The 56,759-nt window shown below is 61.7% G+C and carries 51 protein-coding genes; 36 read left to right on the top strand and 15 right to left on the bottom strand.

What is annotated here, in order from left to right; genetic code table 11:
* Window positions 1–44 precede the first annotated feature (44 nt).
* The gene (locus AC1DCM_RS21935) at window positions 45–740 is read right to left on the bottom strand and encodes a GNAT family N-acetyltransferase (protein ID WP_442003443.1); all 696 of its coding nucleotides are present in this window, start codon (window positions 738–740) and stop codon (window positions 45–47) included.
* A gap of 171 nt (window positions 741–911) precedes the next feature.
* Here AC1DCM_RS21935 and trhO point away from each other — a divergent pair, with 171 nt between their 5' ends.
* The gene (gene trhO, locus AC1DCM_RS21930) at window positions 912–1,808 is read left to right on the top strand and encodes an oxygen-dependent tRNA uridine(34) hydroxylase TrhO (RefSeq protein WP_477519709.1); all 897 of its coding nucleotides are present in this window, start codon (window positions 912–914) and stop codon (window positions 1,806–1,808) included.
* Window positions 1,809–1,820: 12 nt separating this feature from the next.
* Here trhO and AC1DCM_RS21925 read toward each other — a convergent pair whose 3' ends face one another.
* Together AC1DCM_RS21925 and AC1DCM_RS21920 are read right to left on the bottom strand one after the other, a co-directional pair.
* Entirely contained in the window at window positions 1,821–2,327 is a 507-nt protein-coding gene (locus AC1DCM_RS21925) for a DUF6023 family protein (protein ID WP_477519708.1), read from the bottom strand.
* Window positions 2,328–2,405: 78 nt separating this feature from the next.
* Window positions 2,406–2,849 (bottom strand): hypothetical protein, encoded by a 444-nt coding sequence (locus tag AC1DCM_RS21920; protein WP_442003446.1) that lies wholly within the window; start codon window positions 2,847–2,849, stop codon window positions 2,406–2,408.
* A gap of 92 nt (window positions 2,850–2,941) precedes the next feature.
* On the opposite strand from AC1DCM_RS21920, the gene AC1DCM_RS21915 reads away from it, so the two are divergent.
* From AC1DCM_RS21915 to proC, 7 genes are all read left to right on the top strand, one after another.
* The gene (locus AC1DCM_RS21915; RefSeq protein ID WP_477519707.1) at window positions 2,942–4,591 is read left to right on the top strand and encodes a DUF7059 domain-containing protein; all 1,650 of its coding nucleotides are present in this window, start codon (window positions 2,942–2,944) and stop codon (window positions 4,589–4,591) included.
* The gene (locus AC1DCM_RS21910; RefSeq protein ID WP_442003448.1) at window positions 4,588–5,298 is read left to right on the top strand and encodes an ArsR/SmtB family transcription factor; all 711 of its coding nucleotides are present in this window, start codon (window positions 4,588–4,590) and stop codon (window positions 5,296–5,298) included. Before AC1DCM_RS21915 ends, AC1DCM_RS21910 begins: the two co-directional genes overlap by 4 nt.
* A gap of 112 nt (window positions 5,299–5,410) precedes the next feature.
* Complete coding sequence (gene topA / locus AC1DCM_RS21905; protein ID WP_442003449.1) at window positions 5,411–8,134, top strand: type I DNA topoisomerase; 2,724 nt, start codon at window positions 5,411–5,413, stop codon at window positions 8,132–8,134.
* Between the two features lie 75 nt (window positions 8,135–8,209).
* Window positions 8,210–8,644: an SseB family protein gene (locus tag AC1DCM_RS21900; protein WP_224165298.1), complete on the top strand. Its 435-nt coding sequence runs from the start codon at window positions 8,210–8,212 to the stop codon at window positions 8,642–8,644.
* An 89-nt stretch (window positions 8,645–8,733) separates the two neighbouring features.
* A complete protein-coding gene (locus tag AC1DCM_RS21895) occupies window positions 8,734–9,870 on the top strand; it encodes a Ppx/GppA phosphatase family protein (RefSeq protein ID WP_442003450.1) in 1,137 nt (378 codons plus the stop codon).
* A 1-nt stretch (window position 9,871) separates the two neighbouring features.
* The gene (locus tag AC1DCM_RS21890; RefSeq protein WP_477519706.1) at window positions 9,872–10,705 is read left to right on the top strand and encodes a sugar phosphate isomerase/epimerase family protein; all 834 of its coding nucleotides are present in this window, start codon (window positions 9,872–9,874) and stop codon (window positions 10,703–10,705) included.
* 238 nt (window positions 10,706–10,943) lie between these two features.
* Window positions 10,944–11,774, top strand: a complete 831-nt coding sequence (proC, locus tag AC1DCM_RS21885) for a pyrroline-5-carboxylate reductase (protein ID WP_477519705.1) — start codon at window positions 10,944–10,946, stop codon at window positions 11,772–11,774.
* A 71-nt stretch (window positions 11,775–11,845) separates the two neighbouring features.
* Here the strand turns inward: proC and AC1DCM_RS21880 are convergent, their stop codons facing one another.
* Genes AC1DCM_RS21880 through AC1DCM_RS21870 form a run of 3 tightly spaced genes read right to left on the bottom strand, consistent with a single transcriptional unit; the run spans window position 11,846 to window position 14,140 of the window.
* Complete coding sequence (locus AC1DCM_RS21880; RefSeq protein ID WP_377652913.1) at window positions 11,846–12,484, bottom strand: potassium channel family protein; 639 nt, start codon at window positions 12,482–12,484, stop codon at window positions 11,846–11,848.
* A 40-nt stretch (window positions 12,485–12,524) separates the two neighbouring features.
* Window positions 12,525–13,958: a TrkH family potassium uptake protein gene (locus AC1DCM_RS21875; protein ID WP_442003453.1), complete on the bottom strand. Its 1,434-nt coding sequence runs from the start codon at window positions 13,956–13,958 to the stop codon at window positions 12,525–12,527.
* Window positions 13,959–14,002: 44 nt separating this feature from the next.
* Complete coding sequence (locus tag AC1DCM_RS21870; protein WP_442003454.1) at window positions 14,003–14,140, bottom strand: hypothetical protein; 138 nt, start codon at window positions 14,138–14,140, stop codon at window positions 14,003–14,005.
* On the opposite strand from AC1DCM_RS21870, the gene AC1DCM_RS21865 reads away from it, so the two are divergent.
* Window positions 14,139–15,287, top strand: a complete 1,149-nt coding sequence (locus AC1DCM_RS21865) for an acetoin utilization protein AcuC (protein ID WP_477519704.1) — start codon at window positions 14,139–14,141, stop codon at window positions 15,285–15,287. The genes AC1DCM_RS21870 and AC1DCM_RS21865 overlap by 2 nt on opposite strands.
* An 18-nt stretch (window positions 15,288–15,305) precedes the next feature.
* On the opposite strand, the gene AC1DCM_RS21860 is transcribed toward AC1DCM_RS21865, so the two are convergent.
* Window positions 15,306–15,782, bottom strand: coding sequence for a hypothetical protein (locus tag AC1DCM_RS21860; RefSeq protein WP_477519703.1), 477 nt, complete (start codon window positions 15,780–15,782; stop codon window positions 15,306–15,308).
* Window positions 15,783–15,937: 155 nt separating this feature from the next.
* Between AC1DCM_RS21860 and AC1DCM_RS21855 the strand changes: the two genes are divergently transcribed.
* Complete coding sequence (locus tag AC1DCM_RS21855; protein WP_477519702.1) at window positions 15,938–16,492, top strand: ArsR/SmtB family transcription factor; 555 nt, start codon at window positions 15,938–15,940, stop codon at window positions 16,490–16,492.
* Window positions 16,493–16,710: 218 nt separating this feature from the next.
* Window positions 16,711–18,048 carry an NADP-specific glutamate dehydrogenase gene (gdhA, locus tag AC1DCM_RS21850; protein ID WP_477519701.1) on the top strand — a complete coding sequence of 446 codons (1,338 nt, stop codon included), beginning with the start codon at window positions 16,711–16,713 and terminating at the stop codon, window positions 18,046–18,048.
* An 81-nt stretch (window positions 18,049–18,129) separates the two neighbouring features.
* Here gdhA and AC1DCM_RS21845 read toward each other — a convergent pair whose 3' ends face one another.
* On the bottom strand, window positions 18,130–19,461 hold the full coding sequence (locus AC1DCM_RS21845; RefSeq protein WP_477519700.1) for an alpha-hydroxy acid oxidase: 1,332 nt from the start codon (window positions 19,459–19,461) through the stop codon (window positions 18,130–18,132).
* Window positions 19,462–19,552: 91 nt separating this feature from the next.
* Between AC1DCM_RS21845 and AC1DCM_RS21840 the strand changes: the two genes are divergently transcribed.
* Window positions 19,553–20,251, top strand: a complete 699-nt coding sequence (locus AC1DCM_RS21840) for a FadR/GntR family transcriptional regulator (protein WP_477519699.1) — start codon at window positions 19,553–19,555, stop codon at window positions 20,249–20,251.
* A gap of 70 nt (window positions 20,252–20,321) precedes the next feature.
* Here AC1DCM_RS21840 and AC1DCM_RS21835 read toward each other — a convergent pair whose 3' ends face one another.
* Window positions 20,322–21,350 carry a LacI family DNA-binding transcriptional regulator gene (locus AC1DCM_RS21835; protein ID WP_477519698.1) on the bottom strand — a complete coding sequence of 343 codons (1,029 nt, stop codon included), beginning with the start codon at window positions 21,348–21,350 and terminating at the stop codon, window positions 20,322–20,324.
* Window positions 21,351–21,528: 178 nt separating this feature from the next.
* Here AC1DCM_RS21835 and AC1DCM_RS21830 point away from each other — a divergent pair, with 178 nt between their 5' ends.
* From AC1DCM_RS21830 to AC1DCM_RS21810, 5 genes are read left to right on the top strand one after another with little or no spacing between them, the layout of a single operon-like run.
* Window positions 21,529–22,950, top strand: a complete 1,422-nt coding sequence (locus tag AC1DCM_RS21830) for a Gfo/Idh/MocA family protein (protein ID WP_477519697.1) — start codon at window positions 21,529–21,531, stop codon at window positions 22,948–22,950.
* Window positions 22,951–22,979: 29 nt separating this feature from the next.
* The gene (locus AC1DCM_RS21825) at window positions 22,980–23,978 is read left to right on the top strand and encodes an NAD-dependent epimerase/dehydratase family protein (protein ID WP_477519696.1); all 999 of its coding nucleotides are present in this window, start codon (window positions 22,980–22,982) and stop codon (window positions 23,976–23,978) included.
* Entirely contained in the window at window positions 23,975–24,880 is a 906-nt protein-coding gene (locus tag AC1DCM_RS21820) for a 5-dehydro-4-deoxyglucarate dehydratase (protein WP_442018906.1), read from the top strand. The genes AC1DCM_RS21825 and AC1DCM_RS21820 overlap by 4 nt, the downstream gene beginning before the upstream one ends.
* Window positions 24,880–26,031, top strand: coding sequence for a mandelate racemase/muconate lactonizing enzyme family protein (locus AC1DCM_RS21815; protein WP_477519695.1), 1,152 nt, complete (start codon window positions 24,880–24,882; stop codon window positions 26,029–26,031). Before AC1DCM_RS21820 ends, AC1DCM_RS21815 begins: the two co-directional genes overlap by 1 nt.
* A complete protein-coding gene (locus tag AC1DCM_RS21810) occupies window positions 26,012–27,463 on the top strand; it encodes an aldehyde dehydrogenase (NADP(+)) (RefSeq protein WP_477519694.1) in 1,452 nt (483 codons plus the stop codon). The genes AC1DCM_RS21815 and AC1DCM_RS21810 overlap by 20 nt, the downstream gene beginning before the upstream one ends.
* A 95-nt stretch (window positions 27,464–27,558) precedes the next feature.
* Here AC1DCM_RS21810 and AC1DCM_RS21805 read toward each other — a convergent pair whose 3' ends face one another.
* Genes AC1DCM_RS21805 through AC1DCM_RS21795 form a run of 3 tightly spaced genes read right to left on the bottom strand, consistent with a single transcriptional unit; the run spans window position 27,559 to window position 31,960 of the window.
* On the bottom strand, window positions 27,559–28,668 hold the full coding sequence (locus AC1DCM_RS21805) for a M24 family metallopeptidase (protein ID WP_477519693.1): 1,110 nt from the start codon (window positions 28,666–28,668) through the stop codon (window positions 27,559–27,561).
* The gene (locus tag AC1DCM_RS21800) at window positions 28,665–30,746 is read right to left on the bottom strand and encodes a DUF6807 family protein (protein WP_477519692.1); all 2,082 of its coding nucleotides are present in this window, start codon (window positions 30,744–30,746) and stop codon (window positions 28,665–28,667) included. The genes AC1DCM_RS21805 and AC1DCM_RS21800 overlap by 4 nt, the downstream gene beginning before the upstream one ends.
* Window positions 30,743–31,960, bottom strand: coding sequence for a dienelactone hydrolase family protein (locus tag AC1DCM_RS21795; RefSeq protein ID WP_477519691.1), 1,218 nt, complete (start codon window positions 31,958–31,960; stop codon window positions 30,743–30,745). Before AC1DCM_RS21795 ends, AC1DCM_RS21800 begins: the two co-directional genes overlap by 4 nt.
* Before the next feature lie 361 nt (window positions 31,961–32,321).
* Between AC1DCM_RS21795 and AC1DCM_RS21790 the strand changes: the two genes are divergently transcribed.
* The 3 genes from AC1DCM_RS21790 to AC1DCM_RS21780 all read left to right on the top strand — a co-directional run bounded on the left by AC1DCM_RS21790 (window position 32,322) and on the right by AC1DCM_RS21780 (window position 35,734).
* Window positions 32,322–33,266, top strand: coding sequence for a carbohydrate ABC transporter permease (locus AC1DCM_RS21790; protein WP_216926818.1), 945 nt, complete (start codon window positions 32,322–32,324; stop codon window positions 33,264–33,266).
* Entirely contained in the window at window positions 33,259–34,191 is a 933-nt protein-coding gene (locus AC1DCM_RS21785) for a carbohydrate ABC transporter permease (RefSeq protein ID WP_442018900.1), read from the top strand. Before AC1DCM_RS21790 ends, AC1DCM_RS21785 begins: the two co-directional genes overlap by 8 nt.
* A 154-nt stretch (window positions 34,192–34,345) precedes the next feature.
* Entirely contained in the window at window positions 34,346–35,734 is a 1,389-nt protein-coding gene (locus AC1DCM_RS21780; protein ID WP_477519690.1) for an ABC transporter substrate-binding protein, read from the top strand.
* Window positions 35,735–35,835: 101 nt separating this feature from the next.
* Here AC1DCM_RS21780 and AC1DCM_RS21775 read toward each other — a convergent pair whose 3' ends face one another.
* Window positions 35,836–37,884 carry a beta-galactosidase gene (locus AC1DCM_RS21775; RefSeq protein ID WP_477519689.1) on the bottom strand — a complete coding sequence of 683 codons (2,049 nt, stop codon included), beginning with the start codon at window positions 37,882–37,884 and terminating at the stop codon, window positions 35,836–35,838.
* 197 nt (window positions 37,885–38,081) lie between these two features.
* Between AC1DCM_RS21775 and AC1DCM_RS21770 the strand changes: the two genes are divergently transcribed.
* The 5 genes from AC1DCM_RS21770 (at window position 38,082) to AC1DCM_RS21750 (ending at window position 43,305) form a co-directional block, all read left to right on the top strand.
* A complete protein-coding gene (locus tag AC1DCM_RS21770; protein WP_477519688.1) occupies window positions 38,082–39,368 on the top strand; it encodes an ABC transporter substrate-binding protein in 1,287 nt (428 codons plus the stop codon).
* Window positions 39,369–39,416: 48 nt separating this feature from the next.
* On the top strand, window positions 39,417–40,370 hold the full coding sequence (locus AC1DCM_RS21765; RefSeq protein ID WP_477519687.1) for a carbohydrate ABC transporter permease: 954 nt from the start codon (window positions 39,417–39,419) through the stop codon (window positions 40,368–40,370).
* The gene (locus AC1DCM_RS21760; RefSeq protein WP_477519686.1) at window positions 40,367–41,284 is read left to right on the top strand and encodes a carbohydrate ABC transporter permease; all 918 of its coding nucleotides are present in this window, start codon (window positions 40,367–40,369) and stop codon (window positions 41,282–41,284) included. Before AC1DCM_RS21765 ends, AC1DCM_RS21760 begins: the two co-directional genes overlap by 4 nt.
* Before the next feature lie 25 nt (window positions 41,285–41,309).
* Window positions 41,310–41,978, top strand: coding sequence for a Poxvirus protein I5 (locus AC1DCM_RS21755; RefSeq protein WP_477519685.1), 669 nt, complete (start codon window positions 41,310–41,312; stop codon window positions 41,976–41,978).
* Between the two features lie 82 nt (window positions 41,979–42,060).
* Window positions 42,061–43,305, top strand: coding sequence for an MFS transporter (locus AC1DCM_RS21750; RefSeq protein ID WP_477519727.1), 1,245 nt, complete (start codon window positions 42,061–42,063; stop codon window positions 43,303–43,305).
* A gap of 13 nt (window positions 43,306–43,318) precedes the next feature.
* Here AC1DCM_RS21750 and AC1DCM_RS21745 read toward each other — a convergent pair whose 3' ends face one another.
* Entirely contained in the window at window positions 43,319–45,151 is a 1,833-nt protein-coding gene (locus tag AC1DCM_RS21745) for an HNH endonuclease (protein WP_477519684.1), read from the bottom strand.
* A gap of 100 nt (window positions 45,152–45,251) precedes the next feature.
* A complete protein-coding gene (locus AC1DCM_RS21740; protein WP_477519683.1) occupies window positions 45,252–47,282 on the bottom strand; it encodes a DUF6807 family protein in 2,031 nt (676 codons plus the stop codon).
* A 354-nt stretch (window positions 47,283–47,636) separates the two neighbouring features.
* On the opposite strand from AC1DCM_RS21740, the gene AC1DCM_RS21735 reads away from it, so the two are divergent.
* From AC1DCM_RS21735 to AC1DCM_RS21685, 11 genes are all read left to right on the top strand, one after another.
* A complete protein-coding gene (locus tag AC1DCM_RS21735; RefSeq protein ID WP_477519682.1) occupies window positions 47,637–48,350 on the top strand; it encodes a YesL family protein in 714 nt (237 codons plus the stop codon).
* Entirely contained in the window at window positions 48,343–48,585 is a 243-nt protein-coding gene (locus tag AC1DCM_RS21730; protein WP_477519681.1) for a hypothetical protein, read from the top strand. The genes AC1DCM_RS21735 and AC1DCM_RS21730 overlap by 8 nt, the downstream gene beginning before the upstream one ends.
* A gap of 4 nt (window positions 48,586–48,589) precedes the next feature.
* Window positions 48,590–50,119, top strand: coding sequence for an extracellular solute-binding protein (locus tag AC1DCM_RS21725; RefSeq protein WP_477519680.1), 1,530 nt, complete (start codon window positions 48,590–48,592; stop codon window positions 50,117–50,119).
* Entirely contained in the window at window positions 50,116–51,090 is a 975-nt protein-coding gene (locus tag AC1DCM_RS21720; RefSeq protein WP_477519726.1) for an ABC transporter permease, read from the top strand. Before AC1DCM_RS21725 ends, AC1DCM_RS21720 begins: the two co-directional genes overlap by 4 nt.
* Entirely contained in the window at window positions 51,090–51,962 is an 873-nt protein-coding gene (locus AC1DCM_RS21715; RefSeq protein WP_431116418.1) for a carbohydrate ABC transporter permease, read from the top strand. Before AC1DCM_RS21720 ends, AC1DCM_RS21715 begins: the two co-directional genes overlap by 1 nt.
* Window positions 51,963–51,988: 26 nt before the next feature.
* On the top strand, window positions 51,989–52,660 hold the full coding sequence (locus AC1DCM_RS21710; protein WP_477519679.1) for a rhamnogalacturonan acetylesterase: 672 nt from the start codon (window positions 51,989–51,991) through the stop codon (window positions 52,658–52,660).
* Window positions 52,660–53,364 (top strand): DUF1961 family protein, encoded by a 705-nt coding sequence (locus tag AC1DCM_RS21705; RefSeq protein ID WP_477519678.1) that lies wholly within the window; start codon window positions 52,660–52,662, stop codon window positions 53,362–53,364. Before AC1DCM_RS21710 ends, AC1DCM_RS21705 begins: the two co-directional genes overlap by 1 nt.
* 50 nt (window positions 53,365–53,414) lie before the next feature.
* The gene (locus tag AC1DCM_RS21700; protein WP_477519677.1) at window positions 53,415–54,422 is read left to right on the top strand and encodes an acetylxylan esterase; all 1,008 of its coding nucleotides are present in this window, start codon (window positions 53,415–53,417) and stop codon (window positions 54,420–54,422) included.
* Window positions 54,423–54,641: 219 nt separating this feature from the next.
* Window positions 54,642–55,799 (top strand): 3-deoxy-7-phosphoheptulonate synthase, encoded by a 1,158-nt coding sequence (locus tag AC1DCM_RS21695; protein WP_477519676.1) that lies wholly within the window; start codon window positions 54,642–54,644, stop codon window positions 55,797–55,799.
* A gap of 151 nt (window positions 55,800–55,950) precedes the next feature.
* Entirely contained in the window at window positions 55,951–56,163 is a 213-nt protein-coding gene (locus tag AC1DCM_RS21690; protein ID WP_167263970.1) for a helix-turn-helix domain-containing protein, read from the top strand.
* A 171-nt stretch (window positions 56,164–56,334) separates the two neighbouring features.
* Window positions 56,335–56,433, top strand: coding sequence for a 30S ribosomal protein bS22 (locus AC1DCM_RS21685; protein ID WP_003792170.1), 99 nt, complete (start codon window positions 56,335–56,337; stop codon window positions 56,431–56,433).
* The last annotated feature ends 326 nt before the right edge of the window (window positions 56,434–56,759 follow it).

Below are 56,759 nucleotides of genomic sequence, written 5' to 3'. Positions count from 1 at the left end.
GCACCCGATGAGGCCGCCGTCGAAGGTCCGCTAAACAAGCATCCTCACGCTACAGAGAGGTCCGAACCTTCACTGCTGCTGACGGACATCATCAGAACGTGGCACACCACATCCCACCCAAGGTGGGAGTAAAGCTTTTGGCCGTCCAAGGATGCCAGGAGAAGCCCGTTCTGGACGTCGTGCTCGAACGCTTGGGCGGCGAGGGCCTTCATGATGAAACTTCCAAGGCCGCGGCGCTGGAATTGAGGCTCAGTAACGATCTTGTCGAAAACCGCGGTGCCGTTGACCACGTATACCCGGCCGCTCGCGGCCACGTTCTCGCCCGAGTGGACCACCGCATGATGGACGCCGTTGGTTTCCGAGGTAGCGAGTTCGAGGTCATCGTCAGGCAGCCATGGGTCCTCGGAATCCTGCGTTTCCATGTCCACGATCATCATGGTCTGTGAGGCAGAAGTGACATTCAGCCCATGCTGCTCGGCCAAGTACTTATAACGTTGGACGTCGTTGGTCAGCACGGTCAGGATCCGTGTCTCGGCTTCGGCAGTCTTAGCCGCCAGCGCGGCGAACTCTTCATCGGAGGGATCGTGGGCGAAATACTCCCAGTCACCCGTCTTGTCGGCCCGCAGCGCGGCGGGGAAGCGTCCCTCTTGACGCGACTCATAGCCCCGGCAGCCGGACCAGCCGGCCACCCAGACTTCCAAAAGGTGCGCGATGTCTTCAACCAAGGCGTCTGGACTCATGTAGAGAGACTATGTCAGCGCCCGGGGAAGCAACAGGGTCCGGTCAGAGGAACAATCCGTGCTTATGAAATTGTGACTTCGACGCGTTGAACTGAACCCATGCTCTCTAGGTTTTCAGTGGGTCTGTCAGCGAGGCGCAGAGGATTTTAGTCCACCCAGTACCCTTTAATAGTGGCTTTAAACCGGATCGTACTTTTCTATGGCTTTACCCCGATCGCCGACCCCGACGCCGTGCGTCTGTGGCAGCGTGCCCTCTGCGAGAAATTGGGCCTCACCGGCCGGATCCTGATCTCCAAGGACGGTATTAACGCCACAGTTGGCGGCGAGCTCAATAACATGAAGCAATACGTGAAAACCACCCGCGAATACAAGGGCTTCCACGACATCGACTTCAAGTGGTCCGAGGGCGGGGCCGCCGATTTCCCCCGCCTCAGCGTTAAGGTCCGCGACGAGATAGTTTCCTTCGGGGCTCCCGGGGAACTGAAGGTCGACGAAAAGGGCGTGGTGGGCGGAGGCAAGCATCTCCAGCCTGAAGAACTTCATTCCCTGATGGACGCAAAGAAAGCGGACGGGGAAGAGGTGGTGTTCTTCGATGGCCGCAATGCCTTCGAGGCGCAGATCGGCAAGTTCAAGGACGCCATCGTTCCGGACGTCGCCACTACACATGACTTCATCACGGAACTGGAATCCGGCAAGTATGACGCCCTCAAGGACAAGCCCATTGTCACTTACTGCACGGGCGRCATCCGCTGCGAGGTGCTCTCCAGCCTGATGGTCAACCGTGGTTTCAAAGAGGTTTACCAGCTCGACGGCGGGATCGTTCGCTACGGCGAAACCTTCAAGGACAAGGGCCTCTGGGAGGGCTCGCTCTATGTTTTCGACAAACGCATGCACGTAGAGTTCAGCGACGAAGCAAAGACCATCGGAGAGTGCGTCCGCTGCGCCGCGCCCACCAACAAGTTCGAGAATTGTTCCAACCTGAGCTGCCGGACACTGACCCTTTACTGTGCAGAATGTGCCTCAAGTCCTGAAACCCTTCGCTGCCCCGGAGGCTGTGAAGTCGCCTGAGGCGCAACTCAATCAGAGCCTGCTGACCCGGTAAGCGAAATTCGCGTCGGATCTGGCACCCACAGTGATGGCCAGGATGGCGTCCTTTTCCAACTGCACCACGCTCACCCGGGCATTGGCGCATCCCAAGGTCAGGTCAACCAAGGCCGTCTCGCCCACGCTGACTGCGAATGAAACGCGTCGAGTGCCTCGGCATGCCAGTGTCACGGCATACGTTCCGCCGGGCAACTGCACGGTCTGTTCAGTTCTGGACTCGCCGGAGTTCAGGAATCCGCTGCTGGAATAGAACGATTGCCCCTGCGATTCCGGCAAGGCCGCTTTGGCCCACTCTTTCAGGGCCTCACCCGTAACGGTTTGCTCCAAGGCTGGGTCGGGAGGAAGCACGACATTGCTGCCGGTAGTGTCTGTGGGGCTGGAATCGGCACGCCCGCCGTCGTCATAGGTGTACTCGCACGCCGACAGCGCGCTACACAGCACGAGCAAGAGTCCGACGGCGGCACTTGCCAGCCGTCTGGACATAACCGAGCCAGCCACCTTGCTGCCCATATGGTGACTTTACGCTTGCCCGGAGGCCCGCCATAGGGCTGCGGAAGGGGTTTAATTAGCGCTGGGTACCAGCTGGTACGCAAAGATCAGCGGGGCATCCACACTGCTCGTGGAGATGCTAAGAGCGGCAGTGGCGGGGACTTTGATCTTCACCATTTCAAGGCTGCCGTTGCAGGCGGCTCCCGCATCGGCAATTTGCTTTCCACCGGATGAGACGGCGAAGAACACCTTCCCTCCTCCATCACAAGCCATCATGAGTGTGTAATTCCCCGCGGGAACGCTGGGTGAGTCCTTAACCAAGGGGTCCCGGTTCAGGATCTTGCCGGAATCCTCCAACGTCACGGTGCTGGCTGTGGGAAGAATCTTGTCTTTCCATGCCGGTACATCGGCATGTTCGACGCTGACCGGACCCTGGCAGGCTGTGGCCGCCAGTAGCGTCCCCGCAGCAATGACAACAAGGCCTGCGCGGCGCCTTGTGGAGGAGAGGTTGAGCATGCTTCCACGCTACCGGGTCCCACAGCAAGGTTTTGTCCACATAGCCCAAACCACGAACGCCTGCCATGAAGCAGCCCCCATAGACTTGCAATGTGACTCAAACCCCCGAAATATTTACCGTTGGCAATACTGACGACGCCCCACGCAGCGACCACCCGGAGCTCCTGGTGTCGCTCGCCTCTGACCTTCGCGCCATCTCATACACGGTCGACGGCGTGGCGGAGCTTCTGGGGGAATCCGCCTATGCCGCACTGAACAGGGACCAGGTCATTCCAGCGTTGTTGGTGAGCGAAGGCTTGTCCAAGAGCGGCGTGGAAACCACCCGTGCGCTGTCCGTCATAGTGCGGCTGTGGTTGCTTGCTGTCCCACAGCCCCAGTCCGATGTTGACTTTGCGCTCCCCACCATCGGTGCCCAAGGCCTCGCCCGGCTCGGACTTGTGACGCTGGAGGCCGGCGTTGCCACGGCCAAGGTGGATCTACGCCCCTACGGCTGGGAGGCCAATGCAGACGGCAGCGGGGGAGCGGAGCTTTGGGTGGCCAGCGATCTCGCTGCCCACCAACAAGCAGGGGTCCTGAGGCACGATCACGTGCTGGGGATAGGGCGGGCATCAACAACCCTTGTGCAAACAACCATCAGGCAGCACACGCATCGTGCGCTGGACCTCGGGACAGGCTGCGGCATCCAGACGTTCCACTTGTTGCATCACTGCGAACACGTCACGGCAACCGACATTTCCGAGAGGGCGCTCGCCTTCACCCGTTTCAATCTGCTCCTCAACGCTGCGGAACTGGACCTGGATCCGAACAACCTGGAAGCGCGCGTCAGCCTGCGCCTGGGCTCGCTCCTGGAACCCGTGGCAGGGGAGCGCTTCGGCCTCGTCGTCTCCAATCCGCCCTTTGTCATTACTCCGCGTAGCACAGGAGAGTCCTCGGCTGACCAATTTACGTACCGGGACGGTGGCCTACCAGGTGACGAGATCGTCGCATCGTTGGTGCGAACGTTGGCCGATGTCCTTGAACCCGGCGGCACAGCCCAGATGCTTGGCAACTGGGAGATCCGCGAAGGGACCCAGTGGCATGACCGGCCTTCCGCATGGCTCCAAGATTCGGGTTTGGATGTTTGGTTCATTCAACGTGAGCAGTTGAACCCGGAGCAGTACGCTGAGACCTGGCTGCAGGACGCCTCGGAGAACCGGGACCGCAGCCACTACCAGGAGTCGTACGCCGCGTACCTCGAGGACTTCGGATCGAGGGATGTCGAAGGAATCGGCTTTGGCATGATTTGGCTACGCCGCCCACAAAGTTCAGACGAAGTACGCTTCAGCCGGTTTGAGGAAATTACCTACCCCATTGAGCAACCCATCGGACCCCACCTCGGCGCGGCCGTGGAGCGCGCCGACTGGCTTGCAGCCAGCAGTTTGCCGGAAGTACACCTTGTAGTGGCCGAGGACGTCACCGAAGAGCGCCATCAGCGTCCTGGGGCTGTGCATCCAGGCGTGATCCTCCTTCGGCAGGGGGCTGGCCTTCGTCGGACAAACCTGCTCAGCACTGAGCTGGCGGGCTTTGTTTCTGCTTGTGATGGCGAATTATCCGTACGGCAGATTGTCGGCGCCTTGGAAGCACTCCTGGGAGGCACAGACGACTTCGATTCAGGATCCTTTCGCGAAGGGCTTCTTGCCGAAGTGCGGAATCTCGTCCTGGATGGCTTCCTCCTTCCCGACGTGCCGGAGGCGTCCGCATGAACAGTGCACGGCCGCCGCGGCCACTCCGCACCAAGCCCGCGGCAAGTGACCGTGATTACACTGAGGAAGTGATTGCGAACAACGAGACATCCCAGGCGTCAGGCGATACCCCCCGGCGCAAGAGGGCCGAGAAAACGGTTGAGATAACCGATCCCAAGGCCATCCGCGCCTTGGCGCACGCTGCCCGTCTCGAAGTCATCTCCGAGCTCTACGCCACGCAGGTAAGCCACACGGCTACTGAGCTCGCGGCCCGTACCGGCCTGACCCCAAGTGCCATGAGCTACCACCTTCGCGCACTGCAAAAATGGGGGATCGTAGCCCCGGCCGAAAATGCCGGCGATGCAAGGGAACGCCGGTGGAAGGCTGCTGGAACTGATTTCCGGATTTCAGGTGGCAGCGCGGCCAGCCCGGAGATCGCAGTGGTCGATCTTGAGCTGGACGCCTTCCGACGCAGGGCATCAGCTTTTGCCAAGGCCCGTGGGGAGCGCCGGCAGCGTGGCGAAGCGGCGGAAGAACCGGCGTCGGTGGTGCTGGCGAGCAATTTGCTGTACTTAACCAACCAACAGCGCAAGGAGCTTTCTGAGCGGATCCGGGAGGTCCTGCGGGAGTACGAACTCGAAGACCCAACCCGGATTCCGCAAGGTGCCGAGCGTGTTGCTACTCTGTGGTCAATGATCCCGGATGACCGCATGGCACCTGGGCACTAGGGTCCGGCCAGCCCCCCGGATTTCCACGCCAGAACGCAGGATTCTGCAATCTATGGTGAACTAGGCCAATATGGGCACCAGCCCAATTACACATTTTTTCTGTAGGAGCACCGTGCCCAGCAAGGCAAAAACCGGCAAGAAACTCGTGATCGTGGAGTCTCCGGCCAAGAGCAAGACCATCGCCAAGTATCTTGGCGAGGGCTTCATCGTCGAGGCTTCCATCGGCCATATCCGTGATCTCCCGCAGCCATCGGACCTCCCTGCAGAACTGAAGAAGACCTCGCTGGGCAAGTTCGCCGTCGACATCGAAAACGACTTCAAGCCGTACTACGTCGTATCCCCGGATAAGAAGAAGAAGGTCGCCGAACTCAAGGCCCAGCTGAAAGACGCTGACGCGCTCTATCTCGCAACCGATGGGGACCGCGAGGGCGAAGCCATCGCATGGCACCTCCTTGAGGTCCTTAAACCCAAAGTTCCCGTGTATCGCATGACCTTTGGTGAAATCACCAAGGAAGCGATTCACCGTGCCATGGATAACCTGCGCGACGTCGACACCGCACTGGTTGATGCCCAGGAAACCCGGCGTATCCTTGACCGGCTCTACGGCTACGAAATCTCACCGGTTCTGTGGCGCAAGGTTGCCAGGGGACTCTCCGCGGGACGCGTGCAGTCCGTGGTTACCCGCATGGTGGTTGACCGTGAACGCGAACGTATGGCCTTCCGGGCCGCCTCCTACTGGGACCTGACGGGCCAGTTCGGAGCCGACTCGGGATCGTTCAAGGCAAAGCTTGCCGCAGTGGACGGTTCCAAGGTGGCCAGTGGTCGTGACTTTAACGACAACGGCCAGCTCACATCCTCCAACGTGGTTCACCTCAACGAGGAACTCGCAACGTCATTGGCCGCAGGTCTGCAGAACGCCGATTTCCGCGTTCGTTCGGTAGACACCAAGCCGTACACCCGGCGCCCTGCCGCACCGTTCACAACCTCCACGCTGCAGCAGGAAGCCGGCCGAAAGCTCCGCTTCTCCTCGAAGAGCACCATGCAGGTCGCCCAGCGCCTGTACGAAAACGGCTACATCACTTATATGCGTACGGACTCCTCTGCCTTGAGCGATGAAGCTGTCACAGCAGCCCGCCGTCAGGCTGCGGAGCTCTACGGCCCCGAGTACGTGCCCCAAAGCCCCCGCGTGTACGCCAACAAAGCTGCAAATGCGCAAGAGGCCCACGAGGCCATCCGCCCCGCAGGTGACTCGTTCCGCACGCCCGCCCAGGTGGCCAAGCAGCTCAGCGGCGACGAATTCCGGTTGTACGAGCTCATCTGGAAGCGCACGGTCGCATCCCAGATGGCCGACGCCAAGGGCTCCACAGCCACCATCCGCCTCGGTGCCGTAGCAGCCGACGGACGCGACGCTGAATTCTCGGCATCGGGTACCGTTATCACCTTCCCCGGATTCCTCGCCGCTTATGAGGAGGGCAAGGATGAGAGCCGCGGAGATGACGACTCCGATGAAGCGCGCCGCCTCCCGAACGTGGCCAAGGATGACTCCCTGACGGCCTCGGACATCGTGGCCGTGGGGCACGAGACTTCACCGCCTCCGCGGTACACGGAAGCGTCGCTGACTGCTGAGCTGGAAAAGAAGGGCATCGGCCGTCCATCGACCTATGCCTCCACGATTTCCACCATCCAGGATCGCGGTTATGTCCGCAAACAAGGTTCTGCCCTGGTTCCCAGCTGGATCGCTTTCTCGGTGATTCGTTTGCTTGAGCAGCACTTCACGGATTATGTCGACTACGAGTTCACCGCCGACATGGAAGGCGATCTGGACAAGATCGCCAACGGCCAAGCCGTGGGCGCAGCATGGCTGAAGCACTTCTACTATGGTGAAGACGCTGATCCCGGGCTGTTGAGCATCGTGAACAACCTCGGCGAAATTGACGCCCGGGAGATCAACTCCGTGCCCATTGCCGAAGGCATCACCCTGCGTGTGGGTAAGTTCGGCCCGTACCTGGAAAGCAGCATCCCCACCGTTGATGAGAAGACCGGTGAAGTGGTGGAGTCCGCGCGGGCCAACGTCCCGGAGGAACTCGCCCCGGATGAGCTGACGGCCGCCAAGGCAATCGAGCTCATGGAAACTGCTGCTCCCGAGGAACGTGTCCTGGGAACCGATCCACACACCGGCCATACCGTGGTTGCCAAGAACGGCCGTTACGGCGCCTACGTCACCGAGATCATCCCCGAGATGACCGAGGAACAGCTGGCAAACCAGCCTGTTGAGTACTACAAGAACGGCAAGCCCAAGCCTCCAAAGAAGCCTGTGAAAGCCAAGCCACGCACAGGTTCGCTGTTCAAGTCCATGACCGTGGACAGCGTCACCCTGGATGAGGCCCTGCAGCTCATGAGCCTGCCACGGGTGCTTGGCGAGGATGCTGAAGGAAATGTCATCACCGTCCAGAACGGCCGGTTCGGACCTTACCTGAAGAAGGGTACGGACTCCCGTTCCATCGGATCCGAAGAAGAAATCTTCACCATCACCCTGGAACAGGCCTTGGAGATCTACTCCCAACCCAAGCAGCGTGGTGCCCGGGCCGCAGTGCCCCCACTGGCCGAGTTTGGCCCGGACCCCGTGTCGGAGAAGAACATCGTCGTGAAGGAGGGCCGTTTCGGTCCCTACATCACTGATGGCGTCACGAACATCACGGTCCCGCGCTCAACCTCCCTTGAGGAACTGACCCGGGAACGCGCCGTCGAACTTCTTGCCGAGAAGCGGGCCAAGGGCCCCGTCAAGCGGACCACTACCCGCAAGGCGCCAGCCAAGAAGGCAACAGCCAAAAAGTAAAGCAGCAGCAAGACAGGATGCCGTCCGGGAAGCAAGCGAATTGCGTCCCGGACGGCATCGTGGTCGAGTAGAAGCATGACTGAACAGACGGCTTCACCGGACAACGGACCCTTGAACGACCTCGAAGCGAAGCTCGCCTTGGCTGAACAGCCGGACGCCAACCCGGTGGACGTCATCCTTGCTTTCCTGAACAACGAGGTCTATCTCATCAGTTCCGAAGCAGTGGACGGACCGGATTCTGCAGTAGAGCCATTGGTCCTTTCGAACGCCGACGGACAGCCCGTTCTGGCGGTGTTCAGCCACCCGAGCCGCGTGGACGAGCGTTTCCTGGAAGCCGCTCCGCACATTCTGGGGACCATGGGTTCAGCGATCCTTGGCAACATCGGCGACGAACTGGGCATGGTCATTAACCCCGGAAGCGAATATGGCTTCGAAATCGATCCTGAAGGGATCGCCAACATCCGCCGCGACTTCAAACGGGCAGACGAAGCAGGGGAGCCAACGGAATAGCTGGCATCCTGGGCACGGGACGTCCGCCTGCCAGCGAAACGTGGACGCCAAGTTGCTTCCCCGGCTTCGAATCGGTGAATAATGGCAGAATGCGTCTTGGCGTTCTCGATATCGGTTCAAACACCGTCCACCTGCTGCTCGTGGATGCCCATCCCGGCGCCCGCCCAGTGGCTTTTGCCTCCCACAAACGGCCACTTTCCCTGGTGCAATACCTCGACGGTGATGGCAACATCAACGATGCCGGACAGACTGAGCTGATTGAGTTCGTCCTGGAGGCGTGGGAATTCGCAGCCCGCCACAAGGCTGAGGATTTGCTCGCGTTTTGTACCTCGGCGATCCGTGAGGCAACCAACGGAGCCGAGGTCCTGGCCCGGGTCAAACACGAGACCACGGTGACGCTACAGGAGCTCACTGGCAGCGAAGAAGCTTCGATGACCTTCTTTGCCGTTCGTCGTTGGTACGGCTGGGGCGCCGGCCCGATTCTGGATCTGGACATTGGCGGTGGATCCTTCGAAATGGCGTATGGCACGGACGAACTCCCGGAATTCGCTACATCCGTTCCCTTGGGAGCCAGCAGGCTGACGCGGGATTGGCTCCACGAAGATCCACCCAGCGCGAAGAGCGTCAAGGAGTTGAGGCGGTACATCCGCTCTACGCTCAAACCTGTTGTCCGCAACTTTCACGAGCTCGGCCGCGCCAACCTGGTGGCAGGGACCTCCAAGACGTTCCGCTCCCTTGCCCGGATCGCCGGTGCTGCCCCCAGCGGAGCCGGTCCTTATGTAAAACGGGAACTCCACGCCGCCGATCTTGGCTTGTGGGCCCAGCGCATATCCGCCATGAAGGTCGAGGACCGGTTGTACCTCCCCGGCGTTTCAGATGCGCGCGCCCGCCAGTTGCTGGCCGGGGCTCTGGTTGCAGAAGCAGCGTTGGAACTCTTCGAATTCCCTAAAATGGAAATTTGTCCGTGGGCTCTGCGTGAAGGGCTGATCCTTCGCCGCCTGGACCAGTTGGTCTTCGAGGACGCAGTGGATCCCGCCCCACACGTCGGGAAGCGCAAGAAGGACAAGTCCAAGAAAAAAGCAGTCAAGGAAGGCGACAAGACGACGGACAACGACGAGCCCCAGCCCAGCTTTGAGGAGTTCCCGGTGCCGCTGAACACAGTGCCGGTGAACAACCCTGCCCCTGCACCAATCCCGGCACCTGCTGCAGGCGGGCTGGCTTCCTGAGATGAGTACCGACGTCGAGCCCTTTGCAAATAACCGCCACATCCCGGTGGCGCTGTCCAGTGCCTCCGTTTACCCGCTGAGCGTCCATGATGCTTTCGCGGTTGCCCAGGACCTTGGCTATGAAGGCGTTGAGGTCATGGTCACCAACAACGCCGTGAGCCAGAATCCTGACGCACTCATCCAGCTGAGCCATCGCTACCATCAAGAGATCGTCTCTATTCACGCGCCCACTTTGCTGCTCACCCAGCAAGTCTGGGGAGCTGCATGGAACAAGATCGAGAAGTCGTGCCAGATGGCCAGGGAAGTTGGCTGCGACACCGTGGTGGTCCATCCGCCATTCCGCTGGCAGTCGAACTATGCCGAGAACTTCGCCGCGGGTGTTCGGGAGATCGCGGCGATGTACCAAGTGCACATCGCGGTGGAGAACATGTACCCGTGGCGCGTCCGCGGACGGGAGGCTGTTGCCTACCTTCCGCACTGGGATCCGTTGGGACAGGACTACGACGACGTCACCTGGGACTTCTCGCACGCGGCAACTGCGGGGGCCAATAGTTTGGAAGCAATCCAAGCACTGGGCAGCAAGCTCCGCCACGTTCACCTCACGGACGGTTCGGGTTCGGGAAAAGACGAGCACTTGGTGCCGGGCACAGGGACACAGCAGTGTGCCGATGCCCTGCAACACCTTGCATCCAACGGCTTCAATGGTGTTGTGGTGGCGGAGATTTCAACCCGCAAGGCCAAGGTGGCGGGCGAGCGCGAAGAAATGTTGGCGGAGACGTTTCGTTTCGCGCGGCAGCACCTCAGCATCCCGCTGGTGCGCTCACACGATAATTAGTAGCCAACGCAATTAAAAGCAAAGCACCGGCGGCCGAATCGGGAAATGGGGGAAAACCCGCCCCGGCCACCGGTGCTGTTGGCGGACATCCCCATGCCCGCCTCATCACTCGCACCCTCAATGAGGTAACTACTAAGTTACGGACCAAGGTTGGGTGCTGCCTGCAATATTCTTGGGAACAAGCTGGGAATCCGGACAGCGTTCGACCCCTCCATGGGCAAACTGCCATGATGGTGCAATGAGCAACCGAATCGCATTCCTTGGCTGTGGATCCATGAACGAGGCAATTCTGGCCGGTCTCCTTGCCGCCGGAACTGACCCATCTGATGTCGTCGCCACTGTCCGACGTGCCGAGCGCGCAGAAGAGCTTGCGCAGCGGTACGGCGTTATGGCGATCGCCGGCGAGGAAGAGCCGGACAACAACAAGCTTGCAAGCAAAGGTTCCGGCATAGTCATCCTTGGCGTCAAACCAATTGGCATTACAGACCTTGCACGGGAAATCAGCCCGGCACTCGCGAAGGACACCGTTGTTGTGAGCGTGGCAGCTGCGGTCTCCATCGCACAGCTTGAGGCCGCCCTTCCGGAGGGGCAACCGGTGATCCGGACCATGCCGAACACACCCGCAAAGCTGGGGCGCGGCGTCGTATCTGTCTCGCCCGGAACGCACTGCACGCCCGAACAGCTGGAGAAGGTGAAGGCAGCGCTGGCAGGTGCCGGCAAAGTCGTGGACGTGCCCGAGGAACAAGTGGACGCTTTGTCCGCCATCAGTGGATCCGGCCCGGCCTACGCGTTCTATTTGGCTGAGGCCATGGCCGCTGCGGGTGTTGAGCTGGGGTTGGACGCCGAACTGTCGGTCATGCTGGCCCGCGAAACGGTGGCGGGCGCCGGTTTCATGCTGGCGGAACCGGGTGCGGACCCCACCGCACTTCGAGTTGCCGTAACCAGTCCCAACGGAACCACCGAGCGGGCTATCGCAGCATTCGACGACGGCGGGATCCCCAGGATCATTGCCGAAGGAGCCCGTGCAGCTGCTACGCGGGCGGCGGAGATCACCAAGCAGTTGGGCTAGTCCCCAACCGCACCCTAGCCTCGCAAGCTCGGCCAGGGAACCCTGCGGTCGTGGGCCCAACCAACCGCACCCTACGGTCGCGCTGCGAAGCGCTCCAGTAGGTCAACGTGTCCGGACACGATCAACATGTCGTGGCCGGACACCTTGGTTTCCGGCCGCGCATACGTGAAGTCCTCGCCGGGAGTCTTCACGCCGACGATCGTCACGCCGTATTTGGAGCGCACCTTGGATTCCTCCAGGGTGAAGCCCACAGTTTCCTTGGGCGGATACATCTTGACGATCGCGTAGTCGTCGTCGAACTCGATGAAGTCCAGCATGCGCCCTGAGACCAGGTGCGCGGCACGGACGCCGGCGTCGGCTTCCGGGTAGATCACGTGGTTTGCGCCGATCCGGCTGAGGATCTTGCCGTGGGATGGGGTGATCGCTTTAACCCAGAGGTGTTGGATGCCCAGGTCCACCAGGTTCACAGTGATGAGTACCGAGGACTCGATGGACGTGCCCACGCCTACCACGGCGGAGCTGAACTCTTGGGCCCCCAGCTGGCGCAGGGCATCGATGTTGGTGGCGTCGGCCTCCACCACGTGGGTGAGCACAGGCGCCCATTTCTGGACCAGGGTGCGGTCACGTTCAATCGCCAGGACTTCCCGGCCTTGCTTGACCAATTGCTCGGCTGTGGCCGACCCGAACCGGCCAAGGCCAATGACCAGCACTGGTGCATTGTGGGCGGGACGGTTGGGCGCCCCTGTGGTACTAGCCAATGATTGGCCTCTCTTCCGGGTAGTGGTACAGCTGGCTGCGCTGGCGCAGGGCCAGGCCGGCAGCGAGGGTTACGGTGCCCACACGGCCTGCGAACATGAGTACGGTCAGGACGTAAACGCCCGACGGCGGCAGCTCGGCGCTGAGGTTGGTGCTCAATCCCACGGTGGCAAAGGCGGAGATGGTTTCAAAGAGCACTCTGTCCAGTGTTGCGCCGCTGATGGAGAGCAGCAGGAATGCCGCGACCGAGACAAGGGTGGCACCGGCAACGATCACGGAAATCGCCACCCGCATGGTGCCTTGGGGAATCGTTCGGCCGTAGACCTTCACATCGGCATCGCCACGGGCCTCGGCGACGATGGCGAGGAACATGACGGCGATGGTGGTCACCTTGATGCCGCCGGCCGTGGACGCCGAGCCGCCGCCGGCAAACATGAGGGCATCCGTGAGGAGCATGGTGGTGGATTCCATGTGGTTTTGGTCCACCAGGTTGAATCCGCCTGAGCGCGTCATCACGGAAGCAAAGAGGGAATGGATGAGCTTGTCACCCAGGTCCATGTGCGCGATGGTCCGCACGTTGTCCCATTCCATGAGCGCCCACAGGACTGTGCCGGCGAGCAGCAGGATGAAGGACACCTGGATGGTGATCTTGGTGTGGAGGTTCCACTTCTTCCAGTTCAGGCCGTTCTGTTGGAGGACCATCACTACGGGGAAGCCGAGGCTGCCAAGGAACACGCCCAGCATGAGTGGAACGAGGATCCAGAGGTCGGTCTCGTAGGGGACGATGCCGTCCGAGTGCGGCGTAAATCCGGCATTGTTGAAGGACGAGATCGAGTAGAAGACTCCGTGCCAAACCGACTGCCAGAAGGGCTCTCCGAGGAGCATGAAGCGGGGGATCAGCGCAAGGGCAAGCGCGCCTTCGATCACCACGGAGGTCACGATGACGATGCGGAGCAGCGTACCCACTTCACCAAGCCTGCCGGCGTTGTTCATGGCTTCCTGGGCGATGAGCTTGCCGCGGACACCAAGCCGCTTGCTGACCATGAGCGCCAACAGTGAAGCCAGGGTCAGAGTGCCAAGGCCGCCCACAAAGATGCCCACCAAAATAATGAGCTGGCCGAGGAAGGACCAGTGCGTGGCGGTGGAAACCACGGTCAGGCCGGTAACACAGACACTGGAAACTGCCGTGAACATGGCCTGGTGGAGAGGCGTAGGTTCGCCCGACGCCGAGGAAAATGGCAAAGACAACAAGCCTGTGAAGAGCAGGATCACCGAGGCGAAAGCGACCAGTGCCAGACGGGCCGGGGACGTGTTGGCGATGTTGTCAATGAAGTCGCGCGCACGCGTGAAAATCCACAGACCTTCACGTTCCTGCTGGCCGGGTTGCCAGTTGGCCGGGCTCACGGAGCGCGACTGGCTTTGAGACATGGGGTTCTTCCTCGGTTGAACATGCTTTCCTGAGTAGTAAACCACTATTCCTGCGGCGTAACCGGGCGGTAGTGCAGCGCGGCCTCAGGTAGCCTGTTCTGGATGAACTCCAGGCTTGGAACAACCGCTTCCAGCATTACGCGATCCGCACTGCCAACGACGGTGGTGTGGGATCCAGCCATGACTGCTTACAACTTTGGACCCAGCCATCCTATGGCCCCGCAGCGGCTGGAGTTAACAGCGAGGCTCGCGGAATCCCTTGGTCTTTTCGACCACAAACATGTGGTGGTGGAGTCGCCGGAGTTGGCCACCGACGTCGAACTTTGCTCGGTGCACAGCGCCGACTATGTGGAAGCCGTCCGCCGGGTGAGCGAGAATCCTGGCATGCCGGAGGAGGGGCGGGGTCTTGGGACGGAGGATGATCCTGCGTTTGCCGGTATGCATGAGGCCAGCGCCCGGCTGGCCGGTGGCTCTTTGCTCGCTGCGGAATCCATTCTGTCGGGCAACGCCGTCCGTGCCGTGAATTTCAGTGGCGGAATGCACCATGCAGCACGTGACCGCGCCAGCGGTTTTTGCGTCTACAACGACGTCGCGATTGCCATCCAACGGCTGCTGGATGGCGGCGTGCAGCGCGTCGTCAGCATCGACGTCGACGCCCACCACGGCGACGGAACCCAAAGCATTTTTTGGAATGACCCCCGCGTCATGACGATTTCCCTGCATGAATCCGGTCTTACCCTCTTTCCGGGAACGGGTTTTGCCAATGAAACCGGTGGCCCTGATGCGCAGGGCACGGTTGTCAACGTCGCATTGCCGGCGTTCACCGGAGATGCCGCGTGGCTTCGCGCCTTCCATGCGGTGGTACCGCAGCTGGTTGCCGCCTTCAATCCCGAGGTGATTGTCAGCCAGCATGGCTGCGACTCGCACCGCCTGGATCCATTGACGCACCTCAACCTCAGCGTGGACGGGCAGCGTGAGGCGGCCAGCGCCGTGGCGAGCCTCGCCGCCAGGTACTGCGATAACCGCTGGATCGCCACAGGCGGGGGCGGCTACGACGTTACGGGTGTTGTGCCACGTGCCTGGAGCCATCTGATCGGGATGGTGACACAGCGGCCGGTGCCCTTGAGCACCCCCGTGCCAGAAGCATGGCGTAACTATGTCAGGGAAACTTACGGGGTGTGGGCTCCGGAGTCGATGGGCGACGACGTGGATGTTTGGTGGCGCTCTTGGGAAGTTGGATACGACCCAGCGGACGAGGTGGACCGCACGGTCATTGCCACACGCAAGGAGATCTTCCCTTTGTACGGGTTGGATCCCTGGTTCGATTAGCTGGTCTTGACTCGCCAGCTATGGCTCGGACTTCTCCGTCTGGAAGACCACGCCCGCAGCACCCACGAGCCAGCCCAGCAACGACAACGCAAAGGCTCCGATGAGGTCCGTGGACGCTTGGCCCTTGAACAGCCATAGCACCAGGACCAGCAAGCCCATGGTGATGTAAACCATGATCGCGAATATCACCCGTCCCGATAAACGCAGGGCAACCTCCGCCGGGCTGACGAGGGGACCGGATTCGCCAGCGTTCGTGTTGTCCCGCTTAACCTCCGAGATAGTGAACCCGAGTGCAGATGCCGTAAGCGAACTCAGGGACGTTGCGAGGACTCCCGCCGCGGTAACCAACGCTCCGTTCAGCTCAGGGGCGCTCAACCCACCGGTTGGAACCCAGGTGCCGACCCGGAGGAGCACCGTACTCCACACGAAGACGAATACGGCAAGGAACACCCCGGCGATGATGTTGAAGATTTGCCGCCGAAGGAAATCAGTCATTGCCCGCACCCCGTGCTTTTGGCGGCCGGGGCCTGGGAGCCCGGACGGACCGTGAGTCCGTTTTAGCATCGGCTCTTGATAGGGTCAACGATCCGGCGCCGTCGCGGCGCGAAACAGGGATGCCATTTGGCGTATATGTCGCTAGGGTGGGAGGCATGGTGACTGACGACGTATTTGCCGTCATAGCTGAGGCAACCAGGCGCGACATCCTGGTTTCACTCCGCTCTGGGGATAAAGCTGTAGGCGAATTGGTGGAAGAACTGGCTGCAAGCCAGCCCACTATCTCCAAGCATCTGAAGGTGCTCCGTGAGGCTGACCTCGTCAGCATGCGCGCCCAGGGGCAGAAGCGCTACTACGCGCTGAACCCGAAACCGCTGGCGGGCGTAGCCACGTGGCTGGAAACCTTCGACGTCGGACCCTCGGCTGCTGCCGCCGTCGAACAGTCCGTGGAAGCAGCCCCTCAAACGGTGGCTTCTGCTTCGCTTGTGGAACCCACTGTGCCGGACGTCATCGAAACCCGCGCAGACGCCGTTAGTAAGGCCGTGAAAGTCCACTCAGATGGGATGCCCGTCTCGCTGGAACTCGCATCGGACGATACCGTCCCGCAGCAGATCGGCCGGACTGTTGGCCGCGCTGCCACTAAAGCCGCGGACCTGCTGGCTAACCTCCCGAACCTTCCCAACCTCCCGAAGTTCGGTCGCAAGCGCTAGTGCGCTATGTCCAGAGCAATCTAACGTGATCTTGGACACCTTGTGAGGTTTCGTTAAGGTCAGGTTTCCTTGCGTTTGCGCGGATTTTCTACAGTTGTGTTAACTCCGGGCCGAAGGTCACAATCCCATCGGATGGAGATCCTATGTCCATTGGTGCAACCATGAGCGGGACTGAATCGTCTCGCCGCCGGCCGACGCACTGAGGGATAGGAAGACGCATGGATTCGAGGCTCGAAGCTGTCAGGGACACCGTGTTGGCGCGGAATCCAGGCGAGAAGGAGTTCCACCAGGCTGTCACCGAGGTCTTCGAAAGCCTGGGGCCGGTTCACGATCGGCACCCGGAATTCCTGGAAGGCGCCGTGCTGGAGCGTCTCTGTGAACCCGAACGGCAGATCATCTTCCGCGTACCGTGGACCGACGATTCTGGCCGAGTCCACGTAAACCGCGGTTTTCGGGTGGAGTTCAACTCGGCGCTCGGTCCCTACAAGGGCGGGCTGCGGTTCCATCCCTCCGTCTACCTGGGAATCGTCAAGTTTCTTGGCTTTGAGCAGATCTTCAAGAATGCCCTCACAGGCATGCCGATCGGCGGCGGCAAGGGCGGCTCCGACTTCGATCCGCGCGGACGCTCGGATGCCGAGATCATGCGGTTCTGCCAGTCATTTATGACTGAGCTCTACCGTCATATTGGTGAGTACACCGATGTCCCCGCTGGCGACATCGGCGTTGGCGGCCGCGAGATCGGCTACCTCTTCGGCCAGTACAAGCGCATCACCAACCGCTACGAATCCGGGGTCCTTACCGGCAAAGGGATTTCCTGGGGTGGCTCGTTGGTCCGGCCTGAAGCTACCGGGTACGGCACCGTGATCTTTGCCCAGGAGATGCTCAAGACCCGCGGCACTTCCTTCGACGGCCAACGTGTTGTGGTGTCCGGTTCCGGAAATGTAGCCATCAATGCGATTGCCAAAGCGCAGTCGCTCGGTGCAACTGTGGTGGCCTGTTCCGACTCGTCCGGTTACATCGTGGACGAGGCTGGGATCGACGTCGGGCTTTTGCGCCACATCAAGGAAGTGGAGCGCGCCCGGCTGACGGAATACGCGCTACGACGGCCCGGATCCAGCTACGTAGCGGGTGGCTCGGTGTGGGACGTGAACGGTACGGTCGCGCTGCCTTGCGCCACCCAGAACGAGCTCGACGGCGATGCTGCCGCCAAGTTGGTCAGCAACGGCCTGATCGCGGTGGCCGAGGGGGCCAACATGCCCTCCACACGGTCGGCCGTGTCAGTGTTTCAGGAAGCCGGCATTCTGTTCGGGCCGGGCAAAGCCGCCAACGCCGGGGGTGTTGCTACGTCCGCACTGGAAATGCAGCAGAACGCCAGCCGTGATTCGTGGTCGTTCGAGCACACTGAACAGCGGCTTACGGAGATCATGGTGGGCATCCACGACCGCTGCGCAGCAACCGCCGAAGAGTATGGTTCGCCTGGTAATTACGTGGTGGGCGCCAACATCGGCGGCTTCGTCAAGGTAGCCGACGCCATGCTGGCTCAAGGCCTGATCTAGCGCCGTCCTTGCCCAACTGGGGGACAGCACCTGTCGCTATGAACGCTCATAGCGACAGGTGCTGTCCCGTACATGGGGTCGCTAGCGCCGAAGCAGCCGCACGTGGTCCGGGTTCAGGTCCGAGACTTTGCTGACGCCCAGCAGCGCCATGGTCCGGGTCATGTCCTTCTCGAGGATCTGGATGGTGCGGTCCACGCCTTCGCGTCCGCCGGCCATGAGTCCGTAGAGGTAAGCCCGTCCGATCAAGGCAAAGTCTGCCCCCAAGGCGAGAGCTGCCACGATGTCGGCGCCGCTCATGATGCCAGTGTCCAGCATGACGGCAGCCTTGCTGTTGTCAGCCTTCAGCGCCGAAGTGACCTCGGGAAGCAGGTGGAACGGGATGGGTGCCCGGTCCAGTTGGCGGCCGCCATGGTTGGACAGGACGATGCCATCAGCGCCGTGGTCCACCACCTTGCGGGCATCCTCAACGGTTTGGATGCCCTTGACCACGAGCTTGCCCTTCCAGGTTTCACGCAACCAGTCCAGGTCCTCGTAGGTCAGCGTGGGGTCGAACATTGAGTTGATGAGATCCGCCACCGTGCCGGTGTAGCGCGACAGGGACGCGAAGGTCAGCGGTTCATGGGTCAGGAAGTTGAACCACCAGGCGGGTCGGTAGGACGCATCCAAGACGGTCTTGATGGTAAGTGCCGGCGGGATGGTCATGCCGTTACGGACATCCCTCAACCGAGCCCCGGCTACAGCGGTGTCCACGGTCACCATGAGGGTATCGTTGCCTGCTTTGGCCGCGCGCTCGATCAACTCCAGGGAGCGGTCGCGGTCGGTCCATAGGTACAGCTGGAACCAGTTGCGGCCGTTCGGAGCGGCTGTAGCAACGTCCTCGATCGAAGCAGTGCCCATGGTGGACAGCGTGTAGGGAATACCCGCGGCTTCTGCGGCCTGCGAGCCAGCGTATTCGCCTTCGGACTGCATCATGCGGGTGAACCCGGTGGGCGCGATGCCGAACGGGAGGCGCGATTCCTTCCCCAAAATGTCGGTGCGAAGGTCAATCCTGGAAACATCACGAAGGATCCCGGGGCGGAATTCGATGTCCTGGAACGCCTGGCGCGCGCGGCGCAGTGTGATTTCTTCCTCCGCGGCGCCGTCTGTGTAGTCGAAGGGTGCTTGTGGCGTGCGACGCTTTGCGATTTCGCGCAGCTCCCAGATGGTGCTGGCGCGCTTGAGGCGGGCGGCCTTGCTGAATTCCGGCTTCTTGAACTGCATCAGCGGGGCCAGATCGGACACTTTGGGTATGCGTCGCTTCAGTGCCGGAGGTTGCACGACGGCGGGGGTCGGCTGCGGCGGCCGGCTGACGTTCTCGTCGCTGCCGGCATTGGCCGGAGCGGCTGTGATCTTCGGATCGAGGGTGTCGGTCATGCGGTTCTCCCTTGAAATTCTGTGGTCCTACCACTGTGGTCTAACCACACTCTAAGCCATGTGGTTGGACCACATCAACTAGTATTCCCGTATGCGTACCCACGAACTAGTCCTGCAGTGGATAGAAAAGCAACTATCCGACGGCGACCTCGCCCTCGGAGGACGCCTCCCCGGAGAACGGGCCATGGCCGAGCAGCTGCAGGTATCCAGGACATCCGTGCGGGAAGCTGTGCGGATCCTTGAAGCAATGGGTGTTGTCCGCGCGGGAGTTGGTTCGGGCAAGGATGCGGGAACAGTAGTGATCGCCGAGCCCGGCTCGGCACTGGGCTCGACGCTGCGCCTCCACGTGGCAACGCGACACCTTCCCGTGGCCGACATCGTGGAGACGCGCGTGTTGCTCGAATCCTGGGCGGCTGCGCGGGCAAAGGTTGGCGCCCCGGCCCTTGATGAGGCGGCGGCGCTGCTTGAGCAAATGGACAACAGCCCGGACATCGAGACGTTCCTGGCGCTTGACGCCCGGTTCCACGTGGCACTGGCGCAGGCTGCCGGGAATACCGTGGTCAGTGCCATGATGGCGTCATTGCGTGGCGCCATTGAAAATTACGCCGGGAAACTCACGGGAAACCTGCCTGACTGGAAGGCCACTTCGGCCAGGCTTCGGGCGGAACACCACGCGATATTGGCAGCCGTCAACGCCAACGACGGCGGCCGGGCAGCAGATCTTGTGGCCGCCCACATCCAGGGTTTCTACAAGGAAGCCGGAGTGGGCTCGCAAGCCGCCGGGGAATAGAGCAACGCGGGGTCACTTGTGGCCCATGTTGGTCTTCCGGATGGGCCATAAGTGACCCCGCGTTGCATTTCTAGGCGGGCTTCAAGGCCGGGGCCGCGGTGCTCTTGCGGATTTCCATGCGCGGCGAGAACTCATCCTGGGCTTGCGTGGTGGATTCTCCGGCTTGCTGGATCTGCTCCCGCATCCGCCGCCACGCCAGGCTCCCAAGTTCATTGATGGGAACGGCGGCGGTGGTCAGTGGGGGAGTGGTGTACTTGGCGAACGGGATGTCATCGAACCCCGTTACCGAGATGTCCTCCGGAACCCGCACTCCCCGCTCGTGGAGGCCGCTGAGCAAACCCATGGCGACGAGGTCATTGAAGGCCAGGATGCCCGTTGCGCCACTGGCGATGATGGCCTCGGTGGATTCATGTCCGGAGTCGAAGTTGGACCCGCCGTGGAGCATTTGGAGTTCAATCTCCGGGTGTTCCTTCCGGAATTGCTCCAGGCCCACCAAGCGCTGGCGGTTGGATGCGCTGTGCTCCGGTCCGGAGAGGAAGGCCAGACGCCGGTGACCCAGGGTCACGAGGTGCTGTGCCAGTTGCTGGATGCCTTGGCCGTAGTCCACGCTGAGACTTGGAGTGTTGGTTGCCACCGTGGTGCGGTTGATGAGAACCAGTGGATGCAGGGTTGGTGCGAGCTCTTCGAGTTCGGCATCGCCCATACGGGGTGCGCAAAGCACCACGCCATCACAGCGGCGGCGGGCTTCTCCGGCAAGGATTGCTTCCTCGCTGGTGACTTCGGAGGAATCTGCGATCAGAACGCGATACCCATCCTGGGCTGCCGCAATGCTTAGTCCGCGGAGAATGGCCTGGAATGTGGGGTTGGCCAGGTCCGGGACAACAATGCCGATGGTGTCGGTCTTGCCCAAGGCCAGGCTTCGTCCGACGGGGTTGGGTTGATATTTGAGTTCGGCCGCTGCAGCCCTGACGCGGGCGGCGATGCCGGGATCCACGGCGGCGTTACCGTTCATGACGCGGGACACTGTGGCGTGCGAGACGCCTGCTTTCTCCGCGACATCGGCTATGCCAACCCGCCGATTGGTGTTCCTCCGTGCCATGTTGCCCCTTCCGGTTGGCAGTCCGCGTGCTGCCCCTGCGTTGGGGCAATGGTTGACGGAACCGCCAGAGTCTTGATACAAAGCTTATAACGCTCTGAGAAAACGCTTTCTCATGATTCTTCCCAGTTCACGCCGGGCCGTCAAGCGGTTCACTCTGCCTTTTGAAAGGGGCATTTCCATGGTCAACGTCGACACCGCCGAGACCCATTCACCCGGGGCAGACACATCCGCATCCGCCACCGGATACGCTGATCGTCATCGGACCCGCATGGCCCTTATCGGCACCGGCGGCCGTTCTGAAATGTACATTCGCGCGATCTATGGACAGCACGCTGACGTAGCTGAGCTCGTCGCGTTGTCGGACGTGAACCAGGGCCGCGTGGAGTTTTACCAGGAACTCATCAAGGAACTCGGCGGGACAGAGCCGGTGGCATACTTCGAGCCAGCCAAGCTGACCGAGTTCATCCAGGGCAACGGCATCGAACGCGTCATCGTCACGACGCCGGACTACACCCACGCGGACTACATCGTCCAGGCACTCGAGGCGGGTGCCGACGTCGTGGTTGAAAAGCCCCTGACCATTGACGTTGAGGGCTGCCGCCGCATTACCGCTGCCGTGGCGGAAACCGGACGGAACGTCGTTGTTACGTTCAATTACCGTTATTCGCCGCGCAACACCGCGTTGAAGGAGATCATCCAAAACGGCGTGATCGGCAAGGTCACCTCCATCGACTTCACCTGGGTGCTGGACACCGTCCACGGTGCGGACTACTTCCGCCGTTGGCACCGTGAGAAGAAGAACTCCGGTGGCCTGCTCATCCACAAGGCCTCGCACCACTTCGACCTCGTCAACTGGTGGATCAATGACGTCCCCGAGCGCGTTTTCGCCTCCGGGGGGCTCCGCTTCTACGGCGACAAGAATGCTGCCGAACGCGGCCTGGCTGCCCGCCCCGAACGCGGCACCGTTGATGGCCTGGCGCGCGATCCGTTCCGCCTGGACATGCGGGAGGACGAACGGCTGAAGGCCCTGTACTACGACAACGAAAAGTTCGACGGCTACCTGCGGGACCAGGACGTCTTCACTGAAGGCATCACCATCGAGGACAACCTTGCCCTCGTGGTTGATTACCAGGGCGGCCCCACGTTGAGCTACTCGCTGAACGCCCACAGCCCGTGGGAAGGCTACCGGGTTAGCGTCAACGGTACGGAAGGCCGGGCCGAACTCGAGGTGATTGAGCGCGCAGCGGTTCAGTTCAGCACGGACAAGAAGACCGTGGTGGACCCGAGCGCCACGCCTGTCGAAGAAGAAGACGCCGTTCGGCGCAACGGTGAGCGCCTGGTGGTCCAGCGTCACTGGGAGGCTGCCTACGAAGTCCCGATCGTCAACGGCGAAGGAGGCCACGGAGGCGGCGACAACCTGCTGCTCTCAGACCTCTTCAACGGTCCGGGCGTAGACCCCCTGGGCCGCCCCTCCGGGTACATTGACGGCCTTCGTTCCGTCTCAGTTGGCATCGCCGGAAACCAGTCCCTGGACACTGAACTCCCTGTCCGCATCAGCGAACTTGGCCTCGGCGTCGATCTCAGCCGCGGCCAGGCCTAGCGGCCCGCCACTTACACAAGGACAACACCATGAGCAGGATTTTCGTCACCGGCGGTTCCGGCCGCCTTGGCCGCAGCGTCGTGACCGGCCTCGCCCAGGCCGGCCACGAGGTGGTCTCGGTTGATCGCGATGCCATCCCGGCCGAGCAACTGCCGGCCAATGCCGTGCAGTACACGGCAGACCTTATGGCCCCGGGAGAAGCGGAGCGGCTTTTCCGGGAAACAAGCCCCGACGCCGTCATCCACCTCGCTGCTATCGCCGTACCTTTCAGCGCGCCTGAGGAAGTCATCTTCAGTACCAATACCAGGCTCGCCTACGCAGTGATCAGTGCAGCCACTGACGCCGGTATTCCGAAGATTATTACGGCAAGCAGCCCCACCGCCCTGGGCTACGGCTCACCCGCCGGTTGGCTGCCGCCGTCGTTCCCCTTGGACGAGCAGACGCCGCCCAAGCCCTGGAATGCCTACGCATTTTCCAAGCTGATCGCCGAACAAACAGTGCAGATGTTCGCCGCGGCGCAAGGCAACAAGATCCGGTATGCGGCATTCCGGCCCTGTTTTGTCATCTCCCCGGAAGAATGGCAGGGCGCGCTCACGCAGCAGGGACACACTGTCCGCGACCGCCTTGCCGATCCGGCCTTGTCCGCCCCCGCTTTGTTCAACTACATTGACGCCCGGGACGTAGCAGAATTCCTGGACGTCTTGTTGGAAAAGATGGACACCATCCCCAACGGCCAGGTCTTCTTCGTCGGAGCCAAGGATGCCTTGGCCACCTCCCCGCTCGCTGAGCTGTTCCCGCGTTTCCTGCCCGGCAGCGGCCCGCTCACCGAACACCTGACCGGCACCAGCCCGGCGTTCTCGGTGGGCAAAGCGCGTGAGCTGCTTGGCTGGGAGCCCAAGCGCAGCTGGCGTACCGAACTCACGCCGCCCTATGAAGGCACGGATTCAGCAGCATCAGACCAAGCACTACTCGACGACGAGAATCCTGCCGGCCTGGTCCCGGCGGGAGCAACCAAGGAGACACCATGAACTTCGACGGCGTACTGTTTTTCCCCGTCACACCCTTTGCCGAAGACGGCTCGGTGGACGTAGCACTCCTGAAGGAGCACATCACGTCACGCCTTCCTTTCGGCCCCGGAGGTGTGTTCCCAGCGTGCGGCACGGGTGAATTCCATGCCCTCTCCCTGGAGGAGATCCGGACAGTGGTGACTGCCGCCGTCGAAGCTGTTGCCGGAGCTGTCCCGGTAGTCGCTGGCGCAGGCGGCCCGCTGGGCCACGCCCTTGCTGCCGCCAAGGTTGCCGAGGAGGCAGGCGCTGACGCCTTGCTGGTTCTCCCGCCGTACCTCGTAACAGGGCCAACAGACGGCGTCGTTGCTTACGTCGAGGCCATCGCCGCAGCCAGTAGCCTGCCAGTGATCGTGTATCACCGGGGAACGGCGAAGTTCACTGCCGCAGCCATGACCCGCCTTACTGCGAACCCCAAAGTCATCGGCTTCAAGGATGGGATCGGGGACGTCGGCCTGGCGCAGGAAATCGTATCCGCCATCAACGCCAGCGGCCGAACCGACTTCGCACTCTTCAACGGACTCCTCACGGCAGAGCTGACACAGGGCGCCTACCGTGGCCTCGGGATCCCGCTCTATTCCTCTGCTGCCTTTGCCATGGCTCCGGAGATCGCAAAGGCCTATTACGACGCCTACGTCTCTGGTGATGAAGACCGCCGAAACGCACTCCTTGAGGGCTTCTACGCGCCCCTCGTGAGACTTCGGGACCAGACTCCCGGCTTCGGCGTTTCGCTCGTCAAGGCGGGCCTGCGCCTGGCCGGTTTGCCAGTAGGCCCTGTTCGCCCGCCGTTGGTCGACCCCACAGACGAACAACTGTTGGAGCTCAAATCGATCCTGGCCAAGGGCCACGAGCTGGCCGTCAGCTGATGACAGCGCGCATTACGGGGCTCACCACGCGGTTGATCACGGTTCCGCTGCTGCGCAGTTGGGGTGCTGAAGCGCCCGAGAACCATGTGATCGTCACCGAGCTGACCACTGACGACGGCGGCGTGGGCCATGGTTTCTCGTGGACACCTACTATTGGTCCCCAGGCAGTCAAAGCCCTCCTGGACCACGACATCGCCCCCTTCATCCTTGGCCTGGATCCCAACCCCGAAACGGTGTGGGACCAGCTGTGGAAGCGTCTGCACGAGGCAGGTGGGGGAGGCCTGACCACTATCGCCATGGCCGGCGTGGACCTCGCGCTGTGGGACCTCAAGGCACGTCAGTCCGACACCTCCGTCACTGCACTTCTGGGTCAACGCCAGGAATCGGTGGACGTCTATGGCTCGGGCGTGAACCTGCACTACTCCTTGGAACAACTCGTGGAGCAGGCACAGCGTTGGGTTGCCGCTGGTCATAAGGCTGTGAAGATCAAGGTGGGAAAGCCTGAGCTACGCGAGGATGCTGAACGGGTTGCCGCAGTGCGGCAGGTCATCGGCCCGGACCGTCTGCTCATGATTGACGCCAACCAACGCTGGGACCTGGCCCACACCTTCCGTGCTTTGGACGTTTTGGGGGAGTACGGACTGGAATGGCTGGAAGAACCAATCCGCGCTGACGATCTCTGGGCTTACCGGCGCCTGCGTAAACACTCTCCAGTGCCCATCGCGCTGGGCGAGAATGTCCACACCATCTACCGTTTCCGCGACTTCATCGAAGCCGAAGCCGTGGATATCATCCAACCCAACATTGTCCGCGTGGGCGGCATTACGCCATTCCGCAGGATCGTTGAGTTGGCCCGCGCCAACAGCATCAGGGTGGCTCCGCACCTGCTTCCGGAGCTCTCCGGGCAGTTGGCGCTCACCCTGGCTGAGGCCGTGAGCGTGGAGGACGTGGAAGACGCTTCCTTTGAGCAGCTCGGCATCCTCGCTGAGCCCTCTCCCATCCGAATCCGCAACAGCAGGCTCAGTTCCGTAGGCCGTCCAGGCCTTGGCTTCGACTTTGCCGCGAATCCGACCGCACATGAGAGCTCCGTCCTTGAGAGCAGCTCCGACCCTGAGAGTAAAGGAAACCACATTGAGTACAGCAACTCTTGACCTGACCGCGGTGACGGCCGCTGCCGCCGCAGCCTTCAAAGTGACCGCCGCAGCGTCCGACGCCGAGCGCGCAGCCTGGCTGACCGCTGTCGCCGACGCCCTGGACGCCAACGTGACGGAACTGGTGTCCATAGCTGACTCCGAAACCAGCCTTGGTACGGTTCGGCTCACCGGAGAGGTAGCCCGGACCAGCGGCCAACTCCGGCTGTTCGCGAAGGTCGTCACGGAGGGCTCGTACTTGGAGGCCGTCATCGACCACGCGGATCCTGCCGCCACCCCGCCCAAGCCTGACCTGCGCCGCATCCTGCGTCCGATTGGACCGGTGGCCGTGTTCTCGGCGTCGAACTTCCCCTTCGCGTTCTCGGTGGCCGGCGGCGATACCGCATCGGCGCTGGCTGTCGGTTGCCCGGTGATCGTCAAAGCACATTCCGGCCACCTCCGCCTATCCCAGCGGACTGCCGAGATCGTGACCGAAGCCCTGACCAGTGCCGGCGCTCCGGACGGAATCTTCGCCCTCGTGAGCGGACGCGAGGCAGGTACCGCCCTGGTGCAGGATCCCGCGATCAAGGCCGTGGGCTTCACTGGTTCCATCCCCGGCGGCCGCGCGCTGTTCGACCTCGCAACGTCCCGTCCGGAGCCGATCCCGTTCTACGGCGAGCTGGGCAGCCTGAACCCGGTGGTTATCACTGATGCTGCCCTGGCCGACCGCGGCCACGAACTTGCGGCTGGCCTGGCTGGTTCCTTCACCCAAGGCGCGGGGCAGTTCTGCACTAAGCCCGGGCTCGTCTTTATCCCCGCTGGCACCGACTTCGCTGCCCAGGTAGCAGAGGCAAGTAAGGACAAGCCGACCGCGGCCATGCTGACTGAGCGGATCGCGGAGGCCTACCCTTACGGCCTGCGCAGTGTTGCGGAGCAGCCGGGTGTTTCGGTGGTGAGTGGCACTGTGGATCAGGACAGCCTGGCCGACGGCGCCGCGCCGGTGGTGTTCTCCACAAGCGCCGCCAACGTGCTGGAGCGTCCTGATGAGTTGCTGGAAGAGTGCTTCGGGCCCACCACGCTCCTCATTGAGTACGCCAATGACGAAGAGCTTTCCCAAGCCCTCGCCAAGGTTCCGGGCAGCCTCACCGGCACTGTCCATGCGCAGCCGGGTGAGGACGTTTCGGCGCTCGTGGAGCAGCTGAGTGAGCTCGTCGGCCGGGTCCTGTTTGATGGTTGGCCCACTGGCGTTGCCGTGAATTGGTCGCAGCAGCACGGAGGACCATACCCCGCCACCACATCGCTGTTCACCTCCGTGGGCGCCACCGCGGTCCGCCGCTTCCAGCGTCCGGTGGCTTACCAGGACGCGCCGGACAACATCCTGCACCCGGCCCTGCGCGAGTCGAACCCGTTGGGCATCCCGCGTCGGGTGGACGGCGTACTGACACTGGGCTAACGCCCGCTAACTTACTTGGGTAGGGGCGGACGAAAGGGGCGGGGTCACCATTGCGGTGACCCCGCCCCTTCGTGTTGGTTGAGGTTTGGTGCGGCTTAGGGCCGCAGGGTGATCGGACGACGGCGGCCGTCCACTTCGGTGGTTGGCCAACGGTCGTCAGTGGTCAGGACACGGAGGCCGGAATCCGTGAGCAGCACCGTGTCTTCGATTTTCACGCCTGGCCCGGAGGGGTTCCACGTGAATGGCTGGTTGAGGACGATCCTGTCCGTCACTTCCGCGGTGACCCGCGGATCACGGCCCGCATAGCCTGCAGGACCACCCTGGTGGTGCAGCGTCCACTGCTCGGCACCAAATCCGTGGCGCACATAGGCCGCCTTGATCTCACCGAAGACCTCGTTGAGCTTGGCACCGGGCACGGCGGCCCGGAAAATATCCGACTCAACTGCCGCGATGCGGGCTTCGGCGTCGAGCTCTTGTGGAGTACCGGCGTCGAAAGCTACCCAACGGGTCACGTTGGCCACTAAGCCACGACGCCGGGCGCAAACCACGGCCATGGCCCTGCGGCCGATGGGAGCATGCGTTGCCAGCGGGTGGCGGAACGCGCTCCGGGCAGCACCGTTGCACAGCAGGACAAGCGGCTCGGCGCCCACTGCCACGATCCGGGCAGCAAGGTCTGAGACCAGCTCGAACTCCGTTGTCCCGGGCGTTGCGGCCGTGAGGACGTCCGTCATCGCGCTGGCTGCATCTGCGGACAATTCGGCATAACGGGCTGTCTCCGCGGGCAGGAGCTGCTGCCGTGCTGCCCGAAGTTCCCCCGCGACAGCCGCCTCCATCAGCGGATTCCCATCGTCGGCCAGCCCTGCCGCAGAGGCATGCAATTGGCCATGCCACGGAATACTGTGCAGGTTGACGCCCTCCGGCAGTTCCTCCGCCTCGATCCGGCCGGCTTCGTTATTAAACGTGACCAGGTGATCCCCGGTTCGATCCACCAGGAGGGCGGCAATGGGATCCCCTGCCAGACTGATATGGACCCGACTGCCGTCCAAGTACCAGGTGAGTGCCGTGTTGGTGGTGAGCAGAAGCGAGTCGCGACCCGAGCGGTCCAGGATGTCCATGATGCGGCGGCGTTTCACCGCTCGGTCGGCGACGTTGCCGGGCGCAGTGACGGCAGTCAGAGCCGGCGTTAATTGAGTCGGAGCGGTCATGCTGGGTCCCCCTGGGTTGAAATGAGCTGTTCAATGTCTTGAGTGGCCAGGAAGCCATCAGCGATGAGCACCCTGACCGTGCGACGCACAGGACGGCCGGGCTCTGCAGCCACCGGCGACTCCCACGCCAAGGACAGCCCCACACCCGGATAACCCGAGTGTCGAACGAACCATGGGTCCGGGGCTTGGGGGGATGCCAGGAAGACGAGCGTGGCCGGATGACCCAGGCCCGGATCCCCTGCAGTATGACCGCTGCCCGTTCCGGCGTCGAAAGTTCCTGACCAAGCCAGCCAGGGCGCGACGCTGCCATGGACGGCATCTTCACCACGCGAATCAGGGGTCCAGATGGTCGCGTCGCTAACCCTCGGCAGGCGCCAGAAGAAGCCGCCATAACCGCCCTGCGCCCTTCCGTTGGAACCGGGGCTGCCCAGCTGCACCGGACGTCCTGTTGCAGATTCGAGCCTGAAGTCCAGCGTCAGCTGCCAGGCAGAATTCCCGACGGCGGCCCAGCGCCACTCGCGCTGTTCGCGGAGGACAGGGGTACCGTCAGGGCCGATCCAGCTCAACAGCTCGCGCCGCCGCCCGTCTCTGTGGTCGGCGCTATCCCTGTGCTCGGCAGACTCAAGGACCACGCGGCCGTGGTCCTTTCGCCAGACGTAAGCTCCGGCGTCGCGGGTGTAGGTCCGGCCACCCCAGAAATTGATACCGTCCACGTCCTGGATTGCGACCCCTGCCCCAAGGTGCCACACATGGTCTTCCGGGATGTGGTCGCTTACGACCGTGCCGGCAAGGGTTCGGACGGGGTGGAGGTATGGACGCGGCGAGGAGGTTGGCCGGATGTGGGAGCCGTCCTGGATGGTGGCGACGGCTGTGCCGTTGACCTTCAGTTCTGGCTTGACTGCTGCAGCGGTACTCGCCGCCCACGGCGCCCCGAGTTCCGCGAAAGTGGCTTGCCCCAGGGTGGCACGGCGGATCCACGATTCGATGCCCTGCACCACGGCATGGGCGTCGTCGCCGTCACCCAGCCATGTCACATGGTCTGGATGGATGAGCGTGGGTGCGTCCGAGGTTCGGACCGCTTCCAGCACGGACATGTAGGCGCCGGCTCCGCTCAGGGGGCTCAGCAGATCCTGTTCGGTCTGCGCAGACAGGAGGTTTTCCAACAGGTCCGTCCGCCCGAAAGTCTCAGTCCGGATCCCGCTGGGAGTGGTGACCTCCACACTGTCTTCCGTGTAGGAAAGCGTGATCTGCCCGAGTGTGCCGTAGATGGTCACCGATGGCGCTGACTGCACTGGTGCGCACAACGTCAAGGCACAGGTCAGCACAGTGCCTGTCACGGTCCGGACCCTGATCACGGAGGTGTCATCGCTCTCGGTGTCATTCGCACGGTATAGGTCGGTTTCGACCACTTCGACGTCGGCAAGGGTCCTGGCACCTGCGAGTCGCAGCCCAGTAGCGACAGCGTGTGCCAAGGCGTTCGTCGCTACGCCGTCCACCACATCCGTACCGTTCAGGCTTCGCTTCCCGGCCCAGCGGGAGCGTTTGAAGTAGCCCTTGGTCCGGAGCCATAGACCGGTGGCGCTGATGCCGCGGACCTCGCCGATTTCCCCCGAGGCCACAAACTTTTCAATGGCGGGAAGGGCGTGCGAACCAAGGCTCTGGAAACCGACTTGAACCAGCCGCCCGGCGCTCGCCGCCGCTGCAAGCACGCTTTCGTATTGCGCCATGGAAGCCACGGGAGGCTTTTCGAGGTAAACGTTGGCGCCTGCCCCGAGCGCCGTGAGCGCCAGCGGGGCGTGGGTTTGGATAGGGGTGGAAATGATGACGACGTCGGGGGCTCTTCCCGCAGCCAGCAGCTCCTCCAGGGAACTGTAGACGCCCACCTCAGGAGGCAACTGGTCCTGGGCCGGCGGCATTGGATCGGCAACAGCTACTAGTTCAAGCATTCCGGCAGAACCGAGCCGACGGAGGTTTTCAAGGTGCCTTTCGCCGAATCCGTGAACGCCAACGAGTGCTACCCGGGGCAGTTGGTTGGGAATGGCCACGTTGGTGCCGGCGGCCGTTGAGGGCGAAGTCATAGTGCTGTCCTAGCGGGATCAGTTGTGGGGAAACGATGGGGTTTTGCCCGGAGGTTGGAGGAGAGGAATGCTGCCGCCTCTTCCTGCATGGCGGTGGAAAAAACATGGGGCTCGGGCCAAAAGCTGCCTGTGTACCGCCCAGCCGGCATCCGCTGCGAAAGGTGGGCATCGGCGTCGCGCATTCCTGCCTCTGGAAACAGTTCGTCGGCAAGTGCGTACTGGACCAGGACAGCTCCGGCAGTTGAACGCACCACCAGATCGGGCCAATCCCCCAGCTTTGACAGGCCAGGGGAGTGGAGCAACCAGGAATGGGCATCGAGGTACGAGGGCAGCAGGGACGCGAAGGTGGTCATCATGCACGTGACCACATAGCTGTGGATCAGGGGACTGAGCGCGGCGAGCACCATGGCCCGGCCGCCACCGCCTGAAAATCCGGTGCATCCAAGGCGTCCCGGATCGACGCCGGGGAGGGACGCCAGGATGCCTAGCGCCGCGAGGTCGTCATGCGCGACCGTTCCGGCGATGCTGCTGCCCAGGAGCGTCGCGGCTTTTGCCACAGTCTGTTCGTGGTCTGCCGCTGCTGCGTTGTAAAGATCCGCCGCGGAAGGTTCGACGCCGGCCTCCCGCCACAGTGCCTGCTGGCCGTTGACGGCCTGGGCCGTCCGCCAAGGCTCGGTTTCCAGGCCGAAGCCGCGACTGCCCCACATGAAGGCGTCGTGCGCCAGGACGGCGAAACCCTGCTGGGCAAGCCACGTAGCGAAGGACCGCCCACCGTAGAGCTTTTCCCGCAACTGAGCCGGCACGGGACCGAACCCGCTCCCCGTGGTGGCGTCGGCGTCGTTCTCTTCGTCTTGTGGAAGTAACACCAGCCGCCCCGCGCCATGGGATTTGATCCCACCGTGGCAGTGAAGAGCCAGTATCCCGGGCAGCGGGCCTATGGAGCCAGCCGGCCGCACGAACCAAGCCGAGGTTCTTGGCCCGAATCCAAGCTGCCACGACAGGCGGGAGGTGATGACGCCGTCGTGTTCGGTTACCGAGTCCACGCTGTATTCGGGAGCCGGGCCAATAGCTGGAACTCCGAGTGTGTCGGCAAGCTGCTGGGCACGTGGAGAGGCTGCCGCGAAGGGATGTCGGGCAACGTAAGCGGGCCAATCCTCGTAGCGCTCAAGAGCGCTGGGGCGGGTGGGCGCTGCGGCCATGTCAGCAGTGGTCATGGCAGTCGCCGTGCTTGGGGAACAATGGTGTCCTGCCTTTTCGGTGCGGATGATGCGCGAAAGCGCACGCCGGACTTCTTCGGCGCGCGGGCGGCTTCGTCAGAAAACGCTTTCTCAAAAATTAGCAAAAGGCTGTACATGGGTCAAGAAAGCGTTTACTTTGGTACGGAGCCGCTGATTACCAGGACCTGTATCCCGGTGAGTCAAGGGGTACCGCCAAGAGAACGGCGGCGTCCCGGAAGGCAAGCATCAACCACACTCGTACTCCGTGGATGGCCACGATGACCAAAGGAGACCACATGGCCGCTTATGAACACACGGGGACGCCGAAAGGCGTTCGCGGTCAGGCAGGAGGGAAGCGATGAGCGCCATCGGCGAACTCTCCACAATGACCCGCCGCAAGGGGCCCATGACCAAGGAGGAGAAGAAAGCGAACGGCCGCGACAACAAGGCCGCCTATGTTTTCCTGCTTCCGTGGCTGATCGGCCTCGTGGTCATCACCGTGGGTCCGATGCTGATGTCGTTGTACCTGTCCTTCACGGACTACAACCTTCTGCAACCACCGCAATGGGTGGGAATCGACAACTTCGTCCGTATGTTCGGCGATGCCCGCCTGCATAATTCCTTGCGCGTCACCTTCACGTATGTGCTGGTAGGCGTGCCGCTCCAACTGGCTGTGGCCCTGGTGATCGCGCTGGTCCTGGACAAAGGGCTTCGTGGCCTTCCGTTCTACCGCTCCATCTTCTACTTGCCGTCGCTGCTGGGCGGATCTGTGGCTGTTGCGATTCTTTGGAAGCAGATCTTCGGCACCACCGGCCTTGTGAACCAGGTCCTCGCCATGATCGGCATCCAGGGGCCTGGCTGGATCTCGGATCCCAACACGGCGCTCGGCTCCATCATCCTGCTGCACGTCTGGACGTTCGGCAGCCCCATGATCATCTTCCTGGCGGGCCTGCGCCAGATCCCGAACATGTACTACGAGGCCGCCGAAGTTGACGGCGCCACCACCTTGCAGAAGTTCTGGCGGATCACGCTGCCGATGCTGAGCCCCATCATCTTCTTCAACCTGGTGCTGCAAATCATTGGTTCGTTCCAGTCATTCACGCAGGCGTTTATCGTCTCTGGCGGCAACGGCGGACCGTCCGACTCCACCATGTTCTTCACGCTGTACCTGTACCAGAAGGGCTTCGGTCAGTTCGATATGGGCTACGCCTCCGCGATGGCCTGGTTCCTGCTGGTCATTATCGGCGCCTTCACTGCCATCAACTTCATCGCTTCAAAGTATTGGGTGTTCTACGATGACTAAAATCCAGACCCTCCCCGCCGCCGCTGAGGGCCAAAGCAGCAAGACCAGCAAAAGCCCGCGCCGCCGTGAATCGCCAGGAAGCCTGGCTTTCAGCCGGAACGCCCGCATCAAGGGACTCATCAAGCACGCCATCTTGATCCTCGTTGGCGGGATCATGATCTACCCGCTGCTGTGGATGGTTGTTTCCTCGCTGCGGCCCAATGACCTCATCTTCCGCGAACCCGGCCTTTGGCTGAACAACCTGGAAATGAGCAACTACACCGATGGTTGGTCTGCGCTGACGCACCCCTTCGGGCATTACATGATCAACTCCGCCATCGTCGTACTCGGCTCGATCCTCGGAAACCTGATCTCGTGCTCCATGGCCGCCTATGCCTTCGCCCGGCTGCAGTTCAGTGGCAAAAAGCTGTTCTTCGGAATTATGCTGCTGACCATCATGCTGCCGTTCCATGTTGTGATCGTGCCGCAGTACATCCTGTTTTCGCAGATCGGCTGGGTGAACACCTTCTGGCCACTCATCGTGCCGAAGCTCCTGGCCACGGACGCGTTCTTTGTATTCCTCATGGTCCAGTTCATCCGTGGCATTCCGAAGGAATTGGATGAGGCTGCCCGCATTGACGGCGCCGGCCACCCGAGGATTTTCCTCCGTGTCATTCTGCCTTTGATGGTTCCGGCCCTCGCCACCACCACGATCTTCACTTTCATCTGGACGTGGAACGACTTCTTCGGTGCACTTATCTACCTCACTGATCCGGACATGTTTACGGTCCCCGTAGCGCTTCGCGCTTTCGTTGATTCGCAGTCCGCCACCAGTTGGGGATCGCTCTTCGCGATGTCCATCGTGTCCCTGTTCCCTGTGTTCCTTGTCTTCCTGTTCGGCCAGCGGTTCCTCATCAAAGGCATCGCAACCACCGGCATCAAATAGGACGTCGACGTACTGAGTGGAAGTCCAGGGCTTTTCGCCCGGCAAGTAATACAAGCTGGGATCTTGTCATACAAGATTGTGACTTGTAGCATAAAACCCACGCAAGAAAACGCTTTCTCATTCGCATCAAGATCAAAGAGGATCGGAGACAACAGTGCCGGTATTTCCAAAGGGTGAAGGAATCGCCCCTGCAGGTGCTTCCGCAGGTTCTTCCAAAGCCCACGCATCGGAACCCAAGGCCAAGCGGTCCAAGCGGCGGCTTCGCGCCTCCGCAATCATCGCTGCCACAGCTGCAGCCGTTCTGGCGCTCAGCGCTTGTGGCAGCGGAGCAGAACAAAGGAGTGCCGACGGCAAGGTGGAACTCCGCTTTTCCTGGTGGGGCGGCGACAAGCGTGCGCAATTGACGCAGCAAGCCATCGCGGCTTTTGAAGCCGAGAATCCCAACATCAAGATCAAGGCCGAGTATGGCGACTGGAGTGGCTACTGGGACAAGCTGGCCACCCAGGTTGCTGCCAACGATGCTCCGGATATCATCCAGATGGACGAAAAGTACATCACCGAGTACTCCACTCGTGGAGCCCTCCTGGATCTGTCCAAGTACAAGATCGACACGTCCAAGCTGGACGAAGCCGCGCTGAATGCTGGCAAGGGTTCCAAGGGACTCACTGGTATTGCAGCAGGCATCAACGCTGCCACCATCCTCGCGAACCCGGCTGTTTTCAAGGCTGCGGGCGTCGCTCTTCCGGACGACAAGACCTGGACGTGGGAAGACTTCGAGCGCATTGCCGCGGAGGTCACGGCCAACTCTCCCAAGGGAACCTACGGGGCTGCTGCGTACGGTACCGATGAGGCGTCCCTGGGTGTGTGGCTGCGTCAGAACGGCAAGTCACTCTATACCCAGGACGGCAAGCTTGGTTTCGAGCCCTCGGACGTCGCAGGCTACTGGGACTTCCTGAAGGAACTCAGCGAGAAAAAGGCTGTTCCGTCGGCATCGGAAATTGTTGAGGCCGAGGCTGCTCCACTGGATCAGAGTGGCCTGGCAACCGGCAAGAACGGCATGGCGTTCTGGTGGTCCAACCAGTTGCCGGCGCTCGAGAAAGCTGCGGGYGGCGAACTGCAGATCCTTCGTTTCCCCTCCAAGACGGGCAAGGCCGCTGATACGAAGCTTTGGTACAAGGCTTCCCAGTTCTGGTCAGCATCCTCCAGGACCAAGCACCCTGAAGAGACGGCCAAGTTCATCGACTTCCTGACGAACAACGTCAAGGCCGGCGAAATTCTGCTGGCTGACCGCGGCGTTTACCCCAACTCGGACGTCCGCGATGCAATCGCTCCCAAACTGGCGACGGCGGACACCAAGGTGGTCAACTTCATCAGTGAGATCCAGCCCGAGCTCGGTGAAGCCCCGGCCGCCCCGCCCAAGGGTGCAGGTGCCATCCAGGAAATCATCAAGCGCTACTCCTCGGAGGTCCTGTTCAACAGGCTCTCCACCGAGGAAGCCGGTAAGAAGGCCGTGGACGAGATGAAGTCCGCGATCGGAGCCTAGCTTCCGGCATCAACGCACCAAGGCACCAAAGAACCGCGTCCCGGGCGAATCATTCGTGATCCGCCCGGGCGCGGTTTTTGCGTTGGCGCTATCTGCTTCGGTTAGTCCTCTGCGATTACTGCCACGGCTCCGGCGGGGACCACGCCGCCGAAGCGTGCTCCGCTTAGCAGCTCGTCGCCGTCGGCCTTCACGGTCACGTCATCCCGAGTGTGGTTGATGGCGAAGAGGAAGCTGCGGCCGTCCGCAAATCGCCGCCGGACGAGTTCGACGCCGGAAGAAGCCTCGGCAGCGGCTGTCACCCCGGATTCCTCCAACAGTCGTGCCGTGAGTGAATCGATGCCGTCGGCGTCCGGGAGTGTGGCGAGGTACCAAGCCGCCCCCGCGCCGGTGGATCTGCGCGTGAGGGCGGGGACGTCGTCGAGCGGGTAGTCCGTAAAGGTTGCCAGAACTTCGGCCGGCCCAGACTCAGCCACGTGAACGTGCTCGCTCCACAAGGAACCAACTGTTCCATCGCTGAGGGTGAGTGTGCTGCCCGGGAAAAGCGGGTGGAATTCCTCGGTTCGGATACCCAGCAATTCGCGGAAAGCACCCGGGTAGCCACCCAACCGAACGTGGTCCAGCTCATCCACGATGCCGCTGAAGTAGCTGATGAGGACCGTTGCACCACGCTCTGCTGCGGCAGCGATCGAGGCGGCGGCAGCGTCCGTCACGGCGTAGAGGGTGCAGACCAGGATGAGATCGTAGCCGGAGAGGTCGGCGGAGGGGTGGACGAAGTCCGCAGTGACACCGCGCCGGTAGAGGGAACGGTGGAAAGCGCGCATGGTTTCCAGGTACTTCACGTCCTGGCTTGGGTGCGAATCCAGCTCGGAGGCCCACCATGCTTCGTAATCAAAGACGAAAGCAACCCGCGATTCCACACGGGAACCCTTCACGGATTCCACCTTGGACAGGGCATCGCCGAGCTCCACCACGTTGCCCCATACCTGTGTGTCCCGTCCGCCGTGGGGAACCATGGCCGAGTGGAATTTTTCAGATCCGGCCTTGCTTTGGCGCCACTGGAAGAACATGACGGCGTCGGCGCCACGGGCCACATGCGTCAGGGAGTTGCGGAGCATTTCCCCGGGCATTTTTGGCTGGTTATGGGGCTGCCAGTTGACCGCAGACGTGGAATGTTCCATCAGGATCCACGGCTCGCCGCCGGCCACGCCGCGCGTGAGGTCCGCGCTGAAGGCAAGTTCGATCTCCCGTTCAGGATCGGCAGCCACCAGGTAATGGTCGTTCGCGATCACATCCATGTCCTTGGACCAATCGAAGTAGTCCAGGGTTTTGGTGGCGCTGGAAACCATGAAGTTAGTGGTGGCGGGGATGTTCGGCGTGACCTCGCGGATAACCGCCAGCAGGGCGCGGTAGTAATCGATGAACGCCCATGAATTGAAGCGTGCAAAGTCCAACTGCTGCCCGGGGTTAAGCGAGGTGGGGGCGGCTCCGGGCGGGATGATTTCCTCGAATGAAGCGTAGTGCTGGGACCAGAAAGCCGTTCCCCAAGCCTCGTTGAGTGCCTCAATGGATCCGTACCGGCGCTCAAGCCAGGCCCGGAATGCGGCCGCGTCCTCTTCTCCATAGAACTCGCCAACATGGCAGCCGAGCTCGTTGTCCACGTGCCACAGTGCCAGCGCCGGGTGGTTCCGGTAGCGTTCGGCGATGACCCGCGTCATGGTGGTCGCGTAACTGCGGTACACCGAGGACGACGGCGTGTAGTGGCGCCGCGAGCCGCGTTCCAGCCTTGTTCCTTCCGCTGTCACGGGCAGGATTTCCGGGTGTTTCCTGGCCAGCCAGGCGGGCGGTGATGCGGTAGCCGTAGCCAACGCCACCTTGATGCCGGCCTCGTGGAGGTTGTCCATGACGTCGTCCAGCCAGTCGAAATCGTACTGGCCTTCCACGGGTTCCAGCAGGCCCCAGGAGAAGATGGCGACGCTCAGGAAATTGACCCCCGCCTCCTTCATGAGCTCGATGTCTTCACGGCGGACGTCTTCCGGCCATTGCTCAGGGTTGTAGTCGCCGCCGTAGGCGAGGCCGTTGATGCTGTTCCATACAGAGGGCGCTCCGGAGGGGCTTTCGGATGGGCCTCGGGAGAGTTCAGGGGAGGACAAGGGGACTCCTTGGTCAGGTTCGGCAGGGCGGGATAACTGTGGAGCTTGACTGCTATCAGGTTAGGCGAGGATCTTGGAAAACGCTTGCCCAGATTCCAGATTGAGGATATTGTATCGATTCAGAACGAGTGTAAGCGACGTCACTCTCCCTTGAGGGGAACCGAAGAGGCTTGCACCAACTGAGCAAGGAGGCTCTCATGATCAACAGAAGGAATTTCCTCACTACGGTGGCCCTTGGCACTGCATCTGCGGCGTTCCTGTCCGCCTGCGGCCAGTCTTCGTCGTCCGGCAAGGCGGGTTCGGCCGAGAACCCTGTGACCATCACGTACACCTGGTGGGGCAACGACGACCGTGCCGAGCGCACCCGCAAGGCGATTGCACTCTTCGAGTCCAAGAATCCGGATGTCAAGGTCAACGGAAACTTCACTGACTTCGCTGGATACTGGCAGAAGCGCGCCACAGAAGCCGCTGGTGGTGGTTTGCCGGACGTCATGCAGTGGGACTTGTCCTACCTGCGCGACTACGGCCAGCGGAACCAGCTGCTGGACCTGGGCACCGTAGAAATCAACACCGATGCCTTCGATAAGTCCCTCCTGCCTTCGGGCCAGATCCGCGGCAAGACCTACGGCATACCCACCAGCACCAATGCATTCGCTGTCTACTACGATCCCGCCAAGCTCAAGACCATGGGCATCGCTGAGCCTGACGGAACGTGGAACTACAAGGAGTTCAACTCTTTCCTTGCTGAGGTGGGGCAGAAGGGCAACGGAACCTTGTTTGGCGGCACCGACTACACCGGTGTTTGGTGGATGTTCAACATCTGGTTGCGCCAAAACAACATTCAGGCCTTCACGGATGAAGGCAAGCTGGGCTTCTCCAAGGACGACCTGAAGAAGTGGTGGAACACCACCGCCCAGCTTCGCGGAACCCCGGCGATCGTTGGCGAAGACAAGACGACGCAGCTGCTGCCGAAGTCCCCGTTCGGCTCAAACGTCACTGCCACGGAAGTCACGTGGGACAACTTCATGGCCGGTTACCTCGGCGATAGCGGCGCCAAGGAACTCAAGCTGGTGCCGGTTCCTTCCGATAACTCGGACAACCTGGGACTCTTCCTTAAGCCCTCAATGTTGATGGTGGCCAGCGCCAAGACCAAGTACAAGGATGCTGCTGCCCGTTTCATAGACTTCATGGTCAACGATCCCGAGGTAGGCCAGATCTTCAAGACCTCCCGTGGTGTTCCGGCATCCAAGACCCAGCGCGACGGAACCACCTTTGAAGGAACAGACAAGCTGGTTGTGGATTACGAAAAGTCCATCGAAAAGTACCTCAAGGATGCTCCGGAGCCGCCCATCGTCGGTTTCGGCACGCTTGAATCCTCTTTCAAGCGCGTCAGCTCTGACCTCAATTACGGCAAACTCACCATCGACGGCGCCGCAGACGCGTGGTTCAAAGAAGCCGAAGACCTCATCAAGCAGAATGCCTGAGCAGACATTCGTGTCTGATCCAGGCGTTCCAACCGACGGACTGATCTCGTGACTCAAACCCCAACCCTGAGCAGGCGCTCCCAGTCGTCCGCTTCCTCGCAGCCGCGTACATCGCGGCGTCGAGGGGCGGACGCCCGCGCCGGCTACACCTTCCTGCTGCCTTGGCTGCTCGGATTCATTGCCCTGACCGTGGGGCCGATGATTTCCTCGCTGTACCTCTCCTTCACCAACTACAACCTCTTCGATGCCCCCAAGTGGATAGGCCTGGACAACTACGCCACGCTCTTCCAGGACGAACGTTTCCTGCAGTCAGTGGGCGTAACCCTGAGCTACGTAGTGTTCGGCACCCCTCTGAAGCTCGCTGCTGCGCTGGCGATCGCCATGCTGCTGAACAGCAAGCGAAAGGGACAGGGGTTCTACCGTTCAGCGTTCTACGCTCCGTCTTTGATCGGCGCGTCCGTGTCCATCGCAATCGTCTGGAAGGCGATGTTCGGCGATTCCGGTCCTGTGGACGAGGGCCTGTCCTTCTTCGGCATCGACCTCGGCGGCTGGGTGGGCAACCCCTCCATGACGATGCCCATGATGATCCTCCTGACGGTGTGGCAGTTCGGCGCCCCAATGGTGATTTTCCTGGCCGGACTCAAGCAGATTCCTGCGGACCTCTACGAGGCAGCCTCGATGGACGGCGCCGGTCCGGTCCGTAAGTTCTTCAACATCACCTGGCCCATGCTTTCGCCCGTGATTTTCTTCAACTTACTGATGGAAACCATTCACGCTTTCCAGATCTTCGCCTCGGCCTACATCATCTCCAATGGTGAAGGCGGCCCCGCAGGCTCCACCCTCTTCTACACCCTCTACCTGTACTTGCGCGGTTTCAGCGACTTCCGGATGGGCTACGCCTCGGCCATGGCCTGGCTCCTGGTGATCGTGGTTGGCATCATCACGCTGATCTTCTTCAAGACCTCCAAGTCCTGGGTCCACTACAGCGGTGATTCAAAATGACGACCATGGCAACCCCCACCCAGTCCACGTCCGCGACGTCGGCCCAGGATTACAACCCGAAGTCCGAGTCGGGCACGGTCAAGCGCATCAAAAGCATCATCTTCCACATCGTTGCGTTGGCGCTCGTTGGGGTAGTTCTCTACCCGGCTCTGTGGATGGTGGTCTCGTCCTTCAAACCGAACTCCGAAATCGGTGGTTCCACCACCCAGCTGTGGTCCAACAACTTCAGCTTCGACAACTTCGTCACAGCCATGGACGGCATCGGCGGGGTGTCCACGCTGACGTTCTTCACCAACTCCCTGATTCTGGCCGTGGGCGCAGTAGTCGGCACCGTCCTTTCAGCGAGCGTCTCGGCGTACGCTTTTGCCCGCATCAACTTCCCCGGCCGCGGAATCTTCTTCGGCATGATGATTGCCACCTTGCTGCTCCCGTTCCACGTGGTGATCATCCCGCAGTACATCGTGTTCCAGCAGCTTGGTCTCGTGGACACCTATGTGCCGCTGTTGATCGGCAAGTTCCTGGCCGCCGACGCGTTCTTCGTCTTCCTGATGGTCCAGTTCATGCGCGGCCTCCCGGCCGAACTGGACGAGGCCGCCCGCATCGACGGCGCCGGACACGTCCGCATCTTCGGGTCCATCATGCTCCCGCTCATGAAGCCTGCATTGATCTCGACGTCGATCTTCTCCTTCATCTGGAGCTGGAACGACTTCCTGGGCCCGCTGCTGTACCTGAACACCCCCGAAAAGTACCCGCTGCCCCTGGCTTTGCGGCTCTTCGTGGACCAGACCCAGAGCTCGGATTACGGAGCGATGATCGCGATGTCCGTTCTTGCGCTCCTGCCCGTGTTGGTCTTCTTCCTCGTCTTCCAGCGCTACATCGTCGAAGGCGTTTCAACACAGGGCCTCAAGGGCTGACAGACACGGAAGACGGAAAAAGAAAATGAGCATCGTGGACACTACAGGAAAGTCCTCTTCGGATAAGCAGGCCATTTCGGTCAACCGCTTTGCCCTCTTCTCCGAGACCATCCTCGCCGGAGTCGTTGTGCTCCTCCTATCCGTCCCCTTGGTGACGGCGCCGGCTGCCTATGCTGCCGGCGTCGCACATCTTGAGCGGCACCTCAGCGGAAGGGATGACTCCMTTCGGAGCCTTTGGGGCAACTTCCGCCGTGCGCTTCCCGGCAGTTGGAAGATCGGAATCACGACGGCGGCAGCCGCCGTCGTGATTGTCCTTAACCTGTTGCTCGCACTGGTGGGTCAATTGCCCGGGCGGGCACTGATTCTGCCGGCGACCTTGATTCTGGCGGTCGCAGCCGCCGTGCTCCTGCTCAGGATCGCCGGCAGCTGGAGTGGCGGAGTGATCTGGGACGGCGACGCCGGCCGGAAGTCCGTGGATCTTCCCGGTCCACAGCAGCAGTGGCGGCTTGCCTACTCCCAAGCCAAGGCTGATTCGTTCCGTGATTGGAGCGGTTCGCTGTTGCTCCTCGGGGCCGTTTTCGTGGCAGTCGTTTTCGTGTGGATGCTGCAGGCGCTCTTCGTGATTGTTCCCGGCATGCTGATTCTTGCCGCTGCTGCCGTCAAGATCCGGGCCGCCAGCCGCGCCCAAGACTGAAAGTGGATCCGATAACCCGCTGAATCGAGCCGATCACACTGTGTCACCGCGCACCCAATCCGGGTCTTCCACCAAAGCAGCCATTAGTCGCTCCACAGAGACTTGGTATTACCCGCTCCGGCACCATAATTACCGGATCTTCGTAACGCTTTCGCTCGTCGGCAGCGGCGGAGTGTGGATGCAACGACTTGCCCAAGACTGGCTTGTCCTGCAGCTCACCGGAAGCCCGGCCGCTGTGGGGTTGGCTGTTGCACTTCAATTCCTGCCGATGCTGGTGGTTGGTCCTATCAGCGGTGTGTTGGTGGATCTCTTTCCGAAGCGCCGAATCCTCATGGTGTGCCAGTCCGTTGCTGCACTTCTGGCGGCTGGACTGGCCGTTTGGAATGCGATGGGCGGCACGGACGTGTGGGTTGTCTACGGCTCCTGCATTGCTTTGGGCATCACCAGCTCTATTGATGGGCCCGCCCGGCAAGTCTTCGTCAATGAGGTAGTAGGCGATGCCGGGCTACCCGCCGCTATCGGCCTAAACAGTGCCATAGGTCAACTAGGTGCCATGCTCGGTCCCGCCCTGGCCGGAGTCGTCATTGCCCAAGCTGGCCCGGCCGCTGCATTTGCTACGAATGCGGGGATCGGGGTGGCCGTATTGGTGATGATCGCTATTATTCGGCCAGCTGAGCTCCATCACGCACACGACCCTGATTGCCCGCCGCGGGATAGGCGTGGACAAATCCTGGCTGGCTTCGGGTACGTGAGCGCGCGGCCGCAGCTTCTGCTCATCATGCTGTTGGCGGGTCTCTTGGGAGCGTTCGGCATGAACGGTCCGGTGGTCCTTGCCGCGTTCGCTGACCGCGTGTGGCACAGCGGTCCTGCCGGATTTGGGCTCTTCAATATGGTCAGCGCCTTGGGAGCTTTGGCTGGCGCTCTCCTGGCTGCCCGGATCAAGCACTTGGGTCGCAAGGGGATCGTGGGTAGCGCAGCACTCTTCGGTCTCACGCAGCTCCTTGCCGCGCTAATGCCCACACAGGAATTGTTCGTCGTCATGCTCGTGGTGGTTGGCTTCATGACTCTCATGTTCCTCACCAGCGCGGCCACCAGCGTCCAACTCGAAGCTGGCGCCAGCGTGCGTGGGAGAGTCTTGGCCCTCTACTTTCCGCTTCTGTTGGGTGGGCATGCCTTGGGAGGCTTGCTCGCCGGCTGGCTCACGGAAGATTTCGGAGTACGTACCGCACTGCTGGTCACCGGTGCGCTGGGTATGGCTTCGGCGTTCCTGATTGGGTTCCTTCTTTGGTTGCTGGGCCGAAAGCGGAGTTTTGACCGAGCCGGTTAAGGTACTGGGCTCGTTAAGGTGCTGGGCTCGGCAACGGACTGGGCGGGGAACCTAGCGCGCCGAAACCTAGCGCGCGCCCGGAACCTACGGCACTGTAAACCTCCTGCGCGGAGAACTTATTGAGTGGAGATGCGTCGAGCCAGTGGACGTGCTGGTGGTGCTTGTAGCGGGTTTTTGCGTTGGCCCAGTTATCCCCTTGGAGCTGATCCCTTGACGCAGTTGAATTGGCGCGTTGCAGTAAGAAGCTCTCCCAAAGTGAGGTCGATGCTGGGAACCACGTTCCGGAAGGTGCCGGTGAAGATGGTGGCGGTGAAGTTGCTGGCGCGTCAGGCGTCGCCGGGGCGCCCGGATGCCCTGGCAGGGGTGGGGCTTTGGATTGGTAGCTGTGTCCTGTGGGAGTGCTGACTTCCAGTTCATGTCGCCCGCCAGGGATTGTTTTCACGTTCCAGCCGGGGTTTTCTTTGGTGTGGTTGCAGGCTTCGCAGAGCCCCGCGCCGTTGGCCAGGCTCGTGGCGCCGCCGTAGTGCCAGGGAACCACGTGGTCTATGTGGCGGATGGGCGCGTCGCAATACGGTGTGCGGCAGGTGTCGTCGCGGGTTTCGATGAAGCGGCGCATTCCGGGTGGGAAGAGCCGGGCTTTGGAGTCCATGGCCAGCAGTTCACCACTGGCTGGTGCTGTGTATAGACGGCGAAGCAAGACCCTAAGGTCCTCGCGGTCCGTGCGTTTCATACCCGAGTTGGCCTGCCCGGATTTCGCTTGGTTGTCGGTCCCGGCCTTTCCCACAACCCCGGCCTTTCTCACAACTCCGGCCTCGCCGCTGGTTCCGCTCTGACCATTGATTCGCGACTCCCCGTCCGTCTGGACGGCCCCGGGTGCTCCGTCTGCCTGGTTGCTGCCTCCGGCGAGGAGCGTTCTGGCCCATTCGGCGGGGACGATTCCGTAGCCTTGCAGCCGTGCTGGTTCGCTGTCGCCTTGGAAGAGGGTCCGGTCGGTCATGACGAGCTGCACATCAACACCGCTGATCCCGTCTGGGGTGCCGGTGAGGCGTTCGGTCAGGGTGTCGGCCATGACCTGGCCGCGGGTCCGGGTGTCCCCGCCGGAGCGGGCCGAGTCGGCGTGCCGGGTGAGCGCGGCATACGCGGCGACGCCTTGAGCGACCGGGAGCAGTGCGGTGAGGATGGTCATGGTGTCCGGGGCCGGGCGTAAGCTGACGTGCCGCTCGGACGCGGCATGGGCTGCGCGCTGGGTCACCGAGCGGGGGTCCCGCCGGTAAGCGGCGGCTCGTGCGGCGTCGATGATGGTCTTGTCTCCCGCGCCGTCGAACGTTCCGGTGTCGGGGGCGAGTTCCTCATCGACCGCTGCCCGGTCTTCGACGGACAGGCACGCGGTTTCCTTCACCAACAGAGTGGCGCGCCATTCGTTCAGGTGCCCGGTTTCCAGGGCGGCCATGGTGCGCGGCATTTCCGAGACCAGTGCCTTGGCCAGTCCGAGGAGCCGGGACCCTTTGTTCGGTGATTCGCGCCGGGCCAGTGCGATCTGCGCACCCACACCCTGACCACGCTCCGAGGAGGAGACACCGGCAGAGGCTTGTTCGCGGCGCTGCGCCAGGTCAAACGCCACCGACGCCCGCGCCTGCAAAGCCGCGATCGCGGACTTCACGTCCTCCAAACCACGAATCTGATCAATCAAAGCAGCACTGCCTGCACGGATGCGGAAGGAGCCCAACCTGGCGAGGAACTCCCCAACGTCAGAGCTCTCGGACTCAGAGCCGCTGGAAATCGCAGTCGCAGGCAAGGGCACACCCGAAACCACCGTGCGTGCTTGCCTTGCCCGAATCCGATCCATACCAACACTCTTCCGGAGGGGTACGACAATATAAGGCCTCGGACAATGCCTTCCGAAAAAATCGGCTATGCGAGTTTGCTAAGCGACTCCACGAACCCGCTCAACGTCCGGCAACCAACTCCTCGATAGCCTCCACGCTCAGGTTTCCATCGCTGATCCAGACCGTGTTTGTGCGGGTGAGTGACGTGCCTGCAGCGAGCTCAACCGCAGTGTCCCAAGCCAAGGCAGAACCCACGGCAGGGTACTCACTGCAGCGAACAAACCACGGGTCCGCCGATTCGGCAGGTGCGGCAAACACCAAAGTGGCCGGGCCGCCGTCGAACTCTCCGGTCCACGCAAGCCACGGCGCAACCGAGCCGTGCACAGCAGCCTCTCCCTCAGCAAAGGCGGAGAAGACGCGTGGTGAATGGTTCATGGGGAGGCGCCAGAAGAAGCCGCCGTAGCCACTAGCGGCCGCGCCGTGGGAACCTGGACTGCCCAGTGAGACATCCACGACGGCGGTAAGTTCCGTTTGGATATCGAGTCGCCAGGTGTTGGGGTCCAGATGCGTTCGCTGATAGCTCCGCTGCTCTTCGAGGACGAGTCCGCCGTCGGAAGCGAGCCAGTGGAGGTCAAGCGTGGTTTTGTCCTCTTCGCGGCGCACGCCCTGGAAATCGATCCGACCGTGGTCTCTGAGATCCAGATATCTGCCGGCAGAACGCCGATAGCTGCGGCCACCCCAGAAGTTGCTGCCGTTGACATCCTGTAGGGCGAACCCGGCGCCGAGATGCCAAACGTGGTCCACAGGCAGATGTTCCGTCACCACAATCCCTGACGGCGTCATAACCGGGTGGAGATAAGGCCGCGGTGAGAGCTCCGGTTCCAAGGCGTCGCCGGCGCGGAAGAGTGCAATGGGAGAGCCGCCTCGAGTGGCGAAAAGGGCCTCAGCGGCGGCAGTCTTCGTCCGTGCCCACGGAAGCCCGAGCTCGGAGAAGGTGGCATGCGCCCTGGTTGCCCGCTCCAGGATTTCTTCTATCCCATGAATCACGGCATGCGCCTGTTCTCCTTCACCTATCCATTCGACGTATTGCTGCGGAATGAGTGCTGGCGCGTCAGCGGTCCTGATGGCTTCAAGGACGCGCATGAACGCACCGCTTTCATCCAGGGGACTCAGCAACGGAGTGCCTTGGGACAAATGCTGGAGCAGGTTTTCGGTGAGGTCGTCACGTCCGAAGGTGTGCGTTACTTCGCCCGCTTCGGTGCGGACGGTCACGTGGTCTTCCGTGTAGCGGAACACGGCCGTCCCTTCAGTGCCGTGCAGCGTGACGTAGGGTTCCACTGACTCGGTGGCGCACAGCGTCAGGGCGCAAGTGATGGGCAGCCCGTCGACTGTCCGCATCCGAATCACGGAGGTATCGTCCGCCTCGATGTCGTTGGCCCGGTAGAGGTCCGTATCCACGCTGGCCAGGTCTTTTGCGCTGCGGGCTCCGGCGATCCGGAGCGCTGTGGCGATTGCATGAGCCAGGGGATTGGTGGCCACGCCGTCTACTACATCGACTCCGTCGATGCTTCGCCTTCCAGCCCAGCGTGAGCGTTTGTAGTAAGCGCGGTCGCGGACCCAGCGTCCCGTGGCCGTGATGCCTTTGAGTGTCCCAATGCGGGGGAGCTCTGCCGAAGCTTCCCCGTTAGCCAGTTTTTCAAGCGCGGCGAGTGCATGGGAGCCCAGGCTTTGGAAGCCGATTTGTACGCTGCGGCCAGCTGTCGCCGCGGCCTCTTGCAGCCGGATGAAGTCGCTCATGGAGGCGACGGGAGGCTTTTCGAGATACAGATGGGCCGAAGAAGCCAGCACAGAAAGAGCCAACGGGGCGTGTGTCTGGATCGGGGTCGCCACGATGATCACGTCCGGCCGATGGCCCCCGGCAAGCAGCTCATCCAGATCGGAGTGGACCACCGTTGAAGGCGGTAACGTCCCTGGGGCCGGGGGATTCGGGTCTGCGACCGCAACGAGATCCACCACGCCCTCCAACCTGAGCCTTTCCAGGTTCTGAAGATGATGGGCGCCGAATCCATGAACGCCTACCAGAGCGATCCTTGCCGGTGCAGTCCTGAGGGCGTTGGGACTTTCGGCGGACCCGGCGGAAGTGATTTCCATGATTCTCCTCTGCTGGCTGGCAACTGCTGGCCACTACCTGAAGGCGTAGTCGATAAGGCGTTTCTGAAATGGCCTGCGCTTCAGGCTATATCTCGCAAGGCACCACCGGCAAGCGCTTTCCAATAGCTGGCTCTGCAAGTGTAGCGCGATCGCCCCCGCGAATGTAACGATTCAAGTTAAGTCTTGACTGAAGGCGTGTGGTCAGTCTAGATTTCGGTGAAACCGTTTACTTGTGAGGTGGCGCACTTGGTCGAGTCCACTCTGGCTGGCATTGGTGACCGCAGTTGGAGACCAGGACAATCGTCGGCGCCAGACAAATCGGCGAATTCTGCAACGATGGAGAAAGGGAGTTCCATGACTGCTGGGGGATTTGGCTTTCGGGCATACACGTTCTTCGACACACTCCTATGGATCGCCTGCCTGAATATGCTGTGGATCGTCTTCACACTGCTGGGTGGCGTGGTGCTGGGAGCCGGGCCCAGTACCGCTGCGGCCCAAATCCTGATCCGTGAAAAGGTACAGGGAAATGCCGTGCCTTTGATGCGTCGCTATGCCAAGGAGTACTTCAAGAACTTTGGGAAGGGCAATGCCCTCGGCGTTCCCGTCTTGGTAGTTGCCGCGTCCCTTGCCCTGAACTGGGGCTACTTTTCTGCCGGCTGGGATCTGGGTTCGCAAGTCGCGTCGGCCGCGATCCTCTTGGCTGTCCTCTTTGCCGCCGGAACGTTGTGCTACCTCTTTCCCATGTTTGCCAGGTACGAGCTCACGATTCCGCAGTACTTTCTGATGTCTTCCCGGTTTGCCATGCGCCACCTCGCGGGGACCGTCATCCTCCTGTTTGTGACGGCCGCCGCCGTATTCGCCTGCCGCTCGCTTCCGGGACTGGTGCCCTTCTTTGGCGTTGGCGGCTGGCTCTATCTCACCGGCTGGTTGTGCGACAGGTTCTTTACTGCCAATGACGACGCCATGTTTGCCAAGGAAGCGGGCCATGCGGCAGCAGTTGCAGCTTCAAGTCGCGCAACCACCACCTCGACCACCCCTTCCACTGCCAAGGAGACCAGCCTTGCCTGAGATCGACCGCCAAGGCCTGCCCACGGGCGGCCGCCACATCCTCCATCGATCCCTTGACATCCAAGGGCATGCCGAACTTGTCCAAGGGCGCCCCGAACCAGGCGCAGATTCCCTTGGTGTGAGCACTAATGAAACGTATCAAGACGAGAACGGGCAGCACCTGTGGAGCCTGAAGCGCTTCCCTGGCGTATCTCCGGAATCGTCGATCGACAACAACCCCGAAGAAGTGGAGTAGGAAAATGTTCCGTAGAAAACCAACGCTTGCGGCCGCCGTCATCGTCTCTGCCGCCTTGGCCCTGACCGCCTGCGGTGGCGAAGCGCCGGCGTCGGACCTCTCAACCGTCAAGATCATGGCACCCTTCCTGGAGGCGCAGCCGCCCTCGCCCGATGGCGCTGTGCAGAAGAAGCTTGAAGAGCTCACAGGCAAGGACATCAACATCTCGTGGGCGCCCAACGCCTCCTACGAGGACAAGATGAACATCACCTTGGCCTCCTCCGACATCCCGCACGTCCTGGTGGTCCAGGGCAAGTCGCCGGGCTTCGTCAAGAACGCCGAAGCCGGGGCGTTCTGGGACCTCACCGATAAACTCAAGGACTACCCGAACCTGAAGACCACATTCCCCGAAGTCCAGCAGAACGCCAGCGTCAATGGCAAGGTTTACGGCGTTTTCCGGGCCCGTAACCCGATCCGTGCCGCCGTGATGTTCCGCCAGGATTGGCTGGACAAGTTGGGCCTGAAGGCTCCGCAGACCACAGAAGACCTGTACAAGGTGGCCAAGGCATTCACCGAGCAGGATCCGGATGGCAACGGCCAGAACGATACTTATGGCATCACCATTCCCAAGTGGGGCGCCCTGGGCACCAACAGCCCCTACGACATGATCGAGACCTGGTTCGGCGCCGGAAACCGCTGGACCGAGCGCGACGGCAAGCTGGTGCCGAGCTTCGAAACCGAGGAATTCCTGGAGGCCGATCGCTTCATCAAGAAGATGGTGGACGAGAAGCTCATCAACCCCGACTTCGCCACCTTCGATCCCACCAAATGGAACGAGCCTTTCTTCAATGGCAAGGGCGGCATTATTGTCGACGTCGACTCCCGGGTCAGTGTGCTGATCAACCTTTTCAAGCAGGCCAACCCGAGCGACTTCCAGAACAAAGTGGGCTTCGTAGGCAGCCTGAAGGGCCCGGACGGTGAACTGCACGCCCACCCGACCGACGGCTATTCCGGCTTCCTTGCCATCCCCAAGTCCAGCGTCAAAACCGAAGCCGACCTGAAGAACGTCCTGACGTTCTTGGACAAACTCAACAGCAAGGAAGTTGCCGTCCTGATGAACAACGGCATCGAGGGCGTCAACTTCACCGTAGAAGAGGGCTTGGCGGCCACCATCAAGCCGGAAACGCCGGAGGGCAAGGTAGTCAACACCGACATCAAGAGCTACGCGCAACTCGGAACCAACGTCACGGGGAACAACTTCTACCCAGTGAAGCAGGCGTCCGAGTACGAGCAGAAGGTCTTTGACGACCGCGTGGCAGTGATGGCAAACGACCTCAAGAGTGCCGTGTACAACCCGGCCGCGGCCTTCGTTTCCCCCACGTATGTCGCCAAGGGTGCACAACTGGACAACATCGTGGCCGACGCCCGCATTAAGTACCTGGCTGGGCAGCTGGACGAGCAGGGCTTAAAGGATGCCATCAAGCTGTGGAACACCAGCGGCGGTGACAAGGTCAAAGAAGAAATAAACAAGCTGTGGCAGGACACCAAGAAGTGACCGCCCCGGTCGTCGAAGCCAAAGCCCCGGAGCGGGCGGCCAGCAAGCCGCCCGCCCCGGCGCGGCGACGCAGCTTTGCAGTCCACTTCGCGCACTACAAATGGTTGTATCTGCTGCTCCTGCCCGGCGTCGTGTACTTCGCAGTGTTCCGGTACGGTCCCATGTACGGTGTTTCCATCGCCTTCAAGGACTACGTTCCGTTCCTGGGCGTCAACGGCAGTCCTTGGGTGGGTCTGACGAACTTCACCGACTTCTTTGCCAACCCCGACTTTCCGAGGTTGCTGGGCAATACACTGATCCTGGCGTTCCTGAACCTGGGGATCGCCTTTCCGCTGACCATCGTCCTGGCATTGCTGCTTAACGAAGTCCGGCTTTCGGTACTGAAGCGGACGGTCCAGACGCTCGTCTACATCCCGCACTTCCTGTCATGGACTATCGTGGCGTCGCTGAGCTTCCTGCTCTTCGCCCTGGACATCGGACCGTTGTTCCAGTTCGTCAACGGATTGTTCGGCACCAACGTGGATATCCTGTCCGATCCGAACTGGTTCCGGCCGCTGATTGTGCTTCAGGAGATCTGGAAGAACACCGGTTGGGGAACCATCATCTTCCTGGCGGCACTGGCCACCGTGGACCAGGACCAGTACGAGGCCGCAATCATCGACGGCGCCGGCAGGTTCCGGCGCGTCTGGCACATCACCTTGCCGGGCATCCGGTCCACGATCATCGTGATGCTCATCCTGGCCATCGGGCAGATGCTCAACACCGGCTTTGAGCAGATCTACCTCATGACCAACGCACTCAACCGCAGCGTGGCCGACGTCTTCGATACCTACGTGTACTTCGTAGGCATCACACAAGGCGCCTACAGCTACAGCACCGCCGTCGGGCTTTTCAAGTCCTTGGTGGGCATCGTACTGATCTTCGGCACCAACTGGCTGTCCAAGCGGTTCAACCAGAGCGGACTTTTCTAATGAAGATTCACAACACGCGCGGCGGGCGGATTTTCGATGCCGCCAACTACGTCTTCCTCACGCTGATCGGCATCATCACCCTGTTGCCCTTCGTCTACGTCCTGGCAGGATCCTTCGCCAACGAAGCGGAAATTACCCGGCGGGCGTTCTTCGTCTGGCCCGAGCAGTTCACGCTGGGGGCGTATGAATACATTTTCTCCACGCCGTCCTTTACCCGGGCCCTGATCACCACCGTGCTGGTCACGCTGGTCGGGACCTTGGTGCAGTTGGTTCTCACGGTTACGATGGCCTACCCGCTGGCGAAACGTGGACTTCGTGGCCGGAAACTGATCCTGTCCCTGGTGGTTTTTGCCATGGTCTTCTCAGGCGGCATGATTCCAACGTTCCTGCTGGTGAAGGACCTGGGCCTGCTGAACAGTTACTGGGCGCTCATCCTGCCTGCGGCCATCAACCCCTTCAGCCTGATCATCATCAAGAACTTCTTCCAGGAACTCCCTGCCGAGCTCGAGGAATCGGCCAAGATGGACGGCGCTACGGAAATCGGAATCCTCTGGCGGATCCTGCTGCCGCTGTCCAAACCGGTGCTGGCCACGTTTGCGCTGTTTTATGCGGTGGGTATTTGGAACGACTTCATGTCGCCCTTGCTCTACCTGAGCGATAACAACATGTGGACCCTGCAGATGTACCTGCGCCAGGTCACGGCGGCCTCGGATCTCCTTGGCACCGGCAACGTGGATCCGTCGTACATCCCGCCGGAGCAAGGCATCAAGTTCGCCGTGATCGTGGTGGCAACCCTGCCCATCCTCATCTTCTATCCCTTCCTGCAGAAGCACTTTGCCAAGGGAATGCTGATCGGTTCGGTTAAGGGTTAAAGGCTTCGGCTGACGAAAGGAGAATCATGAAAATCCTCCTCGCGGGCGACTCCACCGTGGCAGCCTGCCCCAGTTACGAGTACCCGATGAGCGGTTGGGGAGCCCACCTCGCGCCCGAAACCTATTGGTGGGCTGCGGTCCATAACTATGCCAAGGGCGGTGCCACGACGGAGTCGTTCCGCGATGAAGGCCTCTGGTATCAGCTGCTGGGCCAGACCGTGAAGGGCGATCTCGTGCTGATCCAGTTCGGGCACAACGACCAAAAGCGCGCCCATCTCGCTGCCCGGACGGGCTACGCCGACAATCTGAAGGCAATGGTGGCCGACGTCCGTTCCAAGGGCGGCATTCCCCTTCTGTGCACGCCGGTGGAGCGCCGGCATTTCACGGACGGACGCCTCGACGTCACCCTGGGCGAATACCCTCTGGTGGTTCGCGAGTTGGCGGTTGAGCTTGGCTTGGATCTCATCGACCTCAATGAATGGACCCGCGCGCTGTACCAGGAGCTGGGGGCGGAGGGTTCCAAGGAGTTGTTCTTCCACTTTGCTCCTGGGGAGCATGCGTACTGGGCTGGCGGCCTTGAGGACAACACACACTTCCACGAGAAAGGGGCCAAGCGGATTGCCGGTTTCGTCGCGGAGCAGCTTGAGTCCCTCGGCTACGGACTGGTGGCCACCCTCAACCTGGGGGCGAAGGCCTGATGTATTCCAACCCTTTACGAGGTCCCTCGGATATCGCTGGTTGGATCGCGGAGGGGCCGGTTCAGTTGGAAATTTACGACGACGGCGGGCCGGCCTTGGTCCCGGAGGGAACCGGCAGTTCGGGGCCGGCTCCCGCAGAAAGCACAGCCCTGCTCCTTTCCGGTTCCCTCGATCCCGAGGAACACGGAGATCACGCCCACTGGACTCTCTGGTGCCCCGAGGAACTCCCGGACCACGTCAGGATCAGGTGGGAGTTCCTTCCGCTTGAGGAGCCAGGCCTGGCCATGGTCTTCTTCTCTGCGCGGGGGCACGGGGGCGAGGATCTGTTCTCTCCCGACTTGGCTCAGCGCACGGGCTTCTACCCGCAGTACCACTCAGGGGATATGGACGCGCTCCACATCTCCTACTTCCGCCACAAATACGCCGCCGAGCGGGCCTTCCGGACGTGCAACCTGCGCAAAAGTGCCGGCTTCGAACTTGTAGCGCAGGGAGCAGACCCGCTTCCTCCAGCCGAAGATGCGGATGGGTTTTATCGGATGGAAGTCATCAAAGATGGTCCTCGCGTGGCCTTTTCGATCAATGGCTTGCCCTTGTTTGACTGGGTGGACAGCAGTCAGGAACCCCTGGGCGGCGGCTACTTCGGAATCCGCCAGATGGCCCCTTTGCGGGCGGCCTACCGAAACCTCTCCATCACACCTCTTTAGCTTCCCGTCCCCGTGACGGGCGACACACTCCCATGACGTAGGATGTCCTCATGCCTCTTTTCGACCTTCCCCTCGAGCAGCTCCGCAACTACACCTCCAGCGCAGTTCCGCCTGCTGATTTTGAGGCCTTTTGGGAGCGCACCATCGCCGAGGCCCGGACCTTGCCGCTGAATGCTGTGTTCGAGCCCGTTGACAACTACCTCAGCGTCATCGACACCTTCGATGTCACGTACTCCGGCTTCGGTGGGGACCGCATCAAGGGCTGGCTCCACGTTCCTTCGCATCTTGAACCAGGGCAGCAGCTTCCCGTCGTCGTGGAGTACATCGGCTACTCCGGTGGACGCGGACTGGTCAACCAAAACACACGGTGGGCGCAGGCTGGATACGCCCACTTCATCATGGACACCCGCGGTCAGGGCTACGGGGGCGTATCCGGTGACACGCCGGATCCGCATCCATCAGCCGGCGGCATCAACTATGCAGGCCTGATGACCCGGGGAGCTGACCATCAGGACGATTACTACTTCCGCCGGGTCTACGTGGACGCCTTCCGTGCGGTAGAAGCGGCGCAGAGCCATCCCGCCGTCGACCCTTCCAAAGTGGTGCTCGCCGGAATCAGCCAAGGTGGTGGCATCACGGTGGCGGCCGCCGGGCTGGTGGCCGGAAGGCTCGACGGCGTGATCGCCGCGCTGCCCGACGTCCCGTTCCTGCAGGACTTTCCTCGTGCGATCGACATTACGCCGCGAGGGCCATACCCGGAGATCGCTGGCTTCCTGGGCCGTCACCGTGACAAGTATGAGCCCATGCTTGCCGTGCTGAACTACTTCGATGGAGTCCATTTGGGCCGGGCAGGCACAGTGCCTGCACTCTTCTCTGCCGCCCAAATGGACGACATTTGCCCGCCGTCAACCGTGTTTGCGAGCTTCAACAATTACGGTCTTTCGGGAGGTGCGCCCGTCAAGGACATCGAGGTATACCGCTTCAACAACCACGAGGGTGGCCAGGAGCACCAGTGGATCAAGCAGCTCCAGTTCCTTCGCAAACTTTTGTCATCATGACGGACCCAATTTGCCCGGTTTGACGAACCGCGGCTATGGTGTGGCTATGACTAACCGTTGGTATGCGTATTTTTCGTTGGCTCTGGAGGGGCCCGCGTCTAACTGACACGCATCCAACTTTCCTTCAGAGCCAGCAGGGCAGAGATTATTCTCTGCCCTTCGCCATATCCGGCGGGTTCTGAAAAGGGGCCCGCTCCGCATCCGGAACAGGACCCACAAATGACCAGCATCGCTGCAGAATCCACCGAGACACTCGATAACGAGGCACTCCCCGCTGCCGGGAAAGCTTCCCAGCCCGCCACCTCCAACCTGCGCGTGGCCCGCTTCGAGCCGCTTCCGGCCCCTCAGGACCTCATCGCCGAGTTGCCGCTGGACGCCCGCTCAGCTGCCGTCGTCGACCGTGGCCGAGATGAAGTCCGGGCCATCATGGACGGCGTGGACGACCGCCTGCTGGTAATCGTCGGGCCTTGCTCCATCCACGATCCCAAAGCCGGACTGGAATACGCACGTCGGCTGGTCAGCCAGGCGGAGAAGCACAAGGAAGACCTGCTGATCGTCATGCGGACGTACTTCGAGAAGCCCCGCACCACAGTCGGCTGGAAGGGCCTCATCAACGATCCCCACCTGGACGGCAGCCACGATATTGCCGCAGGACTGCGGGCAGCCCGCGGCTTCCTCAAGGAGGTCACCGCGCTGGGACTGCCCACCGCGACCGAATTCCTCGAGCCCATCAGCCCGCAGTACATGGCCGACCTCGTCTCCTGGGGTGCGATCGGCGCCCGCACCACCGAAAGCCAGATCCACCGTCAGCTCGCCTCCGGGCTGTCCATGCCCATCGGATTCAAGAACGGCACCGACGGCGACCTCCAGGTGGCAATCGATGCCTGCGGCGCGTCGGCCGCTGAACAAGCCTTCCTCGGAATCGACGACGACGGCCGCGCCGCTCTCGTGGCGACGTCCGGCAACCCGGACACCCACGTGATCCTGCGCGGCGGACGCAAGGGTCCAAACTACTCTGCCGACGATGTTGCAGCTGCTTCGGCCAAGCTCGGCTCCAAGGGGCTGAACCCGCGCTTGATTGTGGACGCGAGTCACGCCAACAGTGGAAAGAGCCACCACCGCCAGGCTGAAGTTGCCTTGGAAATCGGTGCGCAGCTTGAGGCGGGGGAGACTTCGCCGATTGCTGGCGTCATGCTGGAGAGCTTCCTCGTGGGAGGGGCGCAGAACCTGGATGTGGCCAAGCAGCTCGCGGGGGAGCAGGAGCTCGTTTACGGCCAGAGCGTCACCGATGCCTGCATGGAATGGGACGTCACCGCCTCGGTGCTGGAACAGCTCGCTGCGTCTGCCCGGAAGCGCCGGCTGGTCTCGGGGGAGTAGCCGGGGAGTAGAGTCCCACTTAGCGGAAATGCTTTCACATTGGTCACTTCAGCCTCTAGAGTATCTAGCACATGGTTGTTTGATGGCTCAGCATCGGCACACCGTTCTACTGGGGGTGTCCTGTCCAGCTGAGAGCAAAGGAATATGGGAAATGTCCGCGGAGACTAACTTCTCGAATGCGCGTTTCATGACTGTGGCTGAAGTAGCCGAGGTCCTGCGTGTTTCCAAAATGACTGTGTATCGTCTGGTCCACTCAGGGGAAATGCCTGCCGTCAGGTTTGGCCGTTCCTTCCGGGTGCCTGAGGAGGCCGTGGCCCAGTACCTCAAGGGTGCTGTGGTCGACGGACAATCGGAGACCGCCTGAGGTCGCCGGGGTCCGTCCCGCGGACCGTGGTCACGGGGTGCCCCTTTGAAGCGGTACTCTGTTAAGGAACGTTTTACGTCAATGTAAGAATCTGTCAGTTGTACTGTCTGCTGCTAGTCCGCGGATCCGTTCCAACAGACAGGACCTTCATCTAGTTTGTAAGGAACTTTCGTGGGTTCAGTTATTAAGAAGCGCCGCAAGCGTATGGCCAAGAAGAAGCACCGCAAGCTGCTTCGCAAGACTCGCCACCAGCGCCGCAATAAGAAGTAGAGATACTTCACCAAGCGTGAATGCCCGTTGCCTTCCAAGGCGCGGGCATTTTTGCTCTCTCACATCCCGACGCTTGTGCCCGGATGTTTTCTCATGTCCTGACGCTTCTGGCCGGATGTTCTCTCACGTCGTGGCGCTTCTGGCCGGACGTTCTCTCACATCCCGACGCTTCTGGCGTGCGCTCGTCAAGTTTTTGAGACAGTTCTCGTTGTTGTTGGTTAGGCGGCCAGGGGTTGCTGGGCGGTGGTGTGGTGGTTTGCGTGGGCTGTGGCGGGTGGGAGGCCGCCGGCGCGGCGGTTGGGTCGGCGGCGGTTGTACCAGCCCTC

The sequence above is a fragment of the Paenarthrobacter sp. 10N417 genome, assembly GCF_056394745.1.
The sequence above is the reverse complement of the archived record's forward strand: the minus strand, read 5'-3'. Positions and strand labels throughout refer to the sequence as shown.

What these genes read in the sequence shown, in the direction of transcription:
- AC1DCM_RS21935 (WP_442003443.1), bottom strand. Translation starts at nt 740, where the DNA reads ATGAGTCCAGACGCCTTGGTTGAAGACATCGCGCACCTTTTGGAAGTC.
- AC1DCM_RS21925 (WP_477519708.1), bottom strand. Translation starts at nt 2,327, where the DNA reads ATGTCCAGACGGCTGGCAAGTGCCGCCGTCGGACTCTTGCTCGTGCTG.
- AC1DCM_RS21920 (WP_442003446.1), bottom strand. Translation starts at nt 2,849, where the DNA reads ATGCTCAACCTCTCCTCCACAAGGCGCCGCGCAGGCCTTGTTGTCATT.
- AC1DCM_RS21910 (WP_442003448.1), top strand. Translation starts at nt 4,588, where the DNA reads ATGAACAGTGCACGGCCGCCGCGGCCACTCCGCACCAAGCCCGCGGCA.
- AC1DCM_RS21900 (WP_224165298.1), top strand. Translation starts at nt 8,210, where the DNA reads ATGACTGAACAGACGGCTTCACCGGACAACGGACCCTTGAACGACCTC.
- AC1DCM_RS21895 (WP_442003450.1), top strand. Translation starts at nt 8,734, where the DNA reads ATGCGTCTTGGCGTTCTCGATATCGGTTCAAACACCGTCCACCTGCTG.
- AC1DCM_RS21890 (WP_477519706.1), top strand. Translation starts at nt 9,872, where the DNA reads ATGAGTACCGACGTCGAGCCCTTTGCAAATAACCGCCACATCCCGGTG.
- proC (WP_477519705.1), top strand. Translation starts at nt 10,944, where the DNA reads ATGAGCAACCGAATCGCATTCCTTGGCTGTGGATCCATGAACGAGGCA.
- AC1DCM_RS21875 (WP_442003453.1), bottom strand. Translation starts at nt 13,958, where the DNA reads ATGTCTCAAAGCCAGTCGCGCTCCGTGAGCCCGGCCAACTGGCAACCC.
- AC1DCM_RS21865 (WP_477519704.1), top strand. Translation starts at nt 14,139, where the DNA reads ATGACTGCTTACAACTTTGGACCCAGCCATCCTATGGCCCCGCAGCGG.
- AC1DCM_RS21870 (WP_442003454.1), bottom strand. Translation starts at nt 14,140, where the DNA reads ATGGCTGGATCCCACACCACCGTCGTTGGCAGTGCGGATCGCGTAATG.
- AC1DCM_RS21860 (WP_477519703.1), bottom strand. Translation starts at nt 15,782, where the DNA reads ATGACTGATTTCCTTCGGCGGCAAATCTTCAACATCATCGCCGGGGTG.
- AC1DCM_RS21855 (WP_477519702.1), top strand. Translation starts at nt 15,938, where the DNA reads ATGGTGACTGACGACGTATTTGCCGTCATAGCTGAGGCAACCAGGCGC.
- gdhA (WP_477519701.1), top strand. Translation starts at nt 16,711, where the DNA reads ATGGATTCGAGGCTCGAAGCTGTCAGGGACACCGTGTTGGCGCGGAAT.
- AC1DCM_RS21845 (WP_477519700.1), bottom strand. Translation starts at nt 19,461, where the DNA reads ATGACCGACACCCTCGATCCGAAGATCACAGCCGCTCCGGCCAATGCC.
- AC1DCM_RS21840 (WP_477519699.1), top strand. Translation starts at nt 19,553, where the DNA reads ATGCGTACCCACGAACTAGTCCTGCAGTGGATAGAAAAGCAACTATCC.
- AC1DCM_RS21835 (WP_477519698.1), bottom strand. Translation starts at nt 21,350, where the DNA reads ATGGCACGGAGGAACACCAATCGGCGGGTTGGCATAGCCGATGTCGCG.
- AC1DCM_RS21830 (WP_477519697.1), top strand. Translation starts at nt 21,529, where the DNA reads ATGGTCAACGTCGACACCGCCGAGACCCATTCACCCGGGGCAGACACA.
- AC1DCM_RS21825 (WP_477519696.1), top strand. Translation starts at nt 22,980, where the DNA reads ATGAGCAGGATTTTCGTCACCGGCGGTTCCGGCCGCCTTGGCCGCAGC.
- AC1DCM_RS21820 (WP_442018906.1), top strand. Translation starts at nt 23,975, where the DNA reads ATGAACTTCGACGGCGTACTGTTTTTCCCCGTCACACCCTTTGCCGAA.
- AC1DCM_RS21815 (WP_477519695.1), top strand. Translation starts at nt 24,880, where the DNA reads ATGACAGCGCGCATTACGGGGCTCACCACGCGGTTGATCACGGTTCCG.
- AC1DCM_RS21805 (WP_477519693.1), bottom strand. Translation starts at nt 28,668, where the DNA reads ATGACCGCTCCGACTCAATTAACGCCGGCTCTGACTGCCGTCACTGCG.
- AC1DCM_RS21800 (WP_477519692.1), bottom strand. Translation starts at nt 30,746, where the DNA reads ATGACTTCGCCCTCAACGGCCGCCGGCACCAACGTGGCCATTCCCAAC.
- AC1DCM_RS21795 (WP_477519691.1), bottom strand. Translation starts at nt 31,960, where the DNA reads ATGACCACTGCTGACATGGCCGCAGCGCCCACCCGCCCCAGCGCTCTT.
- AC1DCM_RS21790 (WP_216926818.1), top strand. Translation starts at nt 32,322, where the DNA reads ATGAGCGCCATCGGCGAACTCTCCACAATGACCCGCCGCAAGGGGCCC.
- AC1DCM_RS21785 (WP_442018900.1), top strand. Translation starts at nt 33,259, where the DNA reads ATGACTAAAATCCAGACCCTCCCCGCCGCCGCTGAGGGCCAAAGCAGC.
- AC1DCM_RS21770 (WP_477519688.1), top strand. Translation starts at nt 38,082, where the DNA reads ATGATCAACAGAAGGAATTTCCTCACTACGGTGGCCCTTGGCACTGCA.
- AC1DCM_RS21760 (WP_477519686.1), top strand. Translation starts at nt 40,367, where the DNA reads ATGACGACCATGGCAACCCCCACCCAGTCCACGTCCGCGACGTCGGCC.
- AC1DCM_RS21745 (WP_477519684.1), bottom strand. Translation starts at nt 45,151, where the DNA reads ATGGATCGGATTCGGGCAAGGCAAGCACGCACGGTGGTTTCGGGTGTG.
- AC1DCM_RS21740 (WP_477519683.1), bottom strand. Translation starts at nt 47,282, where the DNA reads ATGGAAATCACTTCCGCCGGGTCCGCCGAAAGTCCCAACGCCCTCAGG.
- AC1DCM_RS21735 (WP_477519682.1), top strand. Translation starts at nt 47,637, where the DNA reads ATGACTGCTGGGGGATTTGGCTTTCGGGCATACACGTTCTTCGACACA.
- AC1DCM_RS21725 (WP_477519680.1), top strand. Translation starts at nt 48,590, where the DNA reads ATGTTCCGTAGAAAACCAACGCTTGCGGCCGCCGTCATCGTCTCTGCC.
- AC1DCM_RS21715 (WP_431116418.1), top strand. Translation starts at nt 51,090, where the DNA reads ATGAAGATTCACAACACGCGCGGCGGGCGGATTTTCGATGCCGCCAAC.
- AC1DCM_RS21710 (WP_477519679.1), top strand. Translation starts at nt 51,989, where the DNA reads ATGAAAATCCTCCTCGCGGGCGACTCCACCGTGGCAGCCTGCCCCAGT.
- AC1DCM_RS21705 (WP_477519678.1), top strand. Translation starts at nt 52,660, where the DNA reads ATGTATTCCAACCCTTTACGAGGTCCCTCGGATATCGCTGGTTGGATC.
- AC1DCM_RS21700 (WP_477519677.1), top strand. Translation starts at nt 53,415, where the DNA reads ATGCCTCTTTTCGACCTTCCCCTCGAGCAGCTCCGCAACTACACCTCC.
- AC1DCM_RS21695 (WP_477519676.1), top strand. Translation starts at nt 54,642, where the DNA reads ATGACCAGCATCGCTGCAGAATCCACCGAGACACTCGATAACGAGGCA.
- AC1DCM_RS21690 (WP_167263970.1), top strand. Translation starts at nt 55,951, where the DNA reads ATGTCCGCGGAGACTAACTTCTCGAATGCGCGTTTCATGACTGTGGCT.